The following is a 56472-nucleotide window of genomic DNA, read 5'->3' as shown; positions in this document are numbered from 1 at the left end:
CAGCGCCAGCGGCAGACGCCGGGCGACCCATTCGCGCACGCCGTAATCGGCATCGGCGCGCATGTCCCCGAGCGCGGCGGGCGCGAGGCGCTGCGCGACGCGAATCCGTACCTCGCGATGCGGATCGTGAATCAGGCGCCCCAGTTGCCCCAGCGGCAGACGCAACGCGAGTTGCAGCCGCACCGTCTCGTCCGGGTCGCCGAGCAACGCGCGCAAGCGGAACACGTCGGCGTGACGCGCGGCGATAGCGCGCACCTCGAAGTACGGATGCGCGAGCTGCTGGTTGGCCAGATCGGGATGCCAGTGAAAGAAGCGCTCGATGCGGCGTGCGTACGCATCCTGCATGCACGCGTGACCGGGTTCGCAGCCCTGCTCCGCCCGTTCGCGCAACCGCGCATACTCGCAACCGGCGCAGTCGAGCGGGCCGCCTTGCCAGTGAAGCGGCGCAATGTCGCCACCCGGCGCGCGCACGTTCTGTACGGTCATGGTTGCGTCCCCGTCCAGCCGCGCGTCGGATAGGCGCTCAACGCATCCATTGCGTCGTCGGACCCGGCGCCGCTTTCATGACGCGCCAGAATCTGCGAAAGCAGCGCGCCGCCCACCCTGTCTTCGGGATCGAGGCGGCGCAGTTCGCGCAGCAGCATGCGCGCTTCGTCGAAATCGCCCAGGCGCATGTTGAGGTATGCGAGCCCCTTCAGCGTGAACAGATAAAAGCGCGCGGCCGCGTCGTAACGCGTGATTGCGGGAGCCAGCGGCTCGTCGCCGAAATCGGGGCCCAACGCGGTGCGCGCAATCGCCAGCGCGTCTTCGCCGATTGCACGCGCCTGCGTCAGTTGATGACCGTAGAAGTAAAAGCGATACAACGCGATCAACGGCACCGGATGGCGCGGCGCCGCGGCGCGGGCGCGCTGCAGCAACACGAGCGCCTCGTCGCGCCGTTCGCGCAGCCGGCCCGCCTCGGCGATCAATGCATCGACGCCGGACGGCAGGCCGCCGCCGACCGCACTCTGCGCGAACGCGGTCATGGCATCGTCGAGAGCACGGTCGCCGGTATCCATTGCCATCGCTCCGCCTCAGGAGACCTGACGCGGCAGCGGCGGCCGCCCGCGGCCGATCGCGCCGATCTCGATGGTCGCCACGCCCGGCGGCGTGGACTCCCCACTGCTGCTGCAACCGCAAGCTGCCTGATTCGGATTGAAGAAGGTCAAGCCGGATTGGGTTGGCGTATCGGCAAAATCGATCGTCACGCCTTCGAGCATCAACCGGCTCTCGGCCGGCAGAAATACCCGCAGACCGTTGACGTCGAGTTCCTGTTCGCCCGCTTGCAGCGCCGGCTCGACGGTGAATTCCGCCGTATAGCCGGAACAACCGCCGGCGCTCACCACCAGCCGGAAGCCGGCGCCGGCTGGCAGGCCCGAAAAGCGCACGATACGGCGCATGAATTTCTCGGCAGCGCTTGTGACAGTTACGTTGGACAGCATGATGCGCAGTCTCCTGAAAGATGAATGGCCGGCCCGGCGAGAAGCCGGACTCAGACCTGAACGATGCAGCCGTCCACGGGACACACCGCGACGCACTGCGGGTCGTCGAAATGGCCTTCGCATTCGGTGCATTTCTTGGGGTCGATCACGAAGATGCCGCCTTTCTCGCTGATCGCGACGTTGGGACATTCCGGTTCGCAGGCCGAGCAGCCCGTACAGGTGGACGCAATAATCTTGAGGGCCATGACAATTCTCCTGGTGTCCTGTCTTTAAGAATGTGGGGGGTCATGCCGCCGAGGCTGACGACGTGTAAGCGCCCTGGCGAATCGATGCATCGCCGCGGTCCCGATGCACGACGGCACCGCTCCCGATGCGGCTGCGGTAATCGTTGAACCAGGCGAGGGCCGCCTTTTCGATGAATTCGCCGACGTACTGATCCACCGGTTCGATACCGGCTTGCGCCAGTTCGTCCTTCGGGCACGCGCCGATCTTCGCGACCAGCACCGCGTGGCAGTCGTTGATCGCGCGCACCACCGACGGCAGTTGCTCGTCGTCGCCGTAGCCGCCCTGGCAATACAGATCCACCCGGCGATGGCCGACGAACAGCGCTTCGGCAGCCGAGACTTCGAAGATCTGAAACTCGGTGACGTGGCCGAAGTGTTCGTTGACGCGGCCGCCGCCTTTCGTTGCGACCGCAACCAGCACCTTCATGTCGTCGGCGACGTCGATCTCGCGCGAGACCGCCAGCGCTTCCTGCTTCGCATCGTGCTGCGCCTGGCGCTCGGCTTCCACGCGCTGCTGATATTCACGGCGGCGTTCGAGGTCGTAGACCACTTCCATCTGATCGATCTTGTCGAGCGTGAATTCATCGCTGCGGTCTTCGCCGAGCAGGCCGACCGCGTCCGCGCGGCACTGGCGGCAATGGCGCATCAGATTGGCGCCGCCCATGCAGGCGTCCTGCACGGCCTTGAGTTCCTGCGCGGTCGGTCCGCGCTGCCCGCTCAGGCCGAAGTGCGTGCCGTGCTCGGGCTCCGAGATCAGCGGCATGATGTTATGCAGGAACGCGCCGCGCTTCTTGACCTCGCGGTTGACCTCGTACAGGTGCTCGTCGTTGATGCCGGGAATCAGCACCGAGTTGATCTTGGTCAGCACGCCGCGCGCGGTGAGCATCTCGAGCCCCTTCATCTGCCGCTCATGAAGGATGCGGGCTGCCTCGTAGCCGGTCACGCGCTTGTGCTCCCAGAAAATCCACGGATAGATTTTCGCGCCCACCGCCGGGTCGACCATGTTGATGGTGATCGTCACGTGGTCGATGTTGTACTTGCAGATTTCGTCGACGAGGTCGGGCAGCGCGAGGCCGTTGGTCGACAGGCACAGCTTGATGTCCGGCGCCTGCTCCTGCAGCATGCGGAACGTCTCGAAGGTTTTCTTCGGGCTCGCCAGCGAATCGCCGGGGCCGGCAATGCCGAGCACGGTCATCTGCGGAATTTCGCTTGCGACCGCAACGACTTTCTTGACCGCCTGTTCCGGCGTGAGCTTCTGCGAGACCACGCCGGGGCGCGACTCGTTAGAGCAGTCGTATTTGCGGTTGCAGTAGTTGCACTGGATGTTGCAGGCAGGCGCCACCGCCACATGCATGCGCGCATAGTGATGGTGGGCTTCTTCCGAGTAGCACGGATGATTCTTGACCTTCTCCCAGATCTCCGCCGGCATGTCGTCGGGACCGCCCGACGAGCCGCAACTGGCCTTGCCCTCGCCACCTTGCGTACCGCACCCGCCACCGGCGGAGGGAACGTCGATCTTCACACCGAGGGGTTTGATCTGGCCGATGCCGATATAGGTCGCTGCGGGCAGGTCGCTCGCATTTGTACTCGCTTGCATGGATATCTCCTCGCAACCGACGGCGGCCGCGCGAAGCCTATAAAGCCAGATCCATGCCACTCGGCGAGAAGGCCTGAATTCAATGCATCAGGAGATATTTCGCAGTTCTGTATGATCCAGGCGAACGACCAATCCTCACAATTTCGTTGCGTCGTGTCGGTGTTGCGACAAATCTCACATGAACGCAAAACGCTTGCGGTGGTCGACGTCTGATGCAGACTGGAATAAAGACGCATCTATCCCCGCACGCGGGAAAAAGACGGTAGTTGTGGAGCGAAGCCTTCCACTCCGCTCAGAACCGGCGAACCTCAATGGCGTATTTATGCAGCGCGTAGCCCATTTGCCGGGGCGTGATGCCCAGCAGCCGCGCAGCTTTAGCCTGCACCCAGCCGCAACGTTCCATCGCCCAGATCAAGCGTTCGCGTTCGCCTTCCGGCTTGCCGGCCGACGATGTCGCGAATGCGCGCTCGTCGGTCGCGGGATCCAGTTCGGTTTCGGCGTCCATGTCCGTGCCGCCGGACCAGGCAGCCGGCACCGACGGGACATCCAGATCATGATGGCCGTACGGCGGCGACGACACTTCGGCGATCGGAATGTCGACGAGGCGCGCGGGACGCACGGCATCTTCGCGCTCGATGTAGTGCAGCACCTTCGTCAGGCAGCGGTCTTCCTGGCACAGGAACTTGAACCGGTCGATCACGCCGTCGCGCGTCATGGTCGCCGTGCGCTCGACGCAGTTCTCCAGCTCACGCACGTTGCCCGGCCAGTAGCAGTTCGTCAGCACCCGCATCGCTTCGGCGTCGAAGCGGATCGACTGCGAGTTTTCGCGGTTGAAACGGGCGAGAAAGTGCTGCGCCATCGCGGGAATATCTTCGCGCCGCTCGCGCAGCGGCGGCAATTCGATGCTGACCACGTTGATGCGGTAGTAGAGATCCGCGCGAAATTCGCCGGCCTTTACCATCCGTTCGAGGTTGCGGTTGGTGGCGAGAATCAGACGCACATCGACCTTCACCGGCGTCGTACCGCCCACGCGTTCGAACTCGCGCTCCTGTAGCACGCGCAGCAGTTTGGCCTGGAACGACGGCGAGATGTCGCCGATTTCATCGAGAAACAGCGTGCCGCCGTGCGCCAGTTCGAAACGGCCCTTACGCTGTCCCTGCGCGCCGGTAAACGCGCCCTTCTCGTGACCGAACAGTTCGCTCTCCAGAAGAGATTCTGTCAGCGCCGCGCAATTGACCCGCACGAACGAATCGCCGCTGCGGGGCGACAGATTGTGGATCGCGCGCGCGATCACTTCCTTGCCGGTGCCGCTCTCACCGCGCAACAGCACCGTGGTCCGCGCCGGCGCGACCTGGCGCACCTGGCCGAACACCGCCTGCATGGCCGCCGAGACGCCGACCACCTGATCGATCTGCTGGCTCGGCTTGATCGCCTTCTGCATACGTCTGACTTCATCCTGCATGCTGTCGTGCGCCGCGCTGACGCTGCGCTGAAGCAGCAACGCCTGCCCCATCAGCGTGGCGACGATCTTCATCAGATGCAGGTCGTCGGCGAACAGCCGGCTCGCGCCGGGATTCACGCAATCCACGGCGAGCACGCCCAGCGTGCGCCGGTCGGCATAGATCGGCGTCGCGAGCATGGCGATGCACGCACCCGGCATCTGGTCCGCGCCGCCGGTGCGATTCAGGAACACTGGCTCATCGTTCACGTCCGGTACGATCACGCCGATGCCGCTTTTGAACGCGCGGCCGACAATGCCTTCCCCTGGACGAAACTGCAGACGCTGCTGTTCGTCGCGCGAAAGACCCGCGGCGCACAGGCCGCGCAACTGCCCGTCGGATTCGGCCAGCACCACAAAGGCGCGTCGCCACTCCATCGTGTGCAGAAGGTAGTTCAGGGACTCGCGGAAGGTCTTCGCCACATCGAGCGACGAAACCAGCGTCTTGCTCACCTCATAGACGCAGTCCAGTGCTTGCCGGGCGACGGTTGCCTGAATGTTCACCATGGATTTCTCCTTCGTGCGCCACGCGCGTTCGATGCACCAGCGCAAGGCGCAAGTTCGACGCCAAAGGCACAACTTCGAAATCAAGCAATATCTACGCCCGGCGATTCAGCCTTCGCGCCTGTCGATCCCGCTTGCGGAACGACAAAGCCGACAAAAAGAACAGCGGACATTCTCACGTGTCGCACGCATCGAGACAAAGACAACAGCAAGACCGCGTGTGTCCCGCCGAAACAGGCCGCTCACCTGCGAAAGTCCGGTGGCATGGAAGTTGCCCTGAAGGTCGCACTACCACCAGCCTTCAGGAGCCTGCGATGTCGGATCTCCAACGCGTAGTCAGTACCGGTCCCCGTCTGCGAGGCGCCAACCCCGTGTACCTGGATCATGCCGCCACCACGCCGGTCGATCCGCGCGTGGTCAGACGCATGCTGCCGTATCTGACCGAGATGTACGGCAATCCCGCCAGCCGTTCGCACGCTTATGGCTGGGTCGCCGAGGAAGCGGTCGAACTGGCTCGCGAGCAGGTCAGCTCGCTCGTCAACGCGGACCCGCGCGAGATTGTCTGGACCTCGGGCGCGACCGAATCGAACAATCTCGCGATCAAGGGCGCGGCGCACTTTCATCGCGGCAAAGGCAATCACCTGGTGACGCTCGCGACCGAGCACAAGTCGGTGCTCGACTCGATGCGCGAACTCGAGCGCGAAGGCTTCGAGGTCACGGTGTTGCCGGTGCAGGAAAGCGGCCTCGTCGACCTCGCCGTGTTCGCCGCGGCCCTCAGGCCCGGCACCGTGCTGGCTTCGGTCATGCTCGTCAACAACGAGACCGGCGTGATTCAGGACATCGCCGCGCTCGGCACGCTCTGCCGCGAGCGGGGCGTCCTGTTGCACGTGGACGCCGCCCAGGGCGCCGGCAAGGTGCCGATCGATCTCGCCGTGTTGCCGGTCGATCTGATGTCGTTCTCGGCTCACAAGATATACGGCCCCAAAGGTATCGGCGCGCTGTACGTGGGACGCCGGCCGCGCGTGCGGATCGCGTCGCAGATGCACGGCGGCGGCCATGAACGCGGCATGCGCTCCGGCACGTTGCCCACGCATCAGATCGTCGGCATGGGCGAAGCGTTCTGGCTCGCGCGCGAGAACATGGCGTCCGAAAACACGCGCATTCAGACGCTGCGCGAGCGGCTGTGGAGCGGCCTGCAAAAGATCGATGCCGTGGAACTCAACGGCGATGCCGGGCGCCGCGCGCCTCACTATCTCAACGCGAGCTTCAACTACGTCGAAGGCGAATCGTTGTTGATGGGGATCAAGGAAGTTGCAGTTTCATCGGGCTCGGCCTGCACGTCCGCGAGTCTCGAACCCAGTTACGTGCTGCGGGCAATGGGCCGCAACGACGAACTCGCGCACAGTTCGATCCGCTTTTCGATTGGCCGCTTCACCACGGCCGACGAGATCGACTTCACGATCGATCTGATCACCCAGGTCGTCTCCCGGCTACGCGCGATGAGCCCGCTCTGGGACATGGTGCAGGCCGGCGTCGATCTGCAGACGATCCAGTGGGCAGAGCATTGACATACCCGTTCCAGCCGAACCCCCGAATACGCGAGCATTCAACCACCTGTGCGGAGCACCTCATGGCATACAGCGACAAGGTCATCGATCACTACGAGAACCCCCGCAACGTCGGCGCGTTCGATCCGGACGCCGCGAACGTCGGCACCGGCATGGTCGGCGCGCCGGCATGCGGCGACGTGATGCGGCTGCAGATTCGCGTCAACCGCGAAGGCGTCATCGAAGATGCGAAGTTCAAGACCTACGGCTGCGGCTCGGCGATCGCCTCCAGTTCGCTCGTCACCGAATGGGTGCGCGGCCGCACGCTCGACGAAGCGCTCGCGATCAGGAACACGCAGATCGCCGAGGAACTGGCGCTGCCGCCGGTCAAGATCCACTGCTCGATTCTCGCCGAAGACGCGATCAAGGCCGCCGTGGCCGACTTCCGTTCACGCCAGGCGAATCAGGGCACTGCCGCCGACAGCCTGCAACTCGCCGACCAGCCGGTCTGCTCGTCCAATCCGAACTGAGTCCATTCAAGCCTGAGAGGAACCACCATGGAAACGCTCGCCCAACCGGCCGCCGCCACTTCCGGCGCCCTGCCCGCTCTGCTCGAATTCACACCTCAAGCCGCCGCGAAAGTGGCCTCGCTGATCGAGGAAGAAGGCAACCCCAACCTGAAGCTGCGGCTGTACGTGTCCGGCGGCGGCTGCTCGGGTTTCCAGTACGGCTTCGCGTTCGACGACCAGGTGGCGGACGACGACATGCAGACCGTCACCGACGGCGTCACCTTGCTGGTCGACTCCATGAGCCTGCAATACCTGCCTGGCGCGCGCGTCGACTATGAAGACGGCCTCGAAGGCTCGCGCTTCGTCATTCACAACCCCAATGCGCAGAGCACCTGCGGTTGCGGCAGCTCGTTTTCCGTGTGAGGCAATCATGGCAATCTCACTGACGCCCGCCGCCGCGAGGCATGTCGAAAAATCGCTGCGCAAACGCGGCAGCGGCATAGGGCTGCGCGTCGCGGTTAAGACGAGCGGTTGCTCGGGCTTCGCGTACGCGCTGGAATTCGTCGATACCGCCAACGACGAGGATCAACGCTTCGAAGCGCACGGCGTGACCGTGGTCGTCGATCCGCGCAGCCTGACCATGCTCGACGGCACGGAGCTCGACTTCGTGCGTGAAGGACTGAACGAAGGCTTCAGATTTCACAATCCGAATGCCAGGGCGAACTGCGGTTGCGGCGAAAGCTTCGCGGTCTGACACACCCACTCAAGGACGCGCACATGGCCCTCCTGCAGATCGCCGAACCCGGCCAAAGCGCCGCTCCGCACCAGCACCGGCTGGCGGCGGGAATCGACCTCGGCACCACGAACTCACTGGTTGCCACGGTGCAGAGCGCGGTGGCCCGGGCATTACCCGACGAGGACGGCGCCTGCCTGCTGCCGTCGGTCGTGCGTTATACGCGCGCCGCCGAGCCGGAGGTCGGCCACCCGGCTCAGTTGCGCCAGGCCGAGGATCCGCTCAACACGATCGTGTCGGTCAAGCGCTTCATGGGACGGCGCCTTGCCGATCTGCCGGAAGCCGCCTCGCTGCCCTACCGCTTCATCGACCAGACAGGCATGGTCGGACTCGCTACCGACGCTGGCGAGCGCTCGCCCGTGCAGGTTTCGGCCGACATTCTGCGGACCTTGCGCGTACGCGCCGAGGCCTCTCTGGGCGGCGAACTGGCGGGCGTCGTCATTACGGTGCCGGCCTATTTCGACGACGCGCAGCGCCAGGCAACGAGGGACGCGGCGCACCTCGCCGGGCTGACGGTGCTGCGGTTGCTCAACGAACCGACGGCAGCCGCGATCGCGTACGGCCTGGACCGCGCGGCCGAAGGTGTCTTCGCGATCTACGACCTGGGCGGCGGCACTTTCGATATCTCGATCCTGCGGTTGTCGAAAGGCGTGTTCGAGGTGCTGGCCACCGGCGGCGACTCGGCCCTCGGCGGCGACGACTTCGATCGCGCCATTGGGCAGTGGTTCTGCAACCGGCACGGTGTCGAAGGCCTCGCCATGCTGGCGCCTTCCGCACAGCGCAGGCTGATGATGGCCGCCCGCGTGGCTAAAGAAGCTTTATCGCAGTCTGAGACAGCGGTCATCGCGCTCGCGCACGCCGATCGCAGCATCTGGCAGGCGGCGCTGTCGCGCGCGCAGTTCGCCGAACTCGGCGCCGCGCTCGTCGCACGAACTCTCGCCGCCACGCGGCGCGCGTTGCGCGACGCGAAGCTCGGCACGGGCGATATCGACGGCGTGGTGCTGGTCGGCGGTTCGACCAGGATGCCGCTGGTACGGGACGCCGTGCAGGAATTTTTCGGTCGCGAACCGCTTGCCGATATCGATCCGGATCAGGTGGTCGCGCTCGGCGCGGCGATCCAGGCCGATGTGCTGGCCGGCAACCGCAATGGCGACGGCTGGCTGCTGCTGGACGTCTGCCCTCTGTCGCTCGGCATCGAAACGATGGGCGGGCTGGTCGAGAAAATCATCCCGCGCAATTCCACGCTGCCGACCGCGCGCGCCCAGGAATTCACCACCTTCAAGGACGGCCAGACGGCCATGTCGTTGCATATCGTGCAGGGCGAACGCGAGAGCGTGGCGGATTGCCGTTCGCTCGCCCGCCTGGAGTTGCGCGGTATCCCGCCGGCGGTTGCCGGTGCGGCGCGCGTGCGCGTGAGTTTTCAGATCGACACGGACGGCCTGCTCGTGGTCACCGCGCGCGAGCAGACCACCGGCGTCGCAACGCACGTCGAGGTCAAGCCGTCCTACGGACTGACCGATGTCGAGATCGCGGCGATGCTGCAACAGGCCATCGACGCGTCGCTGCCCGATATGCAGTTGCGCACGTTGCGCGAGGCGCAAATCGACGCACGCCGTCTGCTCGATGCAACCGAAGCGGCGCTGGACAGCGACGCCGCGCTCCTGTCCGCCGACGAGCTGGCAGCCGTGCGGCGCGCAATGTTCCAGGTGGGCGAGGCGCTGGAGACCGATGCGTCTGCCGATCTGCTCAAGGCTGCGTCGACGGATCTCGCGGGCGCGACCGAAGCCTTCGCTGCGCGGCGCATGAACGCGTCGATCCGCAACGCACTCGCCGGACGTAACCTCGATACCCTCGTCTGAACTCGCCTTACCTCATTTGACCTTGTGTGACCTCGCCCGAGCCGGGAGCCCCACCTCATGCCGCGCATCCGTATTCTTCCCCACCCCGATCTCTGTCCGCACGGACACGACCTCGACGTGCGGCGCGGCACTTCGCTGTGCGAGAGCCTGCTCGCGTCCGGCGTCGCGATCGAGCACGCTTGCGAGATGGTCGCTGCATGCGCCACCTGTCATGTGTACGTGCGCGAGGGCGGTGCGTCGCTGGCGCCTCCCGACGACGAAGAGAGCGACCAGCTCGACCATGCGTGGGGCCTTGACCCGCAATCGCGTCTCGCATGCTGCGTGAAGCTGCGCGACGCCGACCTGACGATCGAACTGCCGGCACACACACGCAACCTCGCGCGCGGCTGACCACGCACGTCGTATCGCACATCGCAACTGCTTTCCGCAACGCTGCATTCATCACTACACCTGGCTGTCCGAAACAGGACATTCGCGACAGGCCTTCGTTGGGACCGCTTCATCCAGACACCCACGAATGCCGGAAAGCGCCCGCTACAGGCGTCGATGCAACGCAACCGCGCATGGCACAGCACTTGCAAACAGTGAGATCAAAGGTCAAAAGGACAACTTCTCATGTCGAATCCGATCATCAACGACACCACGCTGCGCGACGGCGAGCAGACGGCCGGCGTCGCCTTCACGATTGCCGAAAAATGCGCGATTGCCGAGGCGCTCGCACGCGCCGGCGTGCCCGAACTCGAAATCGGCATCCCTGCGATGGGTGACGAGGAAATCGATTGCATCCAGACCATCGTCGCGCTGAATCTCGACGCCGATCTGATGGTCTGGGGCCGCCTCACCGATGCGGACCTGGCCTCGGCCCTGCGCTGCAATCCCGACATCATCCACCTGTCGATTCCCGTTTCCGACATCCATCTTCAACACAAGCTGCGCCAGCCCCGCTCATGGGTATTGGCGCAGGTCAATCGCGTGATCGGCGCCGCTGTCAGGAGCGGGCGCAAGGTCTCGCTGGGCGCGGAGGATGCCTCGCGCGCGGACCCGGCTTTCCTCGCCGACGTGGCGCGGCGCGCGCAACAGTGCGGCGCGCAGCGCATCCGTTTTGCGGACACGCTCGGCGTTCTCGATCCGTTTTCGACCTATGAAGCGATAGCGCGATTGCGCGACGCGGTCGATCTGGAAATCGAAATCCACGCGCACAACGATCTCGGACTCGCGACCGCGAACACCCTTGCCGCGCTGCGCGCCGGCGCAACCCACGCCAACACGACCGTCAACGGTCTGGGCGAACGGGCCGGCAATGCGGCGCTGGAGGAAATCGTGATGGGCGTGCGTCATATCATGGGCCGCGATACGGCCGTCGACACGACCGCGTTATTGAGCATCTCGCGTCTCGTCGAACGGGCTTCGGGACGCCCGGTCGCGTTGAACAAGAGCATTGTCGGCGGCGGCGTATTCACGCACGAGTCCGGCATCCACACGGACGGGCTCGCGAAGAACGCCTCGACTTACGAGAGCTTCGATCCCGCCGAGCTCGGCCGCGAGCGCTCAGTCGTGCTCGGCAAGCATTCGGGTTCGCAAAGCGTGCGCCAGGCTTATGACGCGCTCGGCCTGCCGGTCAACGACACGCTTGTCGCGTTGCTGCTCACGCGTATCCGCCACCATGCGACCCATCACAAGCAGGCGCCCAGCGCCGCCGACCTGTATCGCTTCCTGATCGAAGTGCGCGACACCGTCGGAGAGCTGTCGTGAGCGGCGCCAACCACAGATACCGCGCCGCGCCGCCGGCGTTCCGCCCAATCCCATCCTCATCCGCCCGCGAGGAGTAAACGCGATGGAAAGCTTTGTCCAGCAACTCAAGGCACTATCCTCGGCCGAGGACTTTCTGCAGTTCTTCGGCATTCCGTTCGACCAGAAAGTCGTCAACGTGAGCCGGCTGCATATCCTGAAGCGCTTTTTCCAGTACATCCGGCAACAGGACGTGCTCCCCGAAGGCGAGGAGGCCGCGCTGTTCGCGTCGTATCACGCGCTGCTTCTCAAGGCTTACGGCGACTTCGTCGTCTCGACGCCAGCCCAGGAAAAAGTGTTCAAGGTGTTCCAGGACACCGCCGGGCGGCAGCACGTTTCCCTCGACAGTCTGCGCGCGTCGCTGCCCGCGCGCACCGTTGCCTGACAGGCGGAGCAAGACCATGCACATCGTCGTCTGCATCAAACAGGTTCCGGACTCGGCGCAGATTCGCGTTCACCCGGTGACCAACACGATCATGCGCCAGGGCGTCCCGGCGATCGTCAACCCGTACGACCTGTTTTCACTCGAAGAAGCGCTACGGCTGAAGGACCGCTTCGGCGGCAAGGTCACGATGCTGTGCATGGGGCCGCCGCAGGCCGAGGATGCGCTGCGCAAATGCATCAGCTTCGGCGCCGACGACGCCGTGCTGGTCACCGACCGCGCGTTCGCGGGCGCGGATACGCTGGCCACCTCGTATGCGCTGGCCGCAGGCGTCCAGCAGATCGCGAAGGAGCAGGCAGTCGACATCGTGTTCACCGGCAAGCAGACGATCGACGGCGATACCGCGCAGGTCGGTCCCGGCATCGCCAAACGCCTCGGGCTGCAACTGCTGACCTACGTGTCGCGCATTGTCGAGACGGATCTCGACGCACGCACGATCACGGTCGAGCGGCGCGCCGAGGGCGGCGTGCAGGTGCTCAGGACCGCGCTGCCGTGCCTGATCACGATGCTGGAGAACACCAACGAACTGCGCTTCGCGACGCTGCCCGCAATGATTCACGCGGCCGGCTATCCGGTGCGCAAATGGAACCGTGAACAGGCCGGCATCGAAGACGTCAGCAAGATCGGCCTGAAGGGTTCGCCGACGGTAGTCAGCAAGGTGTTCGGCCCGACACCGCGCAGCGAGAAAGCGGAGCTGCTCGATCTCGACGCCTCCAGTCTGCGCGATGTGTCGATGAACCTGCTGCAGAAGATTTTCACGCGCCATCCCACCCTGGAAGCCGACCTGCTGATGAAGGAGGGATCATGAACACACCCGCCGCTCCCGCGAAGAAACCCGCCGGCCGCGCGGGCCGCAACCTCGAACTGCCGGAGCATCTGAAGGCCTATAAAGGCGTATGGGTCTTCATCGAGCACGACCGCGGACACGTGCACAGCGTCTCGTGGGAACTGCTCGGCGAAGCCCGCAAGCTGGCCGATACGCTCGGCAGCCGCGTGGGTGTCGCCGTGCTCGGCGGCGCGGACGAGCCGCTCGAACAGTTCGCCGCGGAAGCCTTCGCTTACGGCGCGGACGACGCTTACATCGTTCACGACCCGGTCCTGCGCGGCTATCGCAACGAGCCGTTCACCAAGGGGCTGACCGATCTCGTCAACCGGCATCAGCCTGAGATCCTTCTGCTCGGCGCGACGTCGACGGGCCGCGACCTCGCCGGCTCCGTCGCCACCACGCTCCTGACCGGGCTGACCGCCGACTGCACCGAACTCAATATCGATCCCGTCTCGCGCGCGCTGGCGGCAACCCGCCCCACCTTCGGCGGCTCGCTGCTGTGCACGATCATGACGCTCGCGTACCGCCCGCAGATGGCGACGGTCCGCCCACGCGTGATGCAGATGCCGCCGCGTGACACCGCGCGCACCGGCAACATCGTCCAGGGAACGCTGGGGATGATCGAGACGGACATCGTCACGAGGCTGCTCGACTTTATCCCCGACGCGAGCAGCAACCGCATCAACCTGCCTTACGCCGACGTGATCGTGAGCGGCGGCAAGGGCATGAAGAACCCGGAGAACTTCAGACTGGTGTTCGAACTGGCGAACGTGCTCGGCGGCGAAGTCGGCGCGACCCGGCCATGCGTGCAGGCCGGCTGGGTGGAAGCCGAGCGCCAGGTGGGACAGACCGGCAAGACGGTACGGCCCAAGCTCTACATTGCCGCCGGCATTTCCGGGGCGATCCAGCACCGCGTGGGTATGGAAAGCGCGGACGTGATCGTGGCGATCAACACCGACCCGAACGCGCCGATCTTCGACTTCGCGCACTACGGCATTGTCGGCAACGCGCTGCAGGTGTTGCCCGCGCTGACGCAGGCTTTTGCGGAGCATCTGTCGCGGCGCCGCAAACAGGCTGCCTGAGGAGAATCATCATGAAGAAGCCTTCACAGTTCGATGCGATCGTGGTCGGCGCCGGTCCGTCCGGCAATGCCGCCGCCTATACGATGGCCAAGGCCGGCCTGAAAGTGCTGCAGATCGAGCGCGGCGAATATCCCGGCAGCAAGAACGTGCAGGGCGCGATCCTGTACGCGAAGGCGCTCGAAGAAATCATCCCGGACTTCCGCGACGACGCGCCGCTGGAGCGCCACATCATCGAGCAGCGGATATGGATGCTCGACGACACTTCGTTCGTCGGCACGCATATGCGCAGCGAGGAATACAACAAGCCGCCCTACAACCGCTACACGATCATCCGCGCGCAGTTCGACAAGTGGTTTTCATCGAAAGTGCGCGAAGCCGGCGCCTTGCTGATCTGCGAGACCACGGTGAAGGAACTCATCATGGACGGCGATCAGGTGGTGGGCGTGCAGTGCGATCGCGAGCATGGCGACGTGTATGCGGACGTGGTGGTGCTCGCCGACGGCGTGAATTCGACGCTCGCGCGCAAGGCGGGCTTTCATGGAGAGATCGAAGCCGGCAACGTCGCGCTCGCGGTCAAGGAGATTCTCTTCATGCCGGAGGAGACGATCCGCCAGCGCTTTAACATCGGCGAGGACGACGGCGTGGTGATCGAAATGGTCGGCAGGATCACCGACGGCATGACGGGCACCGGCTTTCTTTATACCAACAAGGAATCGCTTACCATCGGCGTGGGCTGCATGCTGGGCGACTTCAAGAAGAACCCCAACCGCACGAGCCCCTACGTGCTGCTCGAAAAGATGAAGCAGCACCCGTCGATCGCACCGCTGATCGCGGGCGGCGAGATGAAGGAATATTGCGCACATCTGATTCCGGAAGGCGGCTTTCACGCAATCCCGCGGGTCTACGGCAACGGCTGGATGATCGTCGGCGACTCGGGTGGTTTCGTGAACGCTGCGCACCGCGAGGGCTCGAATCTCGCGATGACCACCGGGCGCCTCGCCGCTGAAACGGTAATCCACGCGAAAGCCGCGGGGCTCGGCTATCGCGCGGCCACGCTCAAGGCCTACAAGACCGCGCTCGACCAGAGCTTCGTGATGAAAGACCTGCACAAGTACCGCGACATGCCGGCCGTGCTGCACCAGAATCCGCAGTTCTTCACGACCTACCCCGACCTCGTGGCACGCGCCGCGCGCACGATGCTCACGGTCGACGGCAAGGACAAGAAAAGCAAGGAGCGCGAAATCTTTTCGAGCTTCCGCAAAGCCCGTTCGCTTGCCGGCATGGTGGGCGACGCCTACAAACTCCTGAGGGCCTTCCGATGAGCACCGTACCCGTCAACGTAGAGGAAAAGCTGTTCCAGAACCGTTACCGCGTGGATGCGGGGCGGCCGCACATCCGCATCAAGGACGCCGACGTGTGCCTGAGCGAGTGCAGCGCGAAGAGTTGCACCTTTGTCTGCCCGGCGTCCTGCTACAAGGCCGAAGGCAACGGCACGGTCACGCTGATCACCGACGGTTGCCTCGAATGCGGCAGCTGCCGCATTCTCTGCACCGACCACCAGAACATCGAGTGGGACTATCCGCGCGGTGGTCACGGCATCCTGTTCAAATTCGGTTGAGGGACACGTCATGGCCAGACCCGAACGACATGTGTTTGTCTGCACCCAGAACCGGCCCCCGCAGCATCCGCGCGGCTCCTGCGCAGGTGGCAAAAACTCCACCGCACTGCTGCAGGCGTTCTGGGCGGAACAGCAGAAACGCCAGGCGTACGACACCGTCGCGATCACGTATTCGGGTTGTCTCGGCCCGTGCGATCAGGGTGTGAACGTACTCGTCTATCCGGAGGCGGTGCTTTACAGCGGCGTGACGGTTGCCGACGTGCCGGAAATCTTCACGCGCCACCTGGAGGGCGGTGAACCGGTGCAGCGCCTCATGGCGGCGGAGAAGGTCTGGTGAACCTGCTGACCGGTGTCGAATCGACCGAACTGTTCGGCGGCGACGTGTCGCCCGCCGTGCGGCGCCTCATCGAAGGCTTGCACGGCGCGCCGCCCGAGCAGGTCGTCGCGGTGCTGTGGAGCGTCACGCTGACCTCGCCGCAAAGCCTTGCCGTCTACTATCTGCTCTACAAGTTCCACGCCCGACGCGGCGAGCTCGACGAGGCACAGCACGCGGCGCTGCGAGGACTGAAAGCGGCCGCGCATGCCGCCGGGTTGAATGAAGACTGGCAAACGGTGCGGGCCGGCGACGCGAACTTCGACGCGCCCGGCCCTGCCCGCTTCTGGCTCTTCACCCTGAAGGCGCTCGCCTTTATCGGCCTGCGGCGCGGCGAACGCGACACAGCCGCACAGCTGATCGCCCAGTTGCGGCGGCTCGATCCGGCGGACCACCTCGGCTTCGGCGTAGTGGAAGCGTTGCTGCAACGCTCCGCTTGAGGCGAAACGCAATTTCCAGACGCACCGTCGTCGTTCCGCCGGCCCTATCCGGGCTATTCAGAGCTGCAATTCGCGAACCGGCGCCCCGTCGAGCCAGGCCTGAATCCCCTCGACGATCTGCGGATAGGCGGTACGGTAAGTGTTTTCGGTAACGTAGCCGATATGCGGCGTTGCCAGCACGTTGGGTAGAAACCGGTACGGATGCTGAGGCGCGAGCGGTTCTTCGTCGAATACGTCGAGTGCCGCGCCGGCAATACTCCGTGCCTGCAGTGCCGCGATCAGCGCCGCTTCGGAGACGATCGGCCCACGCGACGTGTTGACCAGATAGGCACTCGGCTTCATCAGCGCCAGTTCGCGCTCGCCGACAATCCCGCAGGTGCGCTCGCCCAGTTTCAGATGAACGGAGAGCACGTCCGCGTCGCGAAACAGCTGATCCTTGTCGACGCGTTCCACGCCGTGTTCGGCGGCCCGCTCGGCCGTCAGGTTCTGGCTCCAGGCGATCGTGCGCATCCCGAATGCCTGCCCCAGGCGGGCGACCGCCTGCCCGATACGGCCAAGTCCCAGCAAACCCAGCGTCTTGCCGTTCACATCCACACCCAGGCCCACCTGCCACCCGCCGGCGCGCAACGAGGTCGCCTCCGCATGCAGGTTGCGCGTGACGGCAAGAATCAACGCCCAGGTGAGCGCCGGGGTGGCCGCGGCGTCGCCGCCGGTCGTGCCCGATACGACGATCCGCTGTTCGCGCGCGGCGAGCAGATCGATTGCCGCGTTCCACATACCGACCGTGACGATCAGCTTGAGCCGCGGCAGACGCGCGAGCAGCCCGGCGTCGAGACGGGTGCGCTCGCGCATCAGCACCACCACGTCGAACGGCGCGAGGCGCGCGGCGAGCGAGTCGGGATCGGCGACGTGGTCGTGAAAGAAGACCGCCTGTGCGCGCGGCGCGAGACTGGCCCAGTCGGCGAAAGAGCGGGCCGTCTGCTGATAGTCGTCGAGCACCGCAATGCTCGCGACAGCGGAATGTGACATGTAGGCGACTCCTGTTGTCAATGAGAGATGACGACCTTGCCGAAGAAGGCACGGTCGTCGAAGTGATGCCAGGCATCGAGGGCGCGCTCGAACGGGAACACGCTGTCGATCACCGGCTTCAGGCCGGATGACGCGACCGCACGCACGAGGTCCTGCAGCCCCGAGCGGTCGCCGACCGAGATCCGGTAGAACACGCCGCCGCTGCGAAACAGGTCGTTGAAATCGAGGTTGGACTGGCTGGAGGCGAGAAAGCCGATCAGCGCGACTTCGCCGCGGTTCGCCACGGCCTTGATCGACTGTTCGAGCGTGCCCGCGCCGCCAACTTCGAGCACCCGATCGACGCCACGTCCGTCGGTCAGCTCGCGCACCCGGTCGCCCCATGCCGGGGTCTCGACGTAATTGATGACTTCGGCGGCGCCGAGCGCCTTGAGGCGCGCTGCTTTTTCCGGCGAAGAAGTCGTGGCGATCACGCGCGCGCCGAGCAGTCTGGCGAGCTGGACCGCGAATACGGAGACGCCGCCGCTGCCCTGGGTCAACACCGTTTGTCCGGGACGCAGCGGTCGCAATCCGGATAGCGATGTCCATGCGGTCAGCGCCGCGCAAGGCAGCGTGGCCGCCTCTTCGAAGGTAAGGTGGGGAGGCGCCGCGACGATTGCCTCTTCGCTGACAACCTTGTACTCGGCCAGCCAGCCGTCGCGATGCGAGCCATAGCTCTGCGAGCCGAGCGTGGGCGGCGGATTGCCACCATACCAGCGCGCATGAAACGTATTGATGACCCGGTCGCCGACCTTGAAGTCGACAACGTCCTCGCCCACGGCCGCAATCTCGCCGGCAGCGTCGCTGAGCGGAATCAGGCCGGCCTGTTGCGCGCGCAGGTAGGTGCCGTGAACCATTGCGATGTCGCGATAGTTCAGCGACGACGCCCGCACCCGGATCAGCACTTCACCGCGCTGCGGCTCGGGCGTAGGTTCGTCGTGAAGCGTGAGATGGTCGAGGCTGCCGGCTTGATCGAAGCGATACACTTTCATCGAACGACTCCCATGAAGTCGCGCGATGCGGGCCCCTCGACGGAGAATGGCGAAGCCAGGTCGTCGCGCGAGTCGTCAGTCTAATGGGATCTTCGCGAGCCTGCTTGCCGCTGCGGCGTTCCACCTTCGTGACTTTCAGTCGTAAGGTAAACGGCGGCACGCAGTCACGCGAAGTGACTCCGCGCAGCGAGACCGGGCCGCTCAGAAAAACAGCAGCGTGCGCAGTTCGATACTGCGTCGCGGCGGCGCGTCGGCCGGTGACGTGGGGTCGTCGAATGCCGTGTGCGCGGTGAGCCGCGCAATGCCGTCACCCGCCGAATCGTAGATCTTGAGCAACAGGAATTCATCGGGCGCCATATTGGGGAAGTAGTACCAACGGTGACGCGGATTGAAGACCAGCGCATACGTCTCGCCTACTTTGTCGGGATAGACGAGATCCGAAGCCACCAGATCGTTGAGCGCGATACTGCGCGAATCGCACAGCGCGAGCGGCGACGACCGCACCGTTTCGCCGATCGGTCGCCACAGGTTGACGATCGCCACACGCCCTTGCAGCAACTGCTCGGCTTCCTCCGCCGGCAGATGATCGCGCACGCGCCGCGGCCCCGACACGAAGGTCTGGTCGTTATGAATGTACTTGACCGGTTCCCTCACACCTTCGGCACGCCCTGCGTTGCCGTCGCGCAGCGTGTGATCGAACACGACGACGCGGCGGGCGCCCGTGGCCTGCTTCAATAGCTGTTCGCTTTCCCGGTAGTAAACGGATTCGATCTTCGCCGGGTCGGAGAAGTCGGTCAATGCACTGGCATGCCGATGCAGTTCGAAACCGTTCCGGTCGAGCGACAACGCACCCGGCGGCGGCGCAACGCGCGCGTTCGAGACCGTCACCCGATGCAGGCGGTACACGCCGCTGCGCTTCGGCACGCCGGGCGGCGGCTCGTATTGATACGCGACCGGTTTCTCGCCGCTGAACTCGAGATAATTCAGCTCTGCCTGAACCGATGCGGCAGAGGCCGGTGTGTCGATGACGATATCGCTCATGGTCGCGTCCTCATTACGTTAAAACGATTCGTTGAACGGCCGCAGGTCGATTTCCTGCGACCATGCGCTGCGCCCTTGCTGATGGAGATGCCAGTACGAGTCGGCGATCTCGTCGGGATTGAGCAGGCCGTCCGGGCCGCGTTCGGCCGCCCGCTGCGGCGCGGAGGTGCGCAGGCGCTCACCGTCGATGCCCCCATCCACCACCACATGCGCAACATGGATATTCTGTGGCCCGAACTCGCGTGCGAGGCTCTGCGTGAGCGAGCGCAGGCCGGCCTTGGCCGAAGCGAACGCGGCAAACGGCGGGCGGCCGCGCAGCGAAGCCGTTGCGCCCGTGAACAGCAGCGAGCCGCGGCCGGCTACCAGCAACGGCGGCAACGCCGCCCGGGCGAACAGGAAGCCGCCGAGCGTCGTGACGCGCCATGCCGCCTCGAACTGCTCGGCGCTCAGATCGAGCGTCGGTGCGCGCGTCGCGCCCGCGGCGTTGAAGATCGCGACTTCGAGCGTGCCTCGTTCCGCGAGTTGCCGCGCAATGGCCGCGAGGTCGCTCTCGCTCGTGACGTCGCCGGGCAAAGCCAGGGCCTGCCCGCCGGCGCGCTGAATTTCGGCGACCACCGTATCGAGCCGCTCGCGCGAGCGCCCTGTTACAACGACGCTCAAACCCTCACGCGCAAAACGGCGCGCGAGCGCCGCTCCCAATCCTGCGCTCGCGCCTACCCCGGCAATCCACGCAAGACGCGTGTTCGTCAGGTTGTTCTGGACAGCATCGCTCATTGGATTCTCCATTGCATCTATTCATCAGCGTAGGCGAGCGTTGCCAACGATAGAAATAACGAATTGTGGAAAGTTAAGCGGCAAAATCGGATCTTTTCGGTCAGCTGCTGGATCAGCGCGCACAGATCTAAGTGGTTACCTTGATTTGTTCAAAACTGGTCATTTTCAGAGTCCACTCTGAAGACTAATCTTCACTCACCGCATCACCGGATGCGCCCTATCCAACTCAGGAGTGAATCATGGAACAACGTCTCGATTTCTACAAAGCCAACCCCGCCGCCATCAAGGCGCTGCTCGGCGTCGAAGAGCGCATCGGCAAGTCGGCGCTCGAAAAATCGCTGGCCGAACTGGTGCGCCTGCGTGCCTCACAGATCAACGGCTGCGCGTACTGCGTCGACATGCATACCACCGACGCTCGCAATGGCGGCGAAACCGAACGGCGCCTGGCGACCGTGGTGGTATGGCGCGAAACGCCGTTCTTTACCGACCGCGAACGCGCGGCGCTCGAATGGACGGAAGCGTTGACGCTGGTCTCGCTCGACCATGTGCCCGACGCCGTGTGGACCGCCGTGCGCCCTCACTTCAACGAGGCGGAACTGGTCGACCTGACCCTGCTGATTTCGGCGATCAACGCATGGAACCGCTTCGCGATTGCTTTCCGCAAGCTGCCGGCGTAAGCGATGCCACTCAGCGCAAGCCGCAACCCATTTTGAGTCATCCTGGCACGGAAAGTATTGATGAAAATTATGCATGTCGATGCGAGCGCCAAGCGCGAGCGATCCAATTCCCGCGCGTTGAGCCGGTTCTTTATCGAGCGTCTGCGTGACGAAGGGGTGGAGCTTGACGTCGATTATCTGGATGTGACGGTGGATACGCCGCCCCACGTGAGCGAAGCGTTCGCCATTGCCACTTACACGCCGGAGCACGAGCGCACCGCTGCGATGCGCGCCACGCTGGCAGACTCCGACGCATTGTGCCGACGCCTGCTCGAAGCCGATGCGCTGGTCTTCGCGATGCCGATGTACAACTGGTCGATGCCCTCCGCGTTCAAGGCCTTTGTCGATAGCGTCACGCGAACCGGCGTGACTTATGTGAATACCGCCGACGGCCGCATCGAAGGCCAGCTCGGGCGGCAAAAGGTTCTGTTCATCACGAGCCGCGGCGCGGATCTGCGTCCCGGCTCACCCTATTCTTCGATGGATGCGCTGACGCCCGCGCTAAAAGCGGCCTTCGGCTTTCTTGGCGTCGCGGACCCTACCTTCGTCGATGCGCAGCCGCTGCAGTTCTCCAACCAGGAGGCGCGGGTCGAAGCAATCGAACGGGCACGCGCCGAGTTGTCGGCGGTGGCTGCGACATGGGCGAACCGGGCAATGTCGCCGAAAATGGAGCGGGATGTCGTGACCTCCTGATTTCCGCTGCGCCAGAAAGCTGATCAACCGCCGACAACTATTCGGCATACTAATTTCTACCATCTCAGAGTATTGAAATGCGTACCAGGAAACTTATCGCCGCTGCCGCACTCGCCGGTCTTTCCCTCACTGCCGTATCGCGCAACCTGTTTGCCGGGGAACCGGCCGCCACGCGCGAAACGATTACGCCGACATTCGCCGAAGCGATCGCCAACGTTCCCGGCAAGAAGATCACCGCCCTGATCGTCGACTATGCGCCCGGCGGCAAATCGCCCGCGCATCGGCACGGGCAGGCTTTCGTGGTCGGTTATGTGCTGTCCGGCGCAATCCGTAGCCAGGTGAACAATGGCGAGGAAAAGGTTTTTCACGCGGGTGAACATTGGACCGAAAATCCCGGCGTTCATCACACCGAGAGCGAAAATGCCAGCACCACGGAACCCGCCAGATTACTGGCTATCTTCGTGGCTGATTCGAAAGACAAAAACCTCGTCACGTTCGACAGCAAGTAAGCGGAGCCGCTTGTGCTCGAGCAATCGATGTTTTCTTGGCACCGCCGCATCGAAGCGGTGCAAAGTCGGGACACGACGAAGGCCGGCCCGCTTCAGGCCACCTCCGACGTAGCGCGATTGGCCGCATGCAATAACGCGTGACTTGCATTGAGCTTTTGGATCCCATATCCTGCATACATAAAAGCAAACACTGCAAAGGAACACCATAGTCATGCTGGTATTGAACGCACAGGATCAGGCCATGCGGGACGGCGCGTTCGGAAGCGGCGTCGCGCTTGCGATGCGCATTGTCGCCCGCACCGCAAACGTCATGGGCGCGCGCGAGCTTATCGATATCAGCTCGGCGCACATCGACGGGTGCCTTTATCACGGTCCCGCCAGCCTCGATTTCGTCGAACGTTTTGTTCAGGGCGATACGAGGGTCGCTGTTCCGACCACACTGAACGTCGGCTCGCTCGACCTGATCCACCCAGAGCTGTATCACGGCGACAAGACGACAGAGCGCGCGGCGGAACGACTGATGAAAGCGCACCTCGCGCTTGGCTGCGAATCGAGCTTCACTTGCGCGCCGTATCAGCTGAAACATCGCCCGAAAGCGGGCGATCAGATTGCGTGGGCAGAATCGAATGCCATTGTTTTTGCCAATTCAGTACTGGGTGCACGCACCAGCCGCTATGGCGACTTCCTCGATCTGGCCGCCGCCATTACCGGCCGTGCTCCGCACGCCGGGCTTCATATCACCGAAAATCGGGCCGCGCGTATTGTCGTCGAAGCGCCTGACTTCGCCAGGCTGCCTGGCCGGGACGTCTTCTTCGCCGTGCTGGGCTTTCTGCTAGGTGAGCAAGCCGGCGCGACAGTGGCCGCTATCGTCGGTTTGCCGCCCGATAGCAGCGAAGACGAATTGAAGGCGCTGGGAGCCGCGGCCGCGTCGAGTGGCGCGGTAGCGCTCTTTCACGCGGTTGGCATTACACCTGAGGCGCCGACGCTCGACGCCGCATTGCAGGGCCAAGCGCCAGCCCGGACCATTTCCATTTCAATCGATCAACTTGCCGCAGTCCGGCGGCGGTTGAACCAGGGCCGCCCCGGAGATCCGCTTATCGCGGTGAGCCTCGGTACACCGCATTTTTCAGTCGAAGAATTCGAGCAACTCGTCGAATTGTTCGCGCTGCATGACGGACCTCTGAAATGCGACTTTTACGTGAACACAAGCCGATTCGTACTCTGGCAGCTTGAAACGACGGGGATAGCTCAGGTTCTCGCCAAACGCGGTGTGCAGATCGTAGTCGACACCTGCACTTATATCACCCCCGTGATGAAAAAACTGAGCGGACTCGTCATGACGAACTCCGGCAAATGGGCACACTATGCGCCGGCGAATATCGGCGTTTCGGTGGCGTATGGAAGCATGCAGGAATGCGTGCGCTCCGCGTTCGAAGGCAAGGTGTATTTCGATGAACAGAGCAGCTAACGAAACCAGCCGCGGTGACGCGGATCATGGAATGGATCAGAGCGGCTGGTCACACGCCAGCACTCTGGCTGCCGGGCACGCGCGCGGCGCCGTACTCGCGCTCGAACCATTGAGTTTCTGGGGCGGCTACGACGCCGCGCTCGGAAAGATCGTTGAGAAATCTCACCCGTGTCATGGGCGGAGCCTTGCCGGCAAGATCATGGTGATGCCGCGCGCCAAGGGCTCCAGTTCAAGCAGCAGCGTGCTCGCCGAGGCGATCCGCAATGGCACGGGTCCGAGCGGCATTGTGCTTCGCGAGCGGGATCTGATCATCTCTATCGGCGTCATTGTCGCGAACGAACTTTACGGCGTGAGCGTTCCGCTCGTGGTGGTGGACGACGACGTCTTCGACACACTATACCGCTGCACACAGCCCATTCAGATCGATGCGCCGCATGAGGGCGGCGAGGCCCGCATCGAAATCATGTCTGGAACCACGCTATGAGCGTCGGGAGAATCGGATTCATTGGCACGGGGAGCATCACCGAGGCCATCGTCACCGGACTGGCGACATGCGCTGATGTACCAACCGAGGTATGGCTATCGCCGCGCAACGCGCGGGTTGCAGGCAGGCTCGCGCAGGCGTACCCAATGGTGCGCGTGGCGGGCGGAAACCAGGAAGTGGTGGATCGCTGCGACGTGGTATGCCTCGCCGTACGACCACAGGTAGCCGAAGGTGTATTGCAAGCCCTGCGATTTTCCGGTCGGCACCACGTGATCAGCTTTATAGCGACATATGGGGTCGACAAACTGAGAACGCTCATTAGGCCGGCAAAAACCCTTGTCCGCGCAGCGCCGCTTCCAACCGTGGCGGAACACCTGTGCAACACACTCGTGTTTCCCGCGGACGATATCGCCCGAAGTCTTTTTACACAGTTGGGTGGTGCAATCGAGGCCGGCAGCGAGGAAGCGTTCGACGTCCTGTTCTCAGCAACAGCAACGATGGGCAGCTACTTCGCCCTGTTGCACAACCAGGCTCGCTGGCTCGAGAAGCATGGTTCGAGCTACGGCGAAGCGCGCGACTATCTTGCAAGCCTGCACTTCGGCCTTGCTAGCGTCGCACGGAAAACGCAGAGCCGTTTCGACGAGCTTTCCGGCGAGTTCACGACAGCTGGCGGTTTGAACGAACAGGTACTGGACGCGCTTCGCGCCCATCAGGTGTTCAGTGCTTTCGATGAAGCTTTCGACCAGGTTCTACACCGGATCGGCGGGACATCTAGACCCGATCAATAACGCATCAAACGAAGAGGGCCAATGACCCTCTCCCCGATATGACCGGCAGAGCATTCTTCACTGGCCGCGCTATTGCGCGATTCACCGCGAAATCACCGCCTCGACCACGCTGACAATCTGCTTGGCCGCCGTCTTGACGTGCTGCTCCAGAAGCTTCGCTCCGAGTTTCGGATCGCGCTGGCGGCATGCCTCGACGAGGCCCATATGCTCTTCGTGCGACTGCTCGCGAATCGGCACCTGAACGACCTGAAACCGGAAATACCGGTCGCTACGGTCATGCAGCACCCTGAGCATCTGCAGTGTGATATCCCGCTGTGCAGGAAGATAAAGGGTTTCGTGGAATCGCCAGTTCAGTTGTCCCCACTGGCCCTCTGAAGCCTTGTCCATTTCCTTGACGAGGCGCTCCGCCTTGTTGATCTCGGCATCCGTAATGCGCGCAATCGCTTCGGCGAAAAGCCACGGTTCCAGACGCAGGCGGATATCGAACGTTTCCTGGACTTCTTCCACCGAGAGTTCCGCTACGTAAGCGCCTTTGTGCGGGACACTGGTCAGCAAACCCTCACCGGTCAGGCGCGTGATGGCTTCGCGAATCGGCACGCGGCTCACGCCCAGTTCCTCGGCCAGCGCTTCCTGTCGCAGCACCTCGCCTGGCGCGAGTTCGCCGCTCAGAATCCGTTGGCGGATCGCGGTCAACACGAGATCCACCGTGGTGGGACGAACGATTTTCCTCGTCACGTTCGCGGCGGCAGAAGCCTCGCCTGGCGGGGACGTTTCGGAGCGACGTTGTTTGGCGGCAACCGGGGGCATGGCAACGGATCTATAGGGTGAGGACGTTACCGACATCGTAGCACGATGTCGGCTTTAGGATCCAAAATCCAATAATCCGCCTGCCCTTTACGACAGGTTTACGACAGGGCTTGACGAACCCAGGCGCCATTTTTCATGACCGCCGAAATCCGCTCGCCCTGGCCGCCCAGCAGGCGGATGTCCGTGGAAGGATCGCCGTCGACCACGAGAAGATCCGCAAATGCGTCTGCCGCAATCACCCCGAGGCGCCCCTGCATGCCGACGATTTCAGCACCGATCGCAGTAGCCTGACAGATCGTCTCGAACGCGCCCAGAATGTCGGCACGAATCGACAGTTCGTCGCTTTGATACTGATGCATGTCGCCGAGCAGATCGGTTCCCAAACCCATCTTCACGCCGTGACGCTTCAGGATTTCCAATGCCTTCAGCCCCTGAATACGGACCGATTCGTTCTTGGCGAGCGCGCTCTCCCCAACCCCAGACTTGATGCCCACCTTGCTCATCGCGTCATAGGTCACCAGCGTAGGCACGGCAAACGCGCCGTGTTTTGCCATGACGGCGGCGGCTTCATCGTCGATCAGGTTGCCGTGCTCGATCGTGCGCACGCCGAGTTCGACGACCCGAGCGATCGCCTTGCCGGTGTAGGCGTGGGCCATCACATAGGTCTGATGCGACGCGGCTTCTTCCACGACGGCTTTAATCTCGTCGACCGAAAACTGCAGATTGCCGATCGGATCGGTCGGAGACGCCACGCCGCCCGACGCCATGATCTTGATGTGGTGCGCGCCGGAACGCATCTCTTCGCGAACGGCCTTGCGAACCTCGTCCACGCCGTCGACAATGCGGCCGATTGCGCCGAGGTTCCGGTGACAGCCGCACGGATCAGGATCCGAGTTGTCGAAGCGCTCGCGAAAATCGCCATGACCGCCGGTTTGCGACAGCGCCTTGCCGGCAACGAACAGGCGCGGGCCCGCAATCACGCCTTCTTCGATAGCTCGCGACAACGCATAGTCGGCGCCGCCGGCATCGCGCACGGTCGTGAAGCCGCGATGCAGCATGCCGGCCAGAATCGGTACGGCGCGCAGCACCGCGAAAGTGTTGGGCAAGCGCCCGTTGTTACCCAGATGCGCCACCGACGCAATCACATGCGCGTGGCAGTCGACCATACCGGGCATCACCGTTTTACCGGCGACATCGATCACGTCGGCACCGTTGATCGAGACAGGCTCGCGCGACACCTCGCGGATCCTGTCGTTTTCGATCACGATCGAATAGCGTGCGTCGTCGTGCTCATGATTGACATCGAGAACACGGGCGTTCTTTAGAATAAGCATGATTCCCTCTTCAGATTGAAGTCATTCGCTGCGTGAGACCTCGCTCGCAACTTCATTTCAACAGGAAGCCCTTCGCAAGCGGATCCCGGTCGTCGACAAAAATAGTGTTATGGCCGGTGACGCGAGCCCAGCCTTCGATACTCGGAATGATCGCGTCGAATTTCCCGACGCGAGTCGCCTCTTCCGGCACGCCCACAAATAGCGTGCCGATAATGCTTTCGTGGACGAAGCGTTCGCCGATCGCAAGCTTGCCCTTAGCCACAAGCTGCGCCATGCGAGCGGAGGTGCCTGTGCCGCAAGGCGACCGGTCGATCGCCTTGTCTCCGTAGAACACGGCGTTGCGGGCGGTTGCGCCCGCAACGGTCGGTTCGCCGGTCCACATGACATGGCTGAGGCCGCGAATTTCCGCTTTTTCCGGATGCGTGAAATCGTATTTCTGATTGGCCTTCTGCCGCAGTATTGGACTCAGCCGCTGTATGTCCGACGGCTTCAGCGCATGCATGCCCGCGTAGTTGGCTTGCGGCTCGATGATGGCGTAGAAGTTTCCACCGTAAGCCACGTCAAAACGAATCTCACCCAGTCCTTCAACTTCGACGGAGAGATCAGTTGAATGAAGGAATGACGGCACGTTGATGAGCTGGACCGAATCGACGTGCTCGCCATCCAGCCTGTATCTGGCAAGCACCGGACCTGCCGGTGTGTCCAGTCGCAAAACGCCGGGTTCCCTGGGACGTACCAGACCGTTCTCGATCGCCGTTGTCACGGTGCCGATGGTTCCGTGGCCGCACATTGGCAAACACCCGCTCACCTCGATGAACAGGATTGCCACGTCGCAGTCGGGCCGGGTCGGCGGATAAAGGATGCTGCCGGACATCACCTCGTGTCCGCGCGGTTCGAACATCAGGGAAGTGCGGATCCAGTCGAACTCTCTCTCGAAGTGGGCGCGCTTCTCGATCATGTTCGCGCCTTCGAGCAGAGGCGCGCCGCCCGCGACGACACGCACCGGATTGCCGCATGTGTGGCCGTCGATACAGAAGAAAGTCGATTTCATATTGCTGCTCCAGGATGATGTTTTCCGGCTTCCGGTGGACGACCCCGCCACCTGATCTGCTGCACACACCGGATGGGGCTCATTACGCCTTCACGTAGGCGGTTTTGACGACGGTGTAGAACTCCCGCGCATACGTACCCTGCTCTCGCGGACCGTAGCTCGACCGCTTGCGACCACCGAACGGCACGTGGTAATCGACGCCCGCAGTCGGCGCATTGACCATCACCATTCCCGCTTCCGCATGCCGCCTGAAATGGCTCGCGTATTTGAGCGACGTCGTGCAGATGCCGGCGGCAAGCCCGTACGGGGTATCGTTGGCCACTGCGAGCGCTTCTTCGTAGTCTGCGACCTCGATGACCGATGCGACCGGGCCGAATACTTCTTCCCGGTTGATACGCATCGTATTGTCGGTCCCGATGACGAGCGCCGGGCGCATGAAGTAGCCCCGCGTCGGACGCTCGACCCGCTCACCGCCCAGCACCTGGCCGCCCTCTTCTGCTGCAATCTTCAGATACTTCAGGTTCTGTTGCAATTGGCGATCGTCCACCACCGGTCCGATCCGTGTCGCCTTGTCCAGCGCATGTCCCACCACCAGTTCAGACGCTTTGCGCTGCAGCGCGGCGACAAATTGCCCGTGAATGGCCGACGTGACGATCAGACGCGACGACGCCGTGCACCGCTGCCCCGTCGAGAAGAATGAGCCGTCAAGGGCCGCCTCCACCGCGACGTCGAGGTCCGCGTCGTCGATGACCACCAGCGGATTCTTGCCGCCCATTTCAAGCTGCACTTTCTTGCCGCTTGTCACGCACTTCACCGCAATCGCCCGTCCCGTACTCTCGGATCCTGTGAAGCTGATTGCGTCGATGTCCGGTGACGCGACCAACGCTTCGCCGACCACGCGCCCCGGTCCGAGCAACAGATTGACCACACCGGCCGGCAGACCCGATTCTTCGAGAATCTTCACGAGTTCCGTGGCGCACGCCGGAACCGCCTCGGCCGGCTTGATAACAACGGTATTTCCATAAGCAAGCGCGGGCGCGATCTTCCAAGCGGGAATGGCGATCGGGAAATTCCACGGCGTAATCATGCCGATCACACCGAGCGGTTCCCGCGTCACTTCGACCGTCATACCCGGCCGCACCGACGACACCACCTCGCCACCGATGCGCAGCGCTTCGCCGGCAAAAAACTTGAAGATGTTGCCCGCGCGGCCCACTTCCCCGATCGCCTCGGCAAGACGCTTGCCCTCCTCGCGCGCGAGCAATGTCCCCAACTCTTCTTTGCGCTGAAGAATTCGGGTTCCCGCGGCGTCGAGAATGTCGGCTCGCTGCTGCGGAGTCGTCAGCGACCAGGAGCGGAATGCGTGACGCGCCGCGGCGATCGCGTCGGCGACCAGCGCATCGTCGGCGAGCCGGGCCTCGCCCACGACGTCGGACAGATCCGACGGGTTGAGGTTCGGCAATGTGCTCGTCGTACCAAGCCATTCTCCGTTAATGAAGCTGCGATATTGCGACATACTGATTTCCCCCAGCGAGAAGTGGCGTTCTGATGGACCGGCACACAATGCCCACGTCGCTGAGTTTGCAAGTGATGCGGCAGCGCGAATCCGGAGATTCGCGCTGCCAGCAGGATGGATTGGCCGTTCGCTGCTGAAGTCCCGCCGCAACCGCGCCTCGCGGCGCGATTAGCGAGCAGTTGAGATCAGTTCGACAGCGCGCGTACGTTGGCGATAGCCTGTTCGACAATCGCCACGACCTTCTGACGCTCCTCGCCTTCGAGCTTCAGGCGGGGCGCCTTGACGTTTTCCGGGTAGCCGGCCGTCATGTTTTCCGCCAGCTTGATGTACTGAACCAGCTTGACATGCACATCCAGGTGGAACAGGTCGATCAGCGCGCGATAGAGCTCGCGCGCCTTGACGAAATCACCCGCCACGGCCAGGTTCAGCAACTCGACCGACTCCTTCGGCATGGCGTTCGCCATGCCCGAGACCCAGCCCGTTACACCCAGTGCCGCCGATTCCAGCACGAGGTCGTCGACACCGCAGAACACCGCAAAGCGGTCGCCGAAGCGCTTCAACAGGTCCGTCACGCGGGTTGTGTCGTACGTTTCTTCCTTGATCGCGACCACGTTCGCTTCGTCCTTGAGCTGGTCCATCAGATCGGGGCGCATGTCCACGCCGTAGCCGCGCGGATTGTTGTAGATCATCAGGCCAAGCTTGGTGGACCGCGCGATCGTGCGATAGAACTCGACGGTTTCGCGGTCATCCGAGCGGTACGTCAGGCCCGGAAACACCATGAGGCCCTGCACGCCGATTGCCTCGGCGTCCTGAGCGAACTGGACAGCCAGCGCGGTGCTCGTTTCTGCGAGACCCGAAATCACGGGGACGCGGCCAGCAACGGTTTCAACGGCCAGCTTAAGCACCGTGCGCTTCTCGTCCGCGGTGAGTTGGGCATTTTCACCGACCATGCCCATCATCACGACACCGCCGACACCGTTCTCGATCAGGCGGTTCAAGCCGCTTTTGATCGCTTCGTGATCGAGCGAACCGTCGTCCTTCAGTTTGGTCGTGACAGCGGGGAAAACACCTTTCCAGTTGACTTGCATGGCTATACCTTTAAAAGAAAATTGAAACACAAGCGGGCAGTCCCGCGGTTTAAATCGAGGTCGCGGGGGCCTCGCTATTTTCTGAACCGTCCTATCGAGTAATCGTCGAGAGAGATTCCGGGCGTGCGATTGGCAAGCAGATCGGCAACAAGCGCGCCGGTAGTCGCACATTGCGTCAGGCCAAGATGCCCGTGACCAAACGCATAAATAATGGAAGGCACGCGGGGCGAGCGGCCGATAACGGGCAGCGAATCGGGCGTGGCCGGACGGTGTCCCATCCACCTGAGCGCGCCCTGATCGTTGATGCCGGGCAGGAATCGCTTGCCGAGCGTGAGAAGCGCGTCGCTGCGCTGATAGTTCGGCGGCGCTTTCAGTCCGGCAAACTCGGCCGCGCCGCCAATACGCAAACCGATGTCGAGTGGCGTGGCCACGAACTTGCGCTCGGCAAAGATCACTTCGCGCGAAAGGCTGATTCCATGCTCGGGCAATGTGGTGTTGTAGCCACGCTCGCTGTCGAGCAGCACGCGATCGCCAACGGAATTCGCCAGGCCGGCAGACCATGCACCCGTGGCAACGACAAGGCGCCGGCCGCTCACCCGCTCACCGTTCTCAAGTACCGCTGCGGGCAATAAAGCATTGGAAGGGTCGAGCGCAGCCACGCGGCCGATAACGAACTGCGCACCAAGCTCGCGAACACGATTGCGCAATTGAGTGACGAGTTGCTTCGGATCGCCAATATGCGACCAGTCTTCAAGAAACACGCCGTGTTTGAAAACGGGCGCGAGCGAAGGCTCGCAATCGCGAACTTCAGCGGCGCTCATCGTCTTCCAGCGCACGCCCAATTCCCGCTTGAACGCCCATTCGGCGGCGTCGGCCTTGAACGCTTCATCGGTTTCGTAGACGGTCAGCGCACCGCGGCGATAGAAAGTTTTCATCGCGCCGATATCCTCGAACATCGGCACGAGGTCGTCATACACGCGATTATTGATTTTCGCGAGGGCGTGGGAAATGGAAGGGAACCGATCCTTGTTGCTCACTCTCTGGAACTCGATGAACCAGGGCAATGCGGCCGGAACATGCTTCCAGTCCAACGAAAGCGGACCGAGCGGATCGAATAGCCACTTTGCTGCCTTGAAAAACAGTCCATGCACCGAAAGCGGCGTGCTTTCAGTCACCGCAATTCCGCCCGCATTTCCGTGCGACGTGCGATCTCCTTCGAAATCCTGATCGACTATTGCCACGGTGGCGCCGTCTTTCAATACCGACCACGCGCAGGCTAGACCCACGATGCCACCGCCGATAACCACAACGTCAGGTGTCGCTCGCGAGGCATGAGTGTTAATTTGCATTTCCAGTTCTTCAAGATTGAATCGTCGTGGGCTATCCATCGGACGCCCGCGGCAGGCCGGGAATGACTTCGACCCAGACACCGCGAGTGGCTTCCATTGCCCCTTCTTACATGTGCAGACGATCTTGATGAAGTCGTCGGTCTTTGACCTGGCGGCGCAGTTGTCCATCACGCTTACCGTCGCCAGGCCGCGCTGCCAGATAACTTTTAAACAATGACACGAGGCGGAAACATCTACCCGTCCCACCCGGGCTCTTACACCTGCTCCATATGATCCGGCTCGCCGAGCTCGCGCAACCGGTCAAGGCTGGCTTCGAGAGGCACCACGGCGAGCTGGGCAAATACGAGTGCCAGACGCACGTCCACGTCGTCGTACTGACCCGCGCCGGCCAGCAGGTTCATGGTGCCGATCGTCACGCCGTTCTTGCGCACCGGTATGTTGAGAACGCTCTCGCAACCAATCGACCACAACACTTCGTACTCGGAGAACACTGCCTTGATATCTTCACGGGTCGAACCAATGAACATTTCGCCCCGGTGCAGCACGTGATCCGCCCATCTGCTCTGAGTCACGCGTTTGAAGCCGCCGACCGGATTGATGTCAGGCCGGTTGCTATGCAGACGCCCAAGCCGGCTGGACTGTTCGTCATACGCGAGTACCGTGAACAGGCGCTGGCCATAAACCTGGGTCAGTGCCTGCTCGATCGTTTCCCAAACGACCTCCGCCGGCTGTCCTTCCTGCAATGCGCCAGCGACGCTCGCCAGCGCGGGCAGCATAGCGTTCGGATTACTATTCGACATGGTGGCTCCGTGAACTATTTGGCCGTTTTCAGGGAAGCGCCCGACAGATCATCGGTGAGGCTGTACTCGTCCGCCGTGATTTGTTCCAGCGTTTTTCCGCTGGTGGACACACCCAGTATGAGCACCGCAAGCGCACCAACAAGCAGGATGACGGTCGTCATACCGAATACGCCGGCAAACCCCCAGATCGGATAAATGTAGCCCACGAGCATTGGCGAACAGATCGCACCTATACGGCCAAACGCTGACGCCGTGCCCATACCCGTGGCACGCAGATGCGTGGGGAACACTTCGGGCGTGTAAGCGTATTCGCCGGCGTTGACACCGTTCATCGAGAACGACATGGCGATCGACGCAAGCACGATTGTCAGGTCACTACCGGCAAACGCAAGCCAGATTCCCGAAGCACAGGCGAGTCCCATGTAGGTGACGATCGTCGTTTTGCGCCCGAGCTTTTCGCAGAAATAGGCCGACGAGTAGTAACCCGGAATCTGCGCGAGATAAATCGCGATCGAAACGGAGAAGCTCTTTGTAATCGTCATGCCGTGCTGCACGAGCAGGCCGGGAATCCAGACGAAGAACGCGTATGAGCAGAAAGTCACCGAGAGCCAGAGGCACCACGTCATCAGCGTCGTTTTCGCGAGAGGCGGCTTCCACAGAAGCTTCAGATTGCCGAAGAACGAACCCGAATATTCGTGAAGCGTCGCGTCGCCCGCGACGGGCACGACGGGCGGAAGCGTCACCCCCGAGCGCTCGATTTGCCGCTCGATGTCCGTTACTACCGCAGCAGCCTCTTCGTGGCGCCCACGTGTTTCCAGCCAGCGGGGCGACTCGTGAAGCGAGCGCCGCCACCAGAGCAGAACGATCACCGGCAGCGAAACGATCACCAGCGCAATACGCCAGCCTTCCGGGTTCAGCGGAATGACAAAGTAGCCGATCAGCGCGGCCGCGACGAAACCGAACGAGAAGAAGCCGGCGAGCGCACCGGTAAAGGCACCACGATAGCGATTGCTAACGAATTCGACGAGGAACGGCGCAATGATCGCCCCTTCAGCGCCCATGCCAATGCCGGCAATCGCGCGCAACAACGCGAACGTGTGCCAGTCATTCACAAACGCGTTCACGAACGTCAGCACGCAGAAGAACGTCAGTGCCCACATCATCACGACGCGACGGCCGAACCGGTCGCCGAGCAACCCGGCAAAAAGTGCGCCGACCAGAAAGCCGACATAGGTACTGCTGCCGAGCAGGCCGGTCTCGAAGCTGGTCAGATGCCATTTCGTACGGACCACCGGCAGGATGAAGGCGATGATTGCCGCATCGATGGCTTCGAACATGAAGCCAAGTCCGCCCATGATGAGCAGCTTGAAATGGAAGCGGGAGAACGGCAAGCGCTCAAGCCGTGCTGCGATCGGTGACATGTAAGCCTCCAGTGGGAGAGAAGTGACGCGGAAGCGGCGTTCGACCACATCCCGCATCTATGATACCAATATCCTGTATCCAAAATACGGTGTCAACGAAGAATTTCCCTGACGGCCTATTTTGATCAGGGTTTACCCTTTTTAATTGAGTACTATCCGACTGTGGCGGAGGCCGGAAGGAACGGTGGCAGCCAGTCGCGTCAGAAGCTGTGGCGTACACCCACCCGCACGGCGACCTGATTTCCGGTCGAAGAAGGCGTCAGGAAAGAAAGTGCGGCCACCGCCTGTTTGCCTGTGGAGTCGGTCCCCGTTGCGTGCTCCCACGAGGTGGTCGCATAGACGAGCGTTCGTTTGGAGAGCGAATACTGGGTACCCAGATTGAGTTGCCCGTATTTTGCGGATTCCGCCTTCGTGTAGTCGTACGACGCACCGAAGAGCAACGCCGGCGTGACGTTGTACGTGGCGAGTGCTTCGAAATTGTTGAACGTCGCCGTCCCCGAAAACGGCGTCGACGAAGTCCGAACCACGTCCTCGAAACGGGTATTGGTGTAGGTGAAACCCAGCAATGCGGCACCGATGCGGTAATTGACGCCCGCGCCGGCAACCTGCAACGTGTGCGCCGATGTGTAGCCGCTAAAGGTCGGATTCGTGATCGGATTGGCGAACGTCGTTCCCGCGACGGGATTGGCAGTCGCGTCGTAAATCGATGTAGCCGGGTTATTGATTCGCGAGAACACCGCGCTCGCGCTTAACGCGCTGTTCGTATAGACGAGGCTGACCGACTCTTTCTTGCCGTTGGAAAAGTCGCCGGCCACGCCACCGAGGCTGAACAGAGCGGACAGCTTGAAACCGGCGTAAGTCGGCGAAAGATACTTGATCGAGTTGCTCAGAGAGTAGTCGCCCCAGACGTTGTCCACGTCCCCGGCGTGCGCGGCCAGAATGCCGCCAAAGCGGCTCGACGCCGAGAGCGGCAGCAGCGAATCGAGGACGAGATCATATTGACGCCCCATCAGCAGCGTCCCGTATGGCGAGCCCAAACCCACGTAGGATTGCCGGCCGAACAGGCGTCCGCCGTTATTGAATTTGCCGGTATTGATGTCAAACCCGTTTTCGAGGCGCGCAATCGCACTGTAGCCGCCGCCCAGATCCTCGTTGATCAGGAAGCCCCACTTGCTGCTGCCCAGAGCGCCGTTCGACGCCTGGTAGTTGTGATGACCACCCTGATTGTTGGTGAAGGTCAGGCCATCGTCCAGGGCGCCATAAAGTGTCACCGAACTTTGTGCATGGCACGATAGCGTCGCCGCCATCAATGCGGTCATGCCGAGAAGCTGCTTCTTCATCGTGAATCTCCTTTTTTAATTAATTCGTCATACTGAGTGTATGGATGGGAAATCAATCGGATCGGTTGTCAGCAGGCGCGTGCAGATAGCGATACGGATCGCGATGAGCGCCCCACCCCAATCACGCAACAGCCCGGTAGTGACCAACGGCAGCGATCCGCGAATCAGGAAGCGTCAAGTCAGAGCCTGCATGTTCCGTTTTGCGATTCACGGATCCCCTCTGGGTATCAACAGGAATGACCCGAGCCGGGTTCGCAGACAATATCTTGGATCCAATATAATTGGTCAAGCATTTTCCATGGAGTCAGGGCCGTCGCCCTGCCGGAGACAGGCCAACCCGGTCCAGTAGGCAGTTCGTCAAGAAATTGTAGGCATGTTTCCTGCGCGGACCCCATGAACGCACCGGAGTGCGAAAATGGGAGATCGCTGCGTCAAAATGCAATCCGGGCCGTCCCGCGTCGAATCTGGATGCGAACCGGTCGAAGCGAAGTCGACAAGCCTCATGCTGCCAGGAGCTTCACACCGGGTATTGAGCTAGCTGTATCGCCGGTTGATACGGGAACGCACATGAAAAAATTACTGGAAGATAAGCCGTGGGCGGTCGTTCAGGCGATCCAGTCGATCATCGCCGCCCCTGCCAGCGCGGAATTAAGACGGTCCCAGTACAAAGCATTTTCGCGCCAGGTTCCGCTTTTATATGTGCTTCTTGTCGTCAACACGGCGGCGGTAGTCTTCACTCATTTCCGGGTAGCACCGCGCTGGCTCGCGGTTTATTTGCCGCTTGCCCTTTGCGTGGCCTGCGCCGCGCGAGTCGTACTGTGGCTGAGAGCCCGCAAAACTGAACTGCCCGACGATGTAATCGCCCACCGCCTGCGGACTACCTTGCGGCTCACGGCTGGGTTCGGTGCCGCCTTCACCGTCTGGGGCCTTTTACTGTTTCCCTATGGCGACGCCTATGCCCAATGCCATGTGGCGTTCTATATGTCGATCACGGTGATCGGCTGCATCTTCTGCCTGATGCATATGCGCGCCGCCGCGCTACTGATGACATGCATCGTGGTCGCGCCTTTCGCCGTGTTCTTCCTGATGAGCCAACATGCCGTGCTGATCGCCATCTCGATCAACATGGTGCTCGTTTCCGCCGTGATGATTGTCATCTTGCTGATTTATTACCGCGATTTCGCGGATCTCGTGGAATCGCAGCGCAAACTTTTAATCAAGCAGGCGGAGACCGAGCGTCTCAGCGTGGAAAACCTCCGGCTCGCCAATCTCGACGGGCTGACAGGGCTCCCCAATCGCCGCCGTTTTTTTTCCGACCTCGATAAGCTGCTTACGGCAGGCGGTGCAACCGGCCAGGGTATCGCGGTCGGTGTCGTTGACCTCGACGGATTCAAACCGATAAACGACCTCTACGGCCACCATTTCGGTGACCGGTTGCTCGAAGAGGTCGGGCGCCGTCTGACATCGCTTTCGTCGCCCAGTCTGATTGCCGCCCGCGTAGGTGGCGATGAATTCGGGCTCCTGTTTAGCGGCGACGTCAGTCAGGCGAGGCTATGTGATCTGGGCGCCGCGATTTGCGCTACGCTGCAGCGGCCCTATGAATTGACGGACGTCACTGCGCGTTTGACTGCATCGCTCGGCGTCGCGGTTTTCCCCGAGGCGGGCACCACAGCGATAGAGCTGTCCGAGCGGGCGGACTATGCGTTGTCTTTTGCGAAAAATCATCGCCGCGGCGCGACGGCGATATTTTCCCGTGAGCACGAAACGCAGATCAGGCGGTGCAATGAAATCGAACAGGCACTGAAACTGGCGGACTTCGAGCGCGAGATTTCAGTCTTCTTCCAACCCATTTTCGATGTCTCTTCCAAAGGAATAGTGGCTTTTGAAGCACTCGCGCGATGGACGAGTCCTTCACTCGGCACGATATCTCCGGTGGACTTTCTCGCAGTGGCCGAGAAAACCGACATGATTCATTCAATGACGCATGTTTTGCTGCGCAAAGCACTGGAGGCAGCGGCCGCGTGGCCACCGCAGACGCGCATAGCGTTTAATCTTTCGGCCCGCGACGTCAGTTCCCCCGAGGCAATCGACGGTGTGATCCGCACCGCGCTAGCAAGCGGCGTGGCCCCTGAACGGATCAATTTCGAAGTCACTGAAACGGCGCTCATCAAGAATGTTTCGAGTGCGTGCGAAACTCTCGGCGCCCTGAAAAAGCTCGGAGCGGAAGTTTCTCTCGACGACTTCGGTACCGGATACTCCAGCCTGAGCTATGTTCACCGGCTTCCGATCGACAAGCTCAAGGTCGACCGCAGTTTCATTGCGGACATCGTGGACGATCCGGCGGCACGCGCTGTCGTGAAGAGCATTGTGGACCTGAGCAAGAACCTCGGTCTCACTTGCGTCGTAGAGGGCGTCGAAACCGCATCGCAGGTTAACGTCCTGCTGGGATTGGGCTGCACCGTCATGCAGGGATACTTCTTCGGCAGACCGGTCGCGGGGGAGGACGTACTGGAGTCGTTCGTGACGAACGGCTTTATCACGGCTCGAAGTGCGGCTGCATCAACGCTTTGAACCATTCGATGAAAGCCACGAGCCGGCGCGACCGTTGTCTCCTATGCGGATAAAGCGCCGAAACCGCCATTGGCGCCGCCCTGAATTCGGGCATGACTTCCACCAACGTACCGGCGCTCAACAGATGCTGCACGTCGAAACGCGGAATCTGAATCAGTCCAATCCCTTCGCAGCAGCAGGAAATGTAATTCTCCGCGTTATTGACAATCACCCGGCTGGCCACTGAAATCTGCGCCTCGCGACCGGCAGCGAGGTAGTCCCACGGCAACTCGCGGCCCGTCGTCGGAGATGCATATCCGACGCACAGTTGCCCGTCGAGCAGATCGTCGGGGCGTTCGGGCGCGCCATGTTCGCGCAGATAGCCTGGACTCGCGCAGTTGATCATGGCGATGTTGCCCAACGAATGTGCGACCAGATTGCTGTCGTACAGCGTGCCCACGCGAACGGCGCAGTCCACGCCCTCCTGCACGAGATCGACGGCGCGATCGGTCGAGTTCAACGCCAGCCGCAATGCCGGGTGGTTGCGCAGCAAACCCGGCAACGCCGGCACGACCAGACGGCGAGCAATACGGCTGGGCATGTCAACCTTCAACTGACCGGAGACCTGTCGCTGCCTGACCTGAAATAACTGATCGATCTCATCTACGTCGGTCAGCAGCGCCCGGATTCGTTCCCGCAATTGCGCACCATCCGCCGTGAGTTGCACGCGGCGTGTGGTGCGATGCAATAGCCGCACGCCGACGCTCGCCTCCAGTTGCTGGACGGCCGCCGACACCGACGCACGCGGCAATTCCAGCGCGTGCGCGGCTTTGATGAAGCTGCCCATATCGGCAACCTGGATGAAGACACGGTATTGATCAAGTTTATCCATTGAACGTTATGACCTTGATGTGCCGCTTTCGACTTTTGTGCTTCGTCGCAGGCGCCGCATGGCGGCGGTTGCCGGGCCGGCCGGCGGCATGCCGCCGGCCGCGCAAGCACCATCACTTCGTCGTATAGCCCCCGTTGATGAGGATAGTCTGGCCGGTAATCCACCATCCGTCACTGACCAGATGACGAATAAACGGCACCACGTCCTGAATGTTGGTCAGGCCCGTTTTGGAAAACGATGATAGCGCCGCAGCGCTCTTATGATAAGCGACCGCGTCTTCGCCTTCGGCAGGATAGAAAAAAGGCGTGTCCATCGGTCCCGGGCCTACAGCGGTGACCGAAATGCCGCGCGTGCCATATTCCTTGGCGGCCGCGCGCGTGTAATGCTCGACAGGCGCCTTGGTGCCGGCATACGCGGCGTAGAACGGCGTGAACGCACCGAGCAGAGACGTGACGAGCGTGACGATCTTGCCGTTGTCGTTGACGTGCTTGCCCGCTTCCTTGAGAAAGAAGAAGGCAGTCTTCGAATTGACCGCGGTCATCTCGTCATACTCGGCCTCGCTGATCTCGACGAAGGGTTTTTTCAGCACCTTGCCGACCGTGTTGATGGCAATGTCAGGCTTGCCGATCGCGGCCACCGCGTCGGCGAACAGTTTCTCGACCGCGCCGGCGCGGGTCAGGTCCGCCTGAAACGCCACCGCTTCGGCGCCCGCGGAGCGGATTGCTTCGACCGTGGCATCGGCTTGCGCCTGACTCGCGGCACTGTTGTAGTGAATTGCAATAGCCTTGGCGCCCTGCGCAGCGAGATCGCGGGCTATCAGGCCGCCCAGGTTTTTCGCGCCACCGGCTATGAGCACAACCTTGCCCTTGATGGAATGGTCTGCCATGGGAATGTCCTCAATGTTCGGGGAATTCAAGTCTACGCAGCATCCGGCGCGAAATAATCTGCCGCCCCCTGGATGGATTGTCCAGAAAATCTGTCCAATCGCGTGAGATGGTCATTTCCGATCATCGCGCAAGGAGCGGCCGACAATGGACGGCTCACTTGCATTCACCTCGCGTACCGGACTCCTTCGTACGCGTTATCCTATGCAGCAGGTGAACTGTGACGCATCCAACGTGGCCACGCGAAAATCGTTAAATCGCACTTCCTGATGCGATATGCCATCCGTTACAGCGACGAAATCGCAAGCGAATTCCCAATCTCGAACGAAGGAGCCACGCATGAATTTCGACGGTTCGGTTATCACGGCGCTACTGGACAATGCGGTTTCGAAAGGCGCTATTCATGGCATTGCGGCGGTCGTCGTCAATCGCCACGGCATCCTGTTCCATCATGCCGCCGGCGAGGCGAGCCCACACACCCTGTTCCGCAACGCCTCGATGACGAAAGCCGTCGCCACGACGGCGGCGTTGCAGTTGGTGGAACAAGGGCTCCTCAGCCTCGATGCGACCGTCGAATCGATACTTCCCGCGTTCGGTCAATTGCAGGTGCTCGACGGCTTCGACGGCAATCAGCCGCGTTTGCGCCCGCCCGTCAGCAAGGCCACCGTGCGTCAGTTGATGACGCACACGGCCGGCCTCGGCTACTTCTTCCTCAGCGAGAAGTTGAAGCGCTACCACGAATTGACCGGAGAGCCTCATCCTCTCACCGGACTGAAGCGCAGTCTGTCGGTGCCGCTCGTCAACGACCCCGGTACGGCATGGGAATACGGAACCAACAGCGACTGGCTAGGGCTGATCGTCGAGAAGCTGTCGGGTCAAAGTCTGGACAGCTACGTCAAGCAGCATGTTTATGGGCCGCTGGGAATGAAGGACTCGACGTTCGCGCCGAATCCGGAGCAGCGCGGCCGCCTGTTACGCGTGATGCAACGTCAGGCCGACGGCACGCTCGCGCCGTCGAAAACCGATCTGTCTCCCACCTCCGAATGGGACGCCGCCGGTCACGGCTCTTACGGTACGGTGCAGGATTACGGCCGTTTCCTGCAGGCATGGCTCCATGATGGCGCCGGTATCCTTCAACCGTCGACCGTCGAAATGGCACTGAGGGACCATCTCGGCTCGATCACGCTTCCCGACCCGGCGAAGCCCACGGTGCCGGAACTTTCCAACGAGGTGCCCGCCATGCCGATGCCGCAGGGCTGGGGGTTGGGCTTTCACCTCACGCTCGCCGACCTGCCTGGCATGCGCAGCCGTGGCTCTGCCGATTGGGCCGGCATCTTCAATTCGTACTATTGGTTTGACCGGTCGAGAGACATAGGCGGTGTGCTGATGACCCAGATGCTCCCGTTCTTCGACATGCCGGTCGTCGAAACGCTCATTGGTTTTGAGGCGGCGGTTTATCAGCAGGTGGGAGCGGCCGTGCCGGCTGCCGGGATGCCATCGGGGGCGCAGAGTAGTTAGTCAGCAGCCGTAACCTGGAGAAATAAACCCGCTCGTCCCAGGCGGGTCGTTTTCCGCGAAATCCTGCCACAATGGCCGCAAACAGCCGCCAGAATGCAGAATCGTCAGTCTGGCGCGCTTTCCGTCATGACCGAAGATCTCATGTAACGATGAAAGTTAACTGGACTCTCGCCGTTGCCGCCGGAGCGATATGTCTGTGGGCCTGCCCCACATCAGCCCAGGAATTCGCGCTATACACGGGACCGTTGACCGGCGAACACACGCATTCCTACGCGTGGTCGATGGACTATACGGAAGGGTTCGGCCCGTACCTTGCGGGCAGCATTACCTGGCTCAATGAAGGACATATTCCCGATCATCACCGCGATGGCCAACTCGTCCAGGTGTGGGGCCGGCTACCCCTTGCACAACGGCGTTTCGTGGTCGCACTCGGCGTCGGCCCCTATCGTTATTTCGACACCGAAGCGGCGGAAGAAGGCAAAGGCTATTCGAATACGCATGGCTGGGGCGTTGTCTACAGTGCGCGCGCCACGTGGTATTCGTCCCAGCGCTGGACAGCCAATCTGCAACTCAATCACGTAAGGGTGACGAACGGGCCGTCGACCACGGCGGTCATGCTCGGCATGGGCTATCAACTGGACGCACCCGAGACTCCCGGCCCGCGTGATTTTGCGCTGCCGCGCACGCAAAAAGTCACGAACAACGAAGTGACCTTCATGGCCGGCACAACCATTCTGAACAGCCTCGAGTCGCAAACATCGGCGGCGGAAGCGATCGAATACAGGCGCGGGCTGACCAACTATCTCGACGCGACGCTGGGCTATCTGCATGAAGGCAACGGCCTGACCGCGCGGCGCGACGGCGCCACCGCGCAACTCTGGCTCACGCGGGCCTTTTTTGACGACCGCCTGACACTCGGTATCGGTGCCGGCGCGTATGCCGCCATTCACCACGGCAATTCGAACGACAATCGCGACACGGGCGACGGCATACTGTCCGGCCTCGTTTCGGTATCGGCTTCGTATCGGGTCACGCGACACTGGGCAGCGCGCGTAACGTGGAACCGTGTGGTCACACGCTATAGCCGCGACACGGACGTGATTCTCGGCGGCATTGGTTACCGGTTCTAGTCAGCGCCAGAATCGGCATACGTGCGTCACCCGCCCGACCATACGACTCATATCGCGCTCGCCGCGCGCACCACCTCTTGTTATAATTCTTTCATCAAATCGAACAAAACATAACGCCCATCCACACACTGCGCGCCAGGATCTCCATGCTGAAACCCGACCGCCTCCGCGCCCTTGCCGAAGCGTTGACCAGGCAAAACGTGATGCGCCTGCGCGACGCCGCCGGCCTGCTCGGCGTTTCGGAAATGACTGTCCGGCGCGACATTGCAGGCAGCCCCGAACGATTCACGTATCTCGGCGGCTATATCGTCAGCGCGACCGACGTACCCAATAACGCCGGCTATTCACTCGAAGAAGAAAAAGACCACTTCGCGCAGGCGAAGGCCGAAGCGTCGGCGGTCGCGGCGGGACTCATCGGCGACAACGAAACGCTGTTCATCGATTGCGGCACCACGCTCACCACGCTGGCCCGGTTGATTCCGGTCGAACGGCATGTCACGGTGGTGTGCTATTCGTTGAATGTCGCCGAGATTCTGCGGCGCAAACCGAATGTGCGAATGATTCTGCTCGGCGGCGTGTACGTGCCCTCGTCGGATTCGTTCGCAGGCGAAGAAAGTCTGGAGATGCTGCGCCGCATGGGAATCAACAAGGCGTTCATTTCCGCGGGCGGCGTGGACACCGCGCGCGGTGTGACGTGCTGGAATTTTCATGAAGTCGCGCTGAAGCAGGCGGCGATGGCGAGCGCGGTAGAACGGCATCTGGTTGTGGACCAGAGCAAGTTCGGCGTGGTCAAAGCGGTGCGTTTCTCGCAAGTCGACGACTTCGACTCCATCATTACGGAGAAAGGCCAGCAGTTCCGCAAGCGCCGGTAAGCGTGCTTGCGGCCTCGCTTGCCGCCTGCTGCATCACGCACGGCCCGCAACCCCGCAATGCAGAAGCCGCGCGTTGTGTCTTCAACTCTTGCGCTGCAACGCGAACAGCGTGCCCGCAATCAGAATGAACGCGCCGATAATCACCTTCTGCCAGGTGCTCGGCACACCCACCAGAATCAGCACGCTATTGATCAGCGTGACCAGCGCCACGCCGAGCAATGTGCCGGCCACCGTGCCCGTGCCGCCCGTAATGCGCGCGCCGCCCAGAATCACCGCGGCGATCACATCGAGCTCCGAGCCCACCAGATCGAATGGATTCGCGAGCCGGTTGTTCGAGACGTGCAGAATGCCCGCAATGCCGGCGAGCATGCCCGTATAGCCGAACACGAACAGATGGATCGCGCGCAGGTTGTAGCCGAGCCGCTCGGCGATGGCCAGGCTGCCGCCCATTGCATAGACGCCGCGCCCCATCATCGTGCGGTTCAACAGCCACCAGGTGAGCACCGCCGCCGCCACCAGCGCCACCACCGACACCGGCAGAACGGCGCGCAAGCCGTCGGCGGTGTGATAGAAAAACAGCGGAATGCGGCCGAAACGATCCATGCTGTGCGGAATGTTCATGAAGAACGTCGTGCCGATAAACGTCAGCAGCAACCCGCGATACAGATACTGCGTGCCGATCGTCACGATCAGCGAAGGCGCCTTCAGCCGATGCACCAGCAGCCCGTTGATAACCCCGAGCACGACGCCGCCGAGCGCACCCGTCAGCAGAATCAGCGCGAACGGCGCATCCGGCCACCAGGCGAACACGGCCTTGGTGATGCCGTACATCGTCAGCGCGGCGATCGCGGTGAACGATACGTCGATCCCGCCGGACGCCAGCACCACGAGCGTGCCCAGCGCAAAAAGCGACATCGTGGTGGCCGAGTGCAACAGGTCGAATAGCGTCGCGAGCTGGAAAAATCGCGGATTGATCGCGCCGACAATCAGGCACGTCACCGCGATCAACGCGACGGTAAACCATTCGGGATTGCGCGCGAGCCTGGCCCGCAAGCCCGGCGGCTTGACCTCGGGAGCGACTTCGACGATGGTCGGGGTGGTCATGGTCTGGTTCAGGCGCGAATCGATGCGCGAGTTCATGAGTGGATACGTCCTTTATGCGGCTTCCGAAAGCAGCGCGTGATACAGATCGGCTTCGCTCAACGTGGCGGCCTGGTATTCGCCGGCCACGCGCCCTTTCTTCATCATCAGAATGCGGTCGCAGTTCTGCAGCAGTTCGGGCAAGTCGTCGCTGATCAGAATGATGCCGATGCCGCGTTGCGACAGGCGCTGCATGATGCGGTAAATGATGTCCTTCGAGCCTACGTCCACGCCCACCGTCGGTCCATGCAGAATCAGCACGCGCGGGTCGATCGCGAGCCAGCGGCCAATCAGCACGCGCTGCTGGTTGCCGCCCGAAAGCGATTGCACGGGTTTGTCGACACCGGGCGTGGCGATCTGCAAATCCTTCACCGTCTGCTCGGCGAGTGCCTGTGCGCGGCTGCGATCCACCTGGCCGAAGCGGTCGCGCAAACTGGAGATCATCGCGGTGATCACGTTGTCGCGAATCGACTTGTCGAGAAAAAGCCCCTCATTCAGGCGGTCTTCCGGCACATAGCCGATGCGGTGCTCCTTCGCGTCCGAGGGTGTACGCAAGGAAACGGCCTTGCCGTCGAGCATCACCTGCCCGGATTGCGCGGGCGCGACACCGGCAAGCGCGCGCGCGAGTTCGTTGCGCCCCGAATCGAGCAGCCCCGTAATGCCCAGAATCTCGCCGCCGTGCAGCGCGAACGACACATCGCTGAACTGGCCGGCGCGCGTATAACCACGCACATCGAGCACGACGTTCTGCTCGCATGCACCCTCGCGATAGCGTTCGTTCGACAGATGCCTGCCGGTCATCAGTTCGCTGATCTGCGCTTTGGTGAATTGCGCGATCGGTCCTTGCGCCATTTTCTGTCCGTCGCGCAGCACGATTACTTCGCCGCCGATCGCGTAGCACTCGTCGAGCTTGTGGCTCACGAACAGCACGGTGACACCCTGAGCGCGCAGATTGGCGAGCACGGCAATCAGATTGTCGACCTCCTTCTGCGTGAGCGAAGTGGTGGGCTCGTCCATGATGACGAACTTCGCCTCGCTGGCAATCGCGCGGGCAATCGCCACGAGTTGCCGCGTGGCGAGCGGCAATTGCTCGATCAGCGTCGCCTGGAACTCCGCGTTGCCGGGCAGGCCGACCGATTCGAGCGCGCGCGCGGCCGTGCGCGCCAGTTCGCGCCGGTCGAAGGTGCGGGCAAGCTTGCCCGCGTGCGTGGCCAGCTCGGACGTGAGCGCGACGTTTTCGGCCACGTTCATGTTGGGCAGCAGCGAGAGATCCTGATAAACGGTTTCGATGCCCGCGGCGAGCGATTCGAGCGCGGAGAGCCGCGCATGCCGCACGCCTTCGATCACGAGCTCGCCTTCGTCGGGCGGCTGCGCGCCGGAGATGATCTTGATGAGCGTGCTCTTGCCACAACCGTTTTCGCCGAGCAGGTGATAGATCTGGCCGCGCTCGAATGACAGACTCACGCCGCGCAACGCATGCACGCCGGTGAAGCGCTTGTGCACGCCGACAACCTGCAGAAACGGCTGCGACGCTTCGGACTGCGGTGAACTCGGTGAAACCGGTGAAATTGCGTCCTGATTCATGGTGGCGAGTCGCAAGTTAAGGCGTCCCCGTGGGGACGCCATGGCACATGAAACAACATGAAACAAAAACCGTAAGCGGCGGAAGATCAGAATGGATACTGCTTGTAGTTCGTCTTGTCGACGTTCACCCAGCCCTGCCCGCGCACGATGATGCCCTTGCCCGGCCCTTTCGCGACCGTGACCTTCGTGTAACCGGGAATGCCGAGGTCGGCGCCGTTCTCCACCGTCTTGCCGTCGATCAGCATTTGCGCGATCTTGTTCATCGCAATGCCCGCGAGCTTCGGATCCCAGAACGCGATGCCGTTGATGGCGCCGCTTTCGAGGAACTTGCCGGCTTCAGTCGGCAGACCCGTGCCGTACACGCAGATCTTGCCCTGCATGCCGGCCTCTTCGACAGCGCGGCCAATGCCGATCACATCGAGCGACGACGAGCCCTGGAAGCCCTTCAGGTCCGGATGCTTGCGCAGCACTTCTTTCGCGACTTCATAGGCGCGTTCGCCGTCGTTGTTGGTTTCCAGCTTCGGCTCGACGAGGTTCATCTTCGGATATTTGGCCTTGGCGTTGCCGATGCCGCCGTCCGCCCATTGCACCTGGGAGCGGCTGCCGAGCGAGCCGACCAGCACGGCCCACTTGCCGTCGTCGTGCATGCACGAGGCGAGCCGTTCGTTCAGGCCGGCGCCATAGGCGGTGTTGTCGAATGCTTCGATATCCACCATCGTGTTCTTCGCGTTGTCGGCCTCATGCGTGACGACCTTGATGCCGCGATCCATCGCCTTCTTGAGCGCCGGTTCGAGCGTCGGCGGATCGTAGGGCACCACGGCAATCGCGGTGACCTTCTTGGCGATCAGGTCTTCGATGATCTTCAGTTGCTGCGCCGCGTCCGCGCGGCCGGGGCCGGTCTGATACGCGGTGACGCCGGGATTGTCTTTCGCGAACTGCTTGACGCCGTCGTCCATGCGGTTGAACCAGTTGATGCCGGTCACCTTGACGACCGTGACGATCGTTTCGTTCGTGGCGGCCTGCGCGGCGGCGATCACGCCCACCGTCAGCGCGCCTGCTGCGAGCCCGGCACCCAGTCGAGTCAATTTCATGCGATGTCTCCTTTTTGGTTCGATGTCGCCCATTTCATCGTCACGGACAGCCAGGGCTCGTTGTCCGCCATGTACTAAAACCTTGCCGCGTGCCTGCTAACTTTTAGGCGCCGCGCCCGAACGACTGCCGCCCGTCCCGCCGCCGAAACCGAAAATCGCGCGCACCCGTTCACCGCCCGCGAACGCAAGCGACAGCAGCAACAGAAAGCCCCACGCGCAATCGCCGAAAAACTGCGACACGCCCATCAGATTGAACAGGCTGGAGAGAAACTGCAGCACCGTCGCGGCAAAAAACACGCAGATGATGCGGCCATGCCCGCCCGCCGGATTCACGCCGCCCATCACGGCGATCAGGATCGCGATCAGCAGATAAGAGTTGCCGTAGTCCCATTTCGCGCTGGACGTATGCGTCGCACTGATCAAGCCGGCCAGCGAAGCGAGCACGCCGCACATGGCATACGTCGTGATCAGCATCCGCGCCCGCGGAATGCCGGCATAGAACGCCGCCTTCGGATTGGTGCCCATCAGATAGAGGCGCAGGCCGAATGGACTGCGTTTGAGCAGCCACCCCAGCACGATCACGGCTGCGATAAAGATGCAGAACGCGATCGGCACCTGAAACACCGTACCGTTACCGATATTCGACAACGGGTCCACGTAATCGACATGCACCGAAGCGCCGTTGCTGAGCACCACCGCGAAACCGGTGAACAGCAACTGCGTGCCGAGCGTGCAGAGAATCGGCGTGAGTCTGAGGCGCGCGATCACCACGCCGTTCAGCAGCCCGCCGAGCAAGCCCATTGCCACCACGATCACGCAGAAGAGCGACGTGTAGAGCGCGGGCGAATCGTCGCCGTTGACGAAGCGCGGCACGAGCAGTGCCGCGACCATGCCCGACAGATTGGCGAGCCCGACACCGGACAGGTCGATCCCGCCGTTGCCCGACACCATCGAAAGCATGATGCCGAGCGCGAGCAGGCCTAGTTCGGGCAACTGGCCGCCCATCGACTGCAGATTGTCGATATCGACGAACTGGCCATGCGAGAGCCACGTCGCGACCAGCACGACGAGCACGTTGACGATCAGCAGAAAATTCAGTTGCCGGTCGCCGAACAGTTTTCCAGCGGTGAACGAAGACTTCATGGTGACGACACCCTCCTTCTAGCTTCGCAATCGGTCAGGACGGCTGGGACACGCCCGCCGGCTGGTTCGGCTGCTTCAGAACCTGGTTCACTTCGTCGAGCGTCGGCATGGAAGGCGCCGTGCCCGGACGTGTCACGGAAATGCCCGCGAGCGCGCAGCCGAAACGCAACGCGGTCATGGCGTCGTCGCCGCGTGCGAGCGCGGCCGCGAAGCCGCCCGTGAAGCCGTCGCCGGCGCCCGCGGTTTCCACCACGCGGCCGCAGTGATAAGCGGGCACGAGAACCGATTGCGTCGCCGAATGCAGCAGCGCGCCGCCCTCGCCCAGCGTGACGATGACCGTGCCGACGCCTTTGGCGAGCAGCACGTCGGCGGCGCGGCGGGCGTCGTCGGCGTTCGCGATCGGTACGCCGGTGAGCGCGGTCGCTTCGGTTTCATTCGGGGTGATGTAGTCGCACAGCGGGAAGATGCCGTCGTCGAGCGGCAAGGCCGGCGCCGGATTGAACACAGTGATGACGCCGTGCCGGCGCGCCACTTCGAGCCCGCGGCGCGCGGCCTCGAGCGGCTGTTCGAGTTGCGTGACGAAAACCCGCGCGGCGGCGATGTCGGCTTCGATTGCGTCGACGTCCGCCGGCTCCATCGTCCCAGCCGCGCCGGAGGCGACGATGATCGCGTTCATGCCGCTGTTGTCGTCGACGAAAATATGCGCCGCGCCCGTCGAGACGCCTTCGATCACCGAGGCGCGCGCCGTGATGCCTTCAGCGGCCCACGTGGCGCGCGCAATCGCGCCGAACGCGTCGTTGCCGATGCGGGTGCAGAACACCACGTCGGCGCCGGCGCGCGCGGCCGCCACCGCCTGATTCGAGCCCTTGCCGCCCGGCCCCATCGCGAATGCCGAGCCCGCGATGGTCTCGCCGATCTGCGGCATGCGACCGGCGCGAAACGTCAGATCGGTGACGTAGATGCCGAGAATGACGACGCGTCCCTTTTCGCCTGGTTGCGTAGACATGTTCATGCGCGTTCCCCCTGATCCTGAACAGCCGGGTTCAAGGGAAGGTTCATCGATGCGTGAAGTGCGCACGGCACCTCGGCATTGAACTGCAGATCCAGATTCTTCGGCACGTTGTCTCCTCCATTTTCTGGTTGGCGTGCGTGTCTTTCAGACGTCCCGTACAGTGGCCAATCAATCGCCCATCAGTTGTCCATCAATCGCCGTACGGTATCCAGATGTTCTTGACCTGCACCGCCTGGCGCAGGAACGGCCGGCCTTCGCTCGAACGGTCGAACCAGTCGAACTGGCGGCCGTGATCGACAAACGTCCGCTTCAGATTGCCGACCGATTCGCGTTCGACCAGCGTCGAATCCGCCGCGCTGCCGAAGCACCAGACTGCGTCCACGTCGTCGTGTTTTGCGAGCGCCGGCAGCAGCGCGCCGTGTTCGCCGGTGACGATGTTCAGCACGCCGCCGGGCACGTCCGAGGTTTCGGCCACCTGGTAAAAGTCGGTGATCGTGAGCGGCGACGCCTCGCTCGGCAACACCACCACACGATTGCCCATAGCCAGCGCCGGCGCGGCCAGCGAAACGAAGCCGAGCAGCGGCGCTTCGTCCGGACAGGCGATGCCGATCACGCCGAGCGGCTCATGCATGGCCAGCGCCACACCGCGCAGCGGCGGCGTGTGCACGGCGCCGTCGAACTTGTCGGCCCACGCCGCGTACGTGAACAAACGCTGCACCGAGGCGTCCACTTCGGCGCGCGCCGCGGCTTCCGCCGCACCGTTTCGCACCATGAGCTGGCGCACGAATTCGTCCGCGCGCACGGCCAGGTTTTCGGCCAGATAGAACAGCACCTGCGCACGGTTATGCGTGCTTGCCTGCGACCACTTCTGCGCCGCGCGGGCCGCTTCGACCGCGTTACGGATGTCCTTGCGATTGCCCGCCGCCACCTCGCCGACAGGCGTGCCGTCCGGCGCGTGAACCGGCAGCGAATAGCCGCTGTCCGGCCGCGCCTGCTTGCCGCCGATAAAGAGCTTCGCGGTGCGGTCAATCGACGTTACGTTGGACAACGGATCGAGCGTGGCCGTGTTGCCGCTCGCGCTGCGCGCCGTGTGGCGCTCCGCAAGATTGAGCCACGCCCGCGGTTTCAGATATTCGTAGATGCCCTCACGCCCGCCTTCGCGGCCGTAGCCCGATTCGCGATAGCCGCCGAAGCCGACCGCCGCGTCGAACAGGTTGGTCGCATTGATCCAGACGACGCCGCATGCAAGACGCGGCGCAACATCGAGCGCGCGGCCGATAGTCTCGCTCCACACGCTCGCAGCGAGTCCGTAACGCGAGTTGTTGGCGAGCGCAATGGCTTCATCAGGGGTGCGAAAGCTCATCGTCACCAGCACCGGGCCGAAGATTTCTTCTTGCGCCAGCGTGGAAGCCGGCGCCACGCCGGTCACGAGCGTCGGCGGATAGAAGCAGCCGCCGCTCGGCAGCGTCGTCTCAGGAGACTGCCAGACCGAGCAGCCTTCGCGCCGGCCGGTTTCCACCAGCGACTGAATACGTTGGAGTTGTACCGGATCGACGATCGCGCCGAGGTCGATGCTCTTGTCGAGCGAGGTGCCCACGCGCAGCGTCGCCATGCGCCGCTTCAGTTTCGCGATAAACCGCGCCTCGACACCTTCCTGCACGAGCAGCCGCGAACCCGCGCAGCAGACCTGCCCCTGGTTGAACCAGATCGCGTCGACCACGCCTTCCACCGCGCCGTCCAGATCCGCGTCGTCGAACACGATGAAGGGTGACTTGCCGCCGAGTTCGAGCGTTAGCGATTTGCCGGAACCGGCCGTGGCCGAGCGGATCAGCCGGCCGACTTCCGTCGAACCGGTGAAGGCGATCTTGTCGACCTGCGGATGCTCGACCAACGCCGCGCCGGTGCGTCCATCGCCGGTGACCACGTTCAGCACGCCGGCCGGCAAACCCGCGCGATGCGCGAGTTCGGCGAACAGCAACGCGGTGAGCGGCGTGTATTCGGCCGGCTTCAGCACGACGCAGTTGCCCGTGGCAATAGCCGGCGCGATCTTCCACGCGAGCATCAGCAACGGGAAATTCCACGGCACGATCTGACCGACCACGCCGAGCGGCGCGTAATCGGCAAACTCACTCTCCTGCAACTGCGCCCAACCCGCGTGATGCAGGAAGTGCCGCGCGACGAGCGGCACGTCGATATCGCGCGTCTCGCGGATCGGCTTGCCGTTGTCGAGCGCTTCGAGCACGGCGAAGAGCCGGCTATGGCGTTGAACCATGCGCGCGAGCGCATACAGATGCCGCGCCCGCCCCGCCCCGCCCAATGAGAACCAGCCGGGCTGCGCGGCACGCGCGGCGGCCACCGCGGCGTCGATATCGGCAGCATCGCCCTGGGCGATATCCGCGAGCCGCTCGCCCGTTGCCGGCGCATGCGACGCAAAGCGTTCGCCGGCCGCGGGCGCATGCCACGCACCGCCGATGAAATGCCCGAAGCGCTCCTCGTGCTGCGCCAGCCAGGCGCGCGCGGGTTGATCGTCCTCGGGTGCGGGACCGTACTCCATCGATGAAAAATACTCGGCTACGCTCATGGGATCGGTCTTCTGTTCAGGCTACGGGGTGACGGTTGAAAGCGGAGTAACGGCCGCTCACGTAATGTTCGAGCTGGCGTTCGATATCGGCCAGCAGGCTCGACGCACCGATCCGGAAGAGTTCGGGTTCGAGCCACGCGCGGCCGAGTTCTTCTTTCATCAGGATCTGGTACGACAGCACCGACTTCGCACTCGACACGCCGCCCGCCGGCTTGAAGCCGATGAGCACGCCGGTGCGCTCCTGGTATTCGCGGATCATGCGCACCATCACGAGCGAAACGTCCAGCGTCGCATTGACGCCCTCCTTGCCGGTGGATGTCTTGATGAAGTCGGCGCCGGCCATCATGCAGACCATCGAGGCGCGCGCCACGTTCGAGAGCGTGCGGATATCGCCGGTGGCGAGGATGGTTTTCAGATGCGCCGGACCGCAGGCCGCGCGGAAGCCGCGCACTTCGTCGTAGAGCGCCTGCCAGTTGCCGGTCAGCACATATTCACGCGTAACGACAATGTCGATTTCCTGCGCGCCGTCTGCGACCGAGGCTTCGATCTCTTTCAGCTTCAGCGGATGTGGAATCAGCCCTGCGGGAAAACCCGTGGATACCGCCGCGACCGGAATGCCGCTGCCGTGCAGTGCATCGACGGCCGCCGCGACGAAGCGGTGATAGACACACACCGCGCCCGTCGTGATGCCTTGCGGCGCGATGCCGAGCGCTTCGAGCAGATCGGTGCGCACCGGTTGGCGTGCCTTTGCGCAAAGCCGGCGCACCCGGCCTTCCGTGTCGTCGCCATTGAGCGTGGTGAGGTCGATGCAGGTAATGGCTTTCAGCAGCCAGGCGGCCTGCGCATCTTTCTTGACGCTGCGGCGCGTGCCGAGCGTGGCGGTGCGCCGCTCCACCGCCGACTGATTGACGCGCAAGCCGTCGAGCCACGAGGCGTCGAACGGCATGCCGGGATTGCGCACCGGATGAACGAGCGGTGTGCCGCGCAGCGCGACGACCGATGAAGACTGCAATGGGGCTTCTGGCATAAGACATCCGGAAATATGACGCGACGCACAACAGCCGCCGACGATTTGTTCGCACTTATGCTACAACGATTGATAGAATCATAACAAGCTTTGCGAGCAATCGTTACATCAACACACACAGAAGCCCGCTGAACGCCTGTGAATGTTATTGACGCACCATATTCATGATGCGAAGATCACAACACAGTTTCGGCCGGACAGCGTCGTACAAAGAAAAGAATGTCGTCGCGTGGACGAAGGAGACATGCCAGATGAGTGAGCCGGTTGCGGTCGCGGCCGCGTCATCGCCTCAGGTTCCGTTGATCCGTGTTGCGGGCGTCACCAAACGATTTGGCGGCGTGCAAGCGCTGCGCGGCGTCGACCTTGAAGTGTTTCCCGGCGAAGTCCATGCGCTGCTCGGCGAAAACGGCGCGGGCAAATCCACGCTGATCAAGATCCTCAGCGGCGTGCATGCGTATGACGACGGCGTGATCGAAATCGCCGGCCACAAAGTCACGTTCGACTCGCCAGCGCAATCGCGCGACGCGGGTGTCGCCGTGGTCTACCAGGACTTGAGCCTCGTCGAATCGCTGTCGGTCGGCGCCAATCTCATGTTGGGCCGCGAGCCGCGGACACGTCTGGGCTTCGTGAAGAACCGCCAGCTCATGGCCACGGTCGGCGAATTTTTGCGCTCGCATGGCATCCCGCTCGATCCGAAGACGCCGGTCGGCGCGCTGCCCTTCGCCTACCGTCAAATGACCGAGATCTGCAAAGCCCTGATGGGCGACGTGCGGGTGCTGATACTCGATGAACCTACCTCCGCATTGACCGGCGGCGAAGAGCAGATTCTGTTCGACGCGATTCGCGCGGTCACGGCTCGCGGCGTGGGCGTGATCTATGTGACGCACCGGTTAAACGAGGTGTTCCGCATTTCGCAGCGCGTCACGGTATTCCGCGACGGCGCCAATGCCGGCACGTTCGACACAGCAAAGACGGATATGAAGCAACTGGTGGCGGCGATCGTCGGCTCCGGTCATGCCGCGCTGCAGGCACGGCAGAAAACGGCCGTGGGCGACGGCGCGATTTCCCGAGAACCGGCAAGCGCGTCGGCGATCGCCGAAGCGGCGGCCGACACCACGGTTGCGCCCGTGCTCAAGTTATCGAACGTCAGCAACGACCGGCTGCGTCACGTCGATCTCCTGCTTCGCCGCGGCGAAATCCACGGACTCGCGGGATTGATCGGCAGCGGCCGCACCGAGATTCTGCAAACCATCTTTGGCCTCCGTTCGGTCGACGCCGGCGCCATCGAGATCGACGGGCGAGCGCGTGCCCGCATCACGCCCGCCGAGGCCATTCAGCTCGGCGTCGCGCTGGTGCCGGAGGACCGGCATCTCGAAGGACTCGTGCTCGATCATTCGATCGAACGCAATCTGACGCTGCCGCGCCTCGCGCATTTTTCCCGCTGGGGATGGCTGCGCAGTCAGGCCGCCGTTCAGCAGGCGAGGCGCTCAATGAAGGAACTGTCGGTGAAGGCGCCCGGCCCTTCCACGGCGGTCAAGTTTTTATCCGGCGGCAACCAGCAGAAAGTGGTGTTCGCGAAGTGGAATCATCCACGTCCGCGGGTTCTTCTGCTCGACGAACCGACGGTAGGTGTGGACGTCGGCGCCCGCGAGGAAATCTACGGCGTGGTCAATCACGCCGCCCACGCGGGCACCGGCGTGCTCGTCGTGTCTTCGGACCTGGATGAACTCCTGCGCCTGTGCGACCGGATTTCGATTGTCGCGGACGGATCGATCGTCAAGACCGTCGAGCGCGCCGAACTCGCCAACGCCGAAGCGCTGCATCACCTGATCCAACTTTCCCGTTCTTCCATCGAGGCGCAAGCAATATGAACGAATCCGTCTCGCCGCTGACGTCCGAACGGCAGGCCTCGCCGCCGCAGAAAAGCCGGTTGCGGCGCATCGCCCGCGCCCTGCTGCAAGGCGACCGCCCCTATGCGCTTTATGGCGCGTTCGCGATTCTGCTGGTGGTGTTCAGCTTCGCGTCGCCGTGGTTTCTATCCATCGACAACTTCCTGAATATCGGCCGGCAAACCGCGCTCGTCTCGATCATCGCGATCGGCATGACCTTCGTGATCATTGCGCGACAGATCGATCTGTCGGTGGGCTCGACGTTGGCACTCTCGGGCATGTCCGCGGCGCTGGCCATGACGTATCTGGGCAACAACTGGGTCATCGGTGCGCTTGCGGGTATCGGCACCGGCGCGATAGTCGGCGCGATCAATGGGATCGTGACCACCCGCGTCAACATTCCTTCGTTTCTCGTCACGCTCGGCACACTGAGCGCCGCGCGCGGACTCGCGCTGATGGTCACGACCACCAAGCCCGTGATCATCGACAACGACTCGTTCATCGCGATCTTCGGCGAGGGCGATATTTTCGGCGTGCCCGTGCCGATCATCTGGACGGTGCTCGCCGTGATCGCCGGCATTCTGCTGCTGCACTACAGCGTGTTCGGCAGGCAGATCTATGCGGCGGGCGGCAATCCGACCGCGGCGCTGTACTCGGGCATCAACACGCGGCGCGTGACCACCCTCGCCTTCATTCTCACCGGCATGCTGGCCGGGCTCGCCGCGCTCGTGCTGTCGGCGCGCTCGCATGCGGCGCGGCCCGACGTCGTGCAAGGCATGGAGCTGGATGTGATCGCCTCCGTCACGCTCGGCGGCTGCAGTCTGTTCGGCGGCCGCGGCTTCGTGCTGGGGACGCTGCTCGGCAGTCTGATCATCGGCACGCTCAATAACGGGCTGGTGCTGCTCGGCGTCAGTTCGTCGCTTCAGTTGGTGATCAAAGGCGTGATCATCGTCGCGGCGGTCGCTTTTACGAGGAAATAGCAAAGCAGTGGTTCGGACGTGAAGATGTAAAGACTTGAAGACATGACGCACAGAGATGAAGACCAACGGAGGAGAGACATGAAACAGCATCGTGGTACGAGAACAGCGTTAGCCGGTGTCATGGCGGCGGCCGCCGTCGCATGCCTGGCTTCGTCGGGTGCTTACGCGCAATGCGTGACCAGCCTGCCGGCGGGATCGATCGGTCCGAAGACGATTGTCGGGCAAGGGCCGAACGGCGAAAAAGCCGCCTCGGTGGATGCCGTGAAGCTGACCGACGCCGACATCGCCAAAATCAAAGCCGG

At 62.7% G+C, this 56472-nt stretch carries 56 protein-coding genes (2 of these 56 cut by a window edge); 28 read left to right on the top strand and 28 right to left on the bottom strand.

What is annotated here, in order from left to right; all coding sequences use genetic code 11:
• From NE850_RS07225 to nifA, 6 genes are all read right to left on the bottom strand, one after another.
• Nucleotides 1-486 carry the 5' portion of a 4Fe4S-binding leucine-rich repeat protein gene (locus NE850_RS07225; RefSeq protein ID WP_007177246.1) on the bottom strand. The gene continues 348 nt to the left of window position 1, outside the view, so the window shows 486 of its 834 coding nt (coding positions 1-486); the start codon lies at nucleotides 484-486; its stop codon lies off the left edge, out of view.
• Nucleotides 483-1058: a hypothetical protein gene (locus tag NE850_RS07220; protein WP_007177247.1), complete on the bottom strand. Its 576-nt coding sequence runs from the start codon at nucleotides 1056-1058 to the stop codon at nucleotides 483-485. Before NE850_RS07220 ends, NE850_RS07225 begins: the two co-directional genes overlap by 4 nt.
• Nucleotides 1059-1073: 15 nt before the next feature.
• A complete protein-coding gene (locus tag NE850_RS07215) occupies nucleotides 1074-1481 on the bottom strand; it encodes an iron-sulfur cluster assembly accessory protein (RefSeq protein ID WP_095422916.1) in 408 nt (135 codons plus the stop codon).
• Nucleotides 1482-1531: 50 nt separating this feature from the next.
• Entirely contained in the window at nucleotides 1532-1726 is a 195-nt protein-coding gene (locus NE850_RS07210) for a 4Fe-4S binding protein (RefSeq protein ID WP_007177249.1), read from the bottom strand.
• 40 nt (nucleotides 1727-1766) lie between these two features.
• A complete protein-coding gene (nifB, locus tag NE850_RS07205) occupies nucleotides 1767-3362 on the bottom strand; it encodes a nitrogenase cofactor biosynthesis protein NifB (RefSeq protein ID WP_007177250.1) in 1596 nt (531 codons plus the stop codon).
• Nucleotides 3363-3654: 292 nt separating this feature from the next.
• A complete protein-coding gene (gene nifA, locus NE850_RS07200) occupies nucleotides 3655-5367 on the bottom strand; it encodes a nif-specific transcriptional activator NifA (RefSeq protein ID WP_007177251.1) in 1713 nt (570 codons plus the stop codon).
• Between nifA and NE850_RS07195 the strand changes: the two genes are divergently transcribed.
• The 15 genes from NE850_RS07195 to NE850_RS07125 all read left to right on the top strand — a co-directional run bounded on the left by NE850_RS07195 (nucleotide 5357) and on the right by NE850_RS07125 (nucleotide 16641).
• Nucleotides 5357-5644 (top strand): hypothetical protein, encoded by a 288-nt coding sequence (locus NE850_RS07195; RefSeq protein WP_157187703.1) that lies wholly within the window; start codon nucleotides 5357-5359, stop codon nucleotides 5642-5644. The genes nifA and NE850_RS07195 overlap by 11 nt on opposite strands.
• Before the next feature lie 34 nt (nucleotides 5645-5678).
• On the top strand, nucleotides 5679-6932 hold the full coding sequence (locus NE850_RS07190) for an IscS subfamily cysteine desulfurase (protein WP_165188385.1): 1254 nt from the start codon (nucleotides 5679-5681) through the stop codon (nucleotides 6930-6932).
• A 62-nt stretch (nucleotides 6933-6994) separates the two neighbouring features.
• Nucleotides 6995-7441: a Fe-S cluster assembly scaffold IscU gene (gene iscU, locus NE850_RS07185; RefSeq protein ID WP_007177253.1), complete on the top strand. Its 447-nt coding sequence runs from the start codon at nucleotides 6995-6997 to the stop codon at nucleotides 7439-7441.
• Nucleotides 7442-7468: 27 nt separating this feature from the next.
• Entirely contained in the window at nucleotides 7469-7843 is a 375-nt protein-coding gene (gene erpA, locus NE850_RS07180; protein WP_007177254.1) for an iron-sulfur cluster insertion protein ErpA, read from the top strand.
• Between the two features lie 7 nt (nucleotides 7844-7850).
• Nucleotides 7851-8174 carry an iron-sulfur cluster assembly protein IscA gene (iscA, locus tag NE850_RS07175; RefSeq protein WP_007177255.1) on the top strand — a complete coding sequence of 108 codons (324 nt, stop codon included), beginning with the start codon at nucleotides 7851-7853 and terminating at the stop codon, nucleotides 8172-8174.
• Nucleotides 8175-8197: 23 nt separating this feature from the next.
• On the top strand, nucleotides 8198-10072 hold the full coding sequence (gene hscA / locus NE850_RS07170) for a Fe-S protein assembly chaperone HscA (protein ID WP_007177256.1): 1875 nt from the start codon (nucleotides 8198-8200) through the stop codon (nucleotides 10070-10072).
• Between the two features lie 57 nt (nucleotides 10073-10129).
• Entirely contained in the window at nucleotides 10130-10462 is a 333-nt protein-coding gene (locus NE850_RS07165; RefSeq protein ID WP_007177257.1) for a 2Fe-2S iron-sulfur cluster-binding protein, read from the top strand.
• Between the two features lie 225 nt (nucleotides 10463-10687).
• Nucleotides 10688-11824 (top strand): homocitrate synthase, encoded by a 1137-nt coding sequence (nifV, locus tag NE850_RS07160; protein WP_007177258.1) that lies wholly within the window; start codon nucleotides 10688-10690, stop codon nucleotides 11822-11824.
• A gap of 82 nt (nucleotides 11825-11906) precedes the next feature.
• Nucleotides 11907-12245 carry a nitrogenase stabilizing/protective protein NifW gene (gene nifW, locus NE850_RS07155; protein WP_007177259.1) on the top strand — a complete coding sequence of 113 codons (339 nt, stop codon included), beginning with the start codon at nucleotides 11907-11909 and terminating at the stop codon, nucleotides 12243-12245.
• A gap of 16 nt (nucleotides 12246-12261) precedes the next feature.
• Nucleotides 12262-13110 (top strand): electron transfer flavoprotein subunit beta/FixA family protein, encoded by an 849-nt coding sequence (locus NE850_RS07150; RefSeq protein WP_007177260.1) that lies wholly within the window; start codon nucleotides 12262-12264, stop codon nucleotides 13108-13110.
• Complete coding sequence (locus NE850_RS07145) at nucleotides 13107-14210, top strand: electron transfer flavoprotein subunit alpha/FixB family protein (RefSeq protein WP_007177261.1); 1104 nt, start codon at nucleotides 13107-13109, stop codon at nucleotides 14208-14210. Before NE850_RS07150 ends, NE850_RS07145 begins: the two co-directional genes overlap by 4 nt.
• Before the next feature lie 11 nt (nucleotides 14211-14221).
• A complete protein-coding gene (locus NE850_RS07140; RefSeq protein WP_007177262.1) occupies nucleotides 14222-15532 on the top strand; it encodes an FAD-dependent monooxygenase in 1311 nt (436 codons plus the stop codon).
• The gene (locus tag NE850_RS07135; RefSeq protein ID WP_007177263.1) at nucleotides 15529-15828 is read left to right on the top strand and encodes a ferredoxin family protein; all 300 of its coding nucleotides are present in this window, start codon (nucleotides 15529-15531) and stop codon (nucleotides 15826-15828) included. The genes NE850_RS07140 and NE850_RS07135 overlap by 4 nt, the downstream gene beginning before the upstream one ends.
• A gap of 10 nt (nucleotides 15829-15838) precedes the next feature.
• Nucleotides 15839-16165 carry a ferredoxin gene (locus NE850_RS07130; RefSeq protein ID WP_007177264.1) on the top strand — a complete coding sequence of 109 codons (327 nt, stop codon included), beginning with the start codon at nucleotides 15839-15841 and terminating at the stop codon, nucleotides 16163-16165.
• Complete coding sequence (locus NE850_RS07125) at nucleotides 16162-16641, top strand: hypothetical protein (RefSeq protein ID WP_007177265.1); 480 nt, start codon at nucleotides 16162-16164, stop codon at nucleotides 16639-16641. Before NE850_RS07130 ends, NE850_RS07125 begins: the two co-directional genes overlap by 4 nt.
• Before the next feature lie 57 nt (nucleotides 16642-16698).
• Here NE850_RS07125 and NE850_RS07120 read toward each other — a convergent pair whose 3' ends face one another.
• The 4 genes from NE850_RS07120 to NE850_RS07105 all read right to left on the bottom strand — a co-directional run bounded on the left by NE850_RS07120 (nucleotide 16699) and on the right by NE850_RS07105 (nucleotide 20513).
• On the bottom strand, nucleotides 16699-17670 hold the full coding sequence (locus NE850_RS07120; RefSeq protein ID WP_310698575.1) for a D-2-hydroxyacid dehydrogenase family protein: 972 nt from the start codon (nucleotides 17668-17670) through the stop codon (nucleotides 16699-16701).
• 17 nt (nucleotides 17671-17687) lie between these two features.
• Complete coding sequence (locus NE850_RS07115; protein WP_310698574.1) at nucleotides 17688-18698, bottom strand: NAD(P)-dependent alcohol dehydrogenase; 1011 nt, start codon at nucleotides 18696-18698, stop codon at nucleotides 17688-17690.
• Nucleotides 18699-18899: 201 nt separating this feature from the next.
• Nucleotides 18900-19739 (bottom strand): CmcJ/NvfI family oxidoreductase, encoded by an 840-nt coding sequence (locus NE850_RS07110; protein ID WP_007177268.1) that lies wholly within the window; start codon nucleotides 19737-19739, stop codon nucleotides 18900-18902.
• A gap of 18 nt (nucleotides 19740-19757) precedes the next feature.
• Nucleotides 19758-20513, bottom strand: coding sequence for an SDR family NAD(P)-dependent oxidoreductase (locus NE850_RS07105; protein ID WP_007177269.1), 756 nt, complete (start codon nucleotides 20511-20513; stop codon nucleotides 19758-19760).
• A 239-nt stretch (nucleotides 20514-20752) separates the two neighbouring features.
• On the opposite strand from NE850_RS07105, the gene NE850_RS07100 reads away from it, so the two are divergent.
• The 6 genes from NE850_RS07100 to NE850_RS07075 all read left to right on the top strand — a co-directional run bounded on the left by NE850_RS07100 (nucleotide 20753) and on the right by NE850_RS07075 (nucleotide 25171).
• Complete coding sequence (locus NE850_RS07100) at nucleotides 20753-21190, top strand: carboxymuconolactone decarboxylase family protein (protein ID WP_007177270.1); 438 nt, start codon at nucleotides 20753-20755, stop codon at nucleotides 21188-21190.
• Between the two features lie 60 nt (nucleotides 21191-21250).
• On the top strand, nucleotides 21251-21922 hold the full coding sequence (locus tag NE850_RS07095) for an FMN-dependent NADH-azoreductase (protein WP_007177271.1): 672 nt from the start codon (nucleotides 21251-21253) through the stop codon (nucleotides 21920-21922).
• A 77-nt stretch (nucleotides 21923-21999) separates the two neighbouring features.
• The gene (locus NE850_RS07090; RefSeq protein ID WP_165188390.1) at nucleotides 22000-22431 is read left to right on the top strand and encodes a cupin domain-containing protein; all 432 of its coding nucleotides are present in this window, start codon (nucleotides 22000-22002) and stop codon (nucleotides 22429-22431) included.
• A gap of 211 nt (nucleotides 22432-22642) precedes the next feature.
• Complete coding sequence (locus NE850_RS07085; RefSeq protein ID WP_007177273.1) at nucleotides 22643-23899, top strand: aconitase X catalytic domain-containing protein; 1257 nt, start codon at nucleotides 22643-22645, stop codon at nucleotides 23897-23899.
• 31 nt (nucleotides 23900-23930) lie between these two features.
• The gene (locus NE850_RS07080; protein ID WP_405044809.1) at nucleotides 23931-24383 is read left to right on the top strand and encodes an aconitase X swivel domain-containing protein; all 453 of its coding nucleotides are present in this window, start codon (nucleotides 23931-23933) and stop codon (nucleotides 24381-24383) included.
• Entirely contained in the window at nucleotides 24380-25171 is a 792-nt protein-coding gene (locus NE850_RS07075) for a pyrroline-5-carboxylate reductase (protein WP_007177275.1), read from the top strand. Before NE850_RS07080 ends, NE850_RS07075 begins: the two co-directional genes overlap by 4 nt.
• Nucleotides 25172-25252: 81 nt before the next feature.
• Here NE850_RS07075 and NE850_RS07070 read toward each other — a convergent pair whose 3' ends face one another.
• The 9 genes from NE850_RS07070 to NE850_RS07030 all read right to left on the bottom strand — a co-directional run bounded on the left by NE850_RS07070 (nucleotide 25253) and on the right by NE850_RS07030 (nucleotide 35877).
• Entirely contained in the window at nucleotides 25253-25978 is a 726-nt protein-coding gene (locus NE850_RS07070; protein ID WP_007177276.1) for a GntR family transcriptional regulator, read from the bottom strand.
• A 98-nt stretch (nucleotides 25979-26076) separates the two neighbouring features.
• Nucleotides 26077-27312 carry an amidohydrolase family protein gene (locus tag NE850_RS07065; protein ID WP_165188397.1) on the bottom strand — a complete coding sequence of 412 codons (1236 nt, stop codon included), beginning with the start codon at nucleotides 27310-27312 and terminating at the stop codon, nucleotides 26077-26079.
• Between the two features lie 52 nt (nucleotides 27313-27364).
• Nucleotides 27365-28363 carry a 4-hydroxyproline epimerase gene (locus NE850_RS07060; protein WP_007177278.1) on the bottom strand — a complete coding sequence of 333 codons (999 nt, stop codon included), beginning with the start codon at nucleotides 28361-28363 and terminating at the stop codon, nucleotides 27365-27367.
• 82 nt (nucleotides 28364-28445) lie between these two features.
• On the bottom strand, nucleotides 28446-29879 hold the full coding sequence (locus tag NE850_RS07055) for an aldehyde dehydrogenase family protein (protein WP_007177279.1): 1434 nt from the start codon (nucleotides 29877-29879) through the stop codon (nucleotides 28446-28448).
• Nucleotides 29880-30064: 185 nt separating this feature from the next.
• A complete protein-coding gene (locus NE850_RS07050) occupies nucleotides 30065-30967 on the bottom strand; it encodes a dihydrodipicolinate synthase family protein (protein WP_007177280.1) in 903 nt (300 codons plus the stop codon).
• A gap of 74 nt (nucleotides 30968-31041) precedes the next feature.
• Entirely contained in the window at nucleotides 31042-32310 is a 1269-nt protein-coding gene (locus NE850_RS07045; protein WP_405044808.1) for an NAD(P)/FAD-dependent oxidoreductase, read from the bottom strand.
• A 260-nt stretch (nucleotides 32311-32570) separates the two neighbouring features.
• Entirely contained in the window at nucleotides 32571-33116 is a 546-nt protein-coding gene (locus NE850_RS07040; RefSeq protein ID WP_165188399.1) for a GAF domain-containing protein, read from the bottom strand.
• A gap of 14 nt (nucleotides 33117-33130) precedes the next feature.
• A complete protein-coding gene (locus tag NE850_RS07035) occupies nucleotides 33131-34537 on the bottom strand; it encodes an MFS transporter (RefSeq protein WP_007177283.1) in 1407 nt (468 codons plus the stop codon).
• 200 nt (nucleotides 34538-34737) lie between these two features.
• Nucleotides 34738-35877, bottom strand: a complete 1140-nt coding sequence (locus tag NE850_RS07030; RefSeq protein ID WP_007177284.1) for a porin — start codon at nucleotides 35875-35877, stop codon at nucleotides 34738-34740.
• Between the two features lie 567 nt (nucleotides 35878-36444).
• Here NE850_RS07030 and NE850_RS07025 point away from each other — a divergent pair.
• The gene (locus NE850_RS07025) at nucleotides 36445-38448 is read left to right on the top strand and encodes a bifunctional diguanylate cyclase/phosphodiesterase (protein ID WP_007177285.1); all 2004 of its coding nucleotides are present in this window, start codon (nucleotides 36445-36447) and stop codon (nucleotides 38446-38448) included.
• Here the strand turns inward: NE850_RS07025 and NE850_RS07020 are convergent.
• On the bottom strand, nucleotides 38414-39319 hold the full coding sequence (locus NE850_RS07020; protein WP_310698572.1) for a LysR family transcriptional regulator: 906 nt from the start codon (nucleotides 39317-39319) through the stop codon (nucleotides 38414-38416). The genes NE850_RS07025 and NE850_RS07020 overlap by 35 nt on opposite strands.
• Nucleotides 39320-39431: 112 nt before the next feature.
• Nucleotides 39432-40205, bottom strand: coding sequence for an SDR family oxidoreductase (locus tag NE850_RS07015; protein ID WP_310698571.1), 774 nt, complete (start codon nucleotides 40203-40205; stop codon nucleotides 39432-39434).
• A gap of 337 nt (nucleotides 40206-40542) precedes the next feature.
• On the opposite strand from NE850_RS07015, the gene NE850_RS07010 reads away from it, so the two are divergent.
• The 3 genes from NE850_RS07010 to NE850_RS07000 all read left to right on the top strand — a co-directional run bounded on the left by NE850_RS07010 (nucleotide 40543) and on the right by NE850_RS07000 (nucleotide 43723).
• Nucleotides 40543-41721 carry a serine hydrolase domain-containing protein gene (locus NE850_RS07010; RefSeq protein WP_310698570.1) on the top strand — a complete coding sequence of 393 codons (1179 nt, stop codon included), beginning with the start codon at nucleotides 40543-40545 and terminating at the stop codon, nucleotides 41719-41721.
• A 149-nt stretch (nucleotides 41722-41870) separates the two neighbouring features.
• Nucleotides 41871-42851: a hypothetical protein gene (locus NE850_RS07005; protein ID WP_310698569.1), complete on the top strand. Its 981-nt coding sequence runs from the start codon at nucleotides 41871-41873 to the stop codon at nucleotides 42849-42851.
• Nucleotides 42852-42997: 146 nt separating this feature from the next.
• Entirely contained in the window at nucleotides 42998-43723 is a 726-nt protein-coding gene (locus tag NE850_RS07000) for a DeoR/GlpR family DNA-binding transcription regulator (RefSeq protein WP_007177291.1), read from the top strand.
• A gap of 81 nt (nucleotides 43724-43804) precedes the next feature.
• Here NE850_RS07000 and NE850_RS06995 read toward each other — a convergent pair whose 3' ends face one another.
• From NE850_RS06995 to deoC, 7 genes are all read right to left on the bottom strand, one after another.
• Nucleotides 43805-44863: an ABC transporter permease gene (locus NE850_RS06995; RefSeq protein ID WP_007177292.1), complete on the bottom strand. Its 1059-nt coding sequence runs from the start codon at nucleotides 44861-44863 to the stop codon at nucleotides 43805-43807.
• 15 nt (nucleotides 44864-44878) lie between these two features.
• A complete protein-coding gene (locus NE850_RS06990) occupies nucleotides 44879-46447 on the bottom strand; it encodes a sugar ABC transporter ATP-binding protein (RefSeq protein WP_051058917.1) in 1569 nt (522 codons plus the stop codon).
• Nucleotides 46448-46533: 86 nt separating this feature from the next.
• On the bottom strand, nucleotides 46534-47538 hold the full coding sequence (locus tag NE850_RS06985; protein WP_310698568.1) for an autoinducer 2 ABC transporter substrate-binding protein: 1005 nt from the start codon (nucleotides 47536-47538) through the stop codon (nucleotides 46534-46536).
• Between the two features lie 96 nt (nucleotides 47539-47634).
• On the bottom strand, nucleotides 47635-48681 hold the full coding sequence (locus tag NE850_RS06980) for an ABC transporter permease (RefSeq protein WP_007177295.1): 1047 nt from the start codon (nucleotides 48679-48681) through the stop codon (nucleotides 47635-47637).
• A 34-nt stretch (nucleotides 48682-48715) separates the two neighbouring features.
• A complete protein-coding gene (gene rbsK / locus NE850_RS06975; RefSeq protein WP_035517200.1) occupies nucleotides 48716-49687 on the bottom strand; it encodes a ribokinase in 972 nt (323 codons plus the stop codon).
• Nucleotides 49688-49883: 196 nt separating this feature from the next.
• Nucleotides 49884-52274 carry an aldehyde dehydrogenase family protein gene (locus NE850_RS06970; RefSeq protein WP_310698567.1) on the bottom strand — a complete coding sequence of 797 codons (2391 nt, stop codon included), beginning with the start codon at nucleotides 52272-52274 and terminating at the stop codon, nucleotides 49884-49886.
• Nucleotides 52275-52290: 16 nt separating this feature from the next.
• Nucleotides 52291-53301, bottom strand: a complete 1011-nt coding sequence (gene deoC / locus NE850_RS06965; RefSeq protein ID WP_310698566.1) for a deoxyribose-phosphate aldolase — start codon at nucleotides 53299-53301, stop codon at nucleotides 52291-52293.
• A gap of 251 nt (nucleotides 53302-53552) precedes the next feature.
• On the opposite strand from deoC, the gene NE850_RS06960 reads away from it, so the two are divergent.
• The 3 genes from NE850_RS06960 to NE850_RS06950 all read left to right on the top strand — a co-directional run.
• A complete protein-coding gene (locus NE850_RS06960) occupies nucleotides 53553-55172 on the top strand; it encodes a sugar ABC transporter ATP-binding protein (RefSeq protein WP_310698565.1) in 1620 nt (539 codons plus the stop codon).
• Complete coding sequence (locus NE850_RS06955; protein WP_007177300.1) at nucleotides 55169-56170, top strand: ABC transporter permease; 1002 nt, start codon at nucleotides 55169-55171, stop codon at nucleotides 56168-56170. Before NE850_RS06960 ends, NE850_RS06955 begins: the two co-directional genes overlap by 4 nt.
• A gap of 78 nt (nucleotides 56171-56248) precedes the next feature.
• Nucleotides 56249-56472, top strand: partial view of a substrate-binding domain-containing protein gene (locus NE850_RS06950; RefSeq protein ID WP_007177301.1) — the 5' portion only. The gene runs 922 nt beyond the window's last position; 224 of the gene's 1146 nt are visible here — the first part of the coding sequence; the start codon lies at nucleotides 56249-56251; its stop codon lies off the right edge, out of view.

The sequence above is a fragment of the Paraburkholderia sp. USG1 genome, from assembly GCF_031570135.1.
Lineage (GTDB): Bacteria > Pseudomonadota > Gammaproteobacteria > Burkholderiales > Burkholderiaceae > Paraburkholderia > Paraburkholderia dioscoreae.
The sequence above is the reverse complement of the archived record's forward strand: the minus strand, read 5'-3'. Positions and strand labels throughout refer to the sequence as shown.

Bases quoted from the DNA above. Each gene is read 5' to 3' on its own strand.
- NE850_RS07220 (WP_007177247.1), bottom strand. From the start codon at position 1,058: ATGGATACCGGCGACCGTGCTCTCGACGATGCCATGACCGCGTTCGCG.
- NE850_RS07215 (WP_095422916.1), bottom strand. From the start codon at position 1,481: ATGCTGTCCAACGTAACTGTCACAAGCGCTGCCGAGAAATTCATGCGC.
- NE850_RS07210 (WP_007177249.1), bottom strand. From the start codon at position 1,726: ATGGCCCTCAAGATTATTGCGTCCACCTGTACGGGCTGCTCGGCCTGC.
- nifB (WP_007177250.1), bottom strand. From the start codon at position 3,362: ATGCAAGCGAGTACAAATGCGAGCGACCTGCCCGCAGCGACCTATATC.
- NE850_RS07195 (WP_157187703.1), top strand. From the start codon at position 5,357: ATGTTCACCATGGATTTCTCCTTCGTGCGCCACGCGCGTTCGATGCAC.
- nifA (WP_007177251.1), bottom strand. From the start codon at position 5,367: ATGGTGAACATTCAGGCAACCGTCGCCCGGCAAGCACTGGACTGCGTC.
- NE850_RS07190 (WP_165188385.1), top strand. From the start codon at position 5,679: ATGTCGGATCTCCAACGCGTAGTCAGTACCGGTCCCCGTCTGCGAGGC.
- iscU (WP_007177253.1), top strand. From the start codon at position 6,995: ATGGCATACAGCGACAAGGTCATCGATCACTACGAGAACCCCCGCAAC.
- erpA (WP_007177254.1), top strand. From the start codon at position 7,469: ATGGAAACGCTCGCCCAACCGGCCGCCGCCACTTCCGGCGCCCTGCCC.
- iscA (WP_007177255.1), top strand. From the start codon at position 7,851: ATGGCAATCTCACTGACGCCCGCCGCCGCGAGGCATGTCGAAAAATCG.
- hscA (WP_007177256.1), top strand. From the start codon at position 8,198: ATGGCCCTCCTGCAGATCGCCGAACCCGGCCAAAGCGCCGCTCCGCAC.
- NE850_RS07165 (WP_007177257.1), top strand. From the start codon at position 10,130: ATGCCGCGCATCCGTATTCTTCCCCACCCCGATCTCTGTCCGCACGGA.
- nifV (WP_007177258.1), top strand. From the start codon at position 10,688: ATGTCGAATCCGATCATCAACGACACCACGCTGCGCGACGGCGAGCAG.
- nifW (WP_007177259.1), top strand. From the start codon at position 11,907: ATGGAAAGCTTTGTCCAGCAACTCAAGGCACTATCCTCGGCCGAGGAC.
- NE850_RS07150 (WP_007177260.1), top strand. From the start codon at position 12,262: ATGCACATCGTCGTCTGCATCAAACAGGTTCCGGACTCGGCGCAGATT.
- NE850_RS07145 (WP_007177261.1), top strand. From the start codon at position 13,107: ATGAACACACCCGCCGCTCCCGCGAAGAAACCCGCCGGCCGCGCGGGC.
- NE850_RS07140 (WP_007177262.1), top strand. From the start codon at position 14,222: ATGAAGAAGCCTTCACAGTTCGATGCGATCGTGGTCGGCGCCGGTCCG.
- NE850_RS07135 (WP_007177263.1), top strand. From the start codon at position 15,529: ATGAGCACCGTACCCGTCAACGTAGAGGAAAAGCTGTTCCAGAACCGT.
- NE850_RS07130 (WP_007177264.1), top strand. From the start codon at position 15,839: ATGGCCAGACCCGAACGACATGTGTTTGTCTGCACCCAGAACCGGCCC.
- NE850_RS07120 (WP_310698575.1), bottom strand. From the start codon at position 17,670: ATGTCACATTCCGCTGTCGCGAGCATTGCGGTGCTCGACGACTATCAG.
- NE850_RS07115 (WP_310698574.1), bottom strand. From the start codon at position 18,698: ATGAAAGTGTATCGCTTCGATCAAGCCGGCAGCCTCGACCATCTCACG.
- NE850_RS07110 (WP_007177268.1), bottom strand. From the start codon at position 19,739: ATGAGCGATATCGTCATCGACACACCGGCCTCTGCCGCATCGGTTCAG.
- NE850_RS07105 (WP_007177269.1), bottom strand. From the start codon at position 20,513: ATGAGCGATGCTGTCCAGAACAACCTGACGAACACGCGTCTTGCGTGG.
- NE850_RS07100 (WP_007177270.1), top strand. From the start codon at position 20,753: ATGGAACAACGTCTCGATTTCTACAAAGCCAACCCCGCCGCCATCAAG.
- NE850_RS07095 (WP_007177271.1), top strand. From the start codon at position 21,251: ATGAAAATTATGCATGTCGATGCGAGCGCCAAGCGCGAGCGATCCAAT.
- NE850_RS07090 (WP_165188390.1), top strand. From the start codon at position 22,000: ATGCGTACCAGGAAACTTATCGCCGCTGCCGCACTCGCCGGTCTTTCC.
- NE850_RS07085 (WP_007177273.1), top strand. From the start codon at position 22,643: ATGCTGGTATTGAACGCACAGGATCAGGCCATGCGGGACGGCGCGTTC.
- NE850_RS07080 (WP_405044809.1), top strand. From the start codon at position 23,931: ATGGATCAGAGCGGCTGGTCACACGCCAGCACTCTGGCTGCCGGGCAC.
- NE850_RS07075 (WP_007177275.1), top strand. From the start codon at position 24,380: ATGAGCGTCGGGAGAATCGGATTCATTGGCACGGGGAGCATCACCGAG.
- NE850_RS07070 (WP_007177276.1), bottom strand. From the start codon at position 25,978: ATGCCCCCGGTTGCCGCCAAACAACGTCGCTCCGAAACGTCCCCGCCA.
- NE850_RS07065 (WP_165188397.1), bottom strand. From the start codon at position 27,312: ATGCTTATTCTAAAGAACGCCCGTGTTCTCGATGTCAATCATGAGCAC.
- NE850_RS07060 (WP_007177278.1), bottom strand. From the start codon at position 28,363: ATGAAATCGACTTTCTTCTGTATCGACGGCCACACATGCGGCAATCCG.
- NE850_RS07055 (WP_007177279.1), bottom strand. From the start codon at position 29,879: ATGTCGCAATATCGCAGCTTCATTAACGGAGAATGGCTTGGTACGACG.
- NE850_RS07050 (WP_007177280.1), bottom strand. From the start codon at position 30,967: ATGCAAGTCAACTGGAAAGGTGTTTTCCCCGCTGTCACGACCAAACTG.
- NE850_RS07040 (WP_165188399.1), bottom strand. From the start codon at position 33,116: ATGTCGAATAGTAATCCGAACGCTATGCTGCCCGCGCTGGCGAGCGTC.
- NE850_RS07035 (WP_007177283.1), bottom strand. From the start codon at position 34,537: ATGTCACCGATCGCAGCACGGCTTGAGCGCTTGCCGTTCTCCCGCTTC.
- NE850_RS07030 (WP_007177284.1), bottom strand. From the start codon at position 35,877: ATGAAGAAGCAGCTTCTCGGCATGACCGCATTGATGGCGGCGACGCTA.
- NE850_RS07025 (WP_007177285.1), top strand. From the start codon at position 36,445: ATGAAAAAATTACTGGAAGATAAGCCGTGGGCGGTCGTTCAGGCGATC.
- NE850_RS07020 (WP_310698572.1), bottom strand. From the start codon at position 39,319: ATGGATAAACTTGATCAATACCGTGTCTTCATCCAGGTTGCCGATATG.
- NE850_RS07015 (WP_310698571.1), bottom strand. From the start codon at position 40,205: ATGGCAGACCATTCCATCAAGGGCAAGGTTGTGCTCATAGCCGGTGGC.
- NE850_RS07010 (WP_310698570.1), top strand. From the start codon at position 40,543: ATGAATTTCGACGGTTCGGTTATCACGGCGCTACTGGACAATGCGGTT.
- NE850_RS07005 (WP_310698569.1), top strand. From the start codon at position 41,871: ATGAAAGTTAACTGGACTCTCGCCGTTGCCGCCGGAGCGATATGTCTG.
- NE850_RS07000 (WP_007177291.1), top strand. From the start codon at position 42,998: ATGCTGAAACCCGACCGCCTCCGCGCCCTTGCCGAAGCGTTGACCAGG.
- NE850_RS06995 (WP_007177292.1), bottom strand. From the start codon at position 44,863: ATGAACTCGCGCATCGATTCGCGCCTGAACCAGACCATGACCACCCCG.
- NE850_RS06990 (WP_051058917.1), bottom strand. From the start codon at position 46,447: ATGAATCAGGACGCAATTTCACCGGTTTCACCGAGTTCACCGCAGTCC.
- NE850_RS06985 (WP_310698568.1), bottom strand. From the start codon at position 47,538: ATGAAATTGACTCGACTGGGTGCCGGGCTCGCAGCAGGCGCGCTGACG.
- NE850_RS06980 (WP_007177295.1), bottom strand. From the start codon at position 48,681: ATGAAGTCTTCGTTCACCGCTGGAAAACTGTTCGGCGACCGGCAACTG.
- rbsK (WP_035517200.1), bottom strand. From the start codon at position 49,687: ATGTCTACGCAACCAGGCGAAAAGGGACGCGTCGTCATTCTCGGCATC.
- NE850_RS06970 (WP_310698567.1), bottom strand. From the start codon at position 52,274: ATGAGCGTAGCCGAGTATTTTTCATCGATGGAGTACGGTCCCGCACCC.
- deoC (WP_310698566.1), bottom strand. From the start codon at position 53,301: ATGCCAGAAGCCCCATTGCAGTCTTCATCGGTCGTCGCGCTGCGCGGC.
- NE850_RS06960 (WP_310698565.1), top strand. From the start codon at position 53,553: ATGAGTGAGCCGGTTGCGGTCGCGGCCGCGTCATCGCCTCAGGTTCCG.
- NE850_RS06955 (WP_007177300.1), top strand. From the start codon at position 55,169: ATGAACGAATCCGTCTCGCCGCTGACGTCCGAACGGCAGGCCTCGCCG.